The sequence below is a fragment of the Sinomonas terricola genome, from assembly GCF_034931225.1.
Classification (GTDB): domain Bacteria; phylum Actinomycetota; class Actinomycetes; order Actinomycetales; family Micrococcaceae; genus Sinomonas; species Sinomonas terricola.
Window position 1 is genome coordinate 55320 of record NZ_JAYGGQ010000011.1, and the last position, 54118, is coordinate 109437.

Annotated in this window: 57 protein-coding genes (2 of these 57 only partly in view); 27 read left to right on the forward strand and 30 right to left on the reverse strand. The window is 70.6% G+C overall.

Annotated features, from left to right (window positions below):
• Positions 1 to 263 carry the 3' portion of an aldehyde dehydrogenase (NADP(+)) gene (locus SPF06_RS14215; protein ID WP_323279774.1) on the forward strand. The gene continues 1252 nt to the left of window position 1, outside the view, so only the last 263 of its 1515 coding nucleotides appear in the window; its start codon lies beyond the left edge, outside the window; it ends in the stop codon at positions 261 to 263.
• Between the two features lie 86 nt (positions 264 to 349).
• On the opposite strand, the gene SPF06_RS14220 is transcribed toward SPF06_RS14215, so the two are convergent.
• The 3 genes from SPF06_RS14220 to SPF06_RS14230 form a co-directional block, all read right to left on the reverse strand.
• Positions 350 to 493: a lmo0937 family membrane protein gene (locus SPF06_RS14220; RefSeq protein ID WP_323279775.1), complete on the reverse strand. Its 144-nt coding sequence runs from the start codon at positions 491 to 493 to the stop codon at positions 350 to 352.
• A gap of 90 nt (positions 494 to 583) precedes the next feature.
• A complete protein-coding gene (locus SPF06_RS14225) occupies positions 584 to 1432 on the reverse strand; it encodes a PhzF family phenazine biosynthesis protein (RefSeq protein ID WP_323279776.1) in 849 nt (282 codons plus the stop codon).
• Positions 1429 to 1914 (reverse strand): NUDIX hydrolase, encoded by a 486-nt coding sequence (locus SPF06_RS14230; RefSeq protein WP_323279777.1) that lies wholly within the window; start codon positions 1912 to 1914, stop codon positions 1429 to 1431. Before SPF06_RS14230 ends, SPF06_RS14225 begins: the two co-directional genes overlap by 4 nt.
• 56 nt (positions 1915 to 1970) lie before the next feature.
• On the opposite strand from SPF06_RS14230, the gene SPF06_RS14235 reads away from it, so the two are divergent.
• Entirely contained in the window at positions 1971 to 2711 is a 741-nt protein-coding gene (locus tag SPF06_RS14235) for a glycerophosphodiester phosphodiesterase family protein (RefSeq protein ID WP_323279911.1), read from the forward strand.
• A 75-nt stretch (positions 2712 to 2786) separates the two neighbouring features.
• On the opposite strand, the gene SPF06_RS14240 is transcribed toward SPF06_RS14235, so the two are convergent.
• Together SPF06_RS14240 and SPF06_RS14245 are read right to left on the reverse strand one after the other, a co-directional pair.
• Positions 2787 to 2954 (reverse strand): hypothetical protein, encoded by a 168-nt coding sequence (locus SPF06_RS14240; protein WP_323279778.1) that lies wholly within the window; start codon positions 2952 to 2954, stop codon positions 2787 to 2789.
• Between the two features lie 143 nt (positions 2955 to 3097).
• Positions 3098 to 3688 (reverse strand): TMEM175 family protein, encoded by a 591-nt coding sequence (locus SPF06_RS14245; RefSeq protein WP_323279779.1) that lies wholly within the window; start codon positions 3686 to 3688, stop codon positions 3098 to 3100.
• Positions 3689 to 3740: 52 nt separating this feature from the next.
• On the opposite strand from SPF06_RS14245, the gene SPF06_RS14250 reads away from it, so the two are divergent.
• The gene (locus SPF06_RS14250) at positions 3741 to 4856 is read left to right on the forward strand and encodes a glycerate kinase (protein ID WP_323279780.1); all 1116 of its coding nucleotides are present in this window, start codon (positions 3741 to 3743) and stop codon (positions 4854 to 4856) included.
• Between the two features lie 258 nt (positions 4857 to 5114).
• On the opposite strand, the gene SPF06_RS14255 is transcribed toward SPF06_RS14250, so the two are convergent.
• Both SPF06_RS14255 and SPF06_RS14260 read right to left on the reverse strand, forming a co-directional pair.
• Entirely contained in the window at positions 5115 to 6350 is a 1236-nt protein-coding gene (locus tag SPF06_RS14255) for a multidrug effflux MFS transporter (RefSeq protein ID WP_323279781.1), read from the reverse strand.
• Between the two features lie 150 nt (positions 6351 to 6500).
• Positions 6501 to 7790, reverse strand: coding sequence for a uracil-xanthine permease family protein (locus SPF06_RS14260; protein WP_323279782.1), 1290 nt, complete (start codon positions 7788 to 7790; stop codon positions 6501 to 6503).
• A 209-nt stretch (positions 7791 to 7999) separates the two neighbouring features.
• Between SPF06_RS14260 and SPF06_RS14265 the strand changes: the two genes are divergently transcribed.
• The 3 genes from SPF06_RS14265 to SPF06_RS14275 all read left to right on the forward strand — a co-directional run bounded on the left by SPF06_RS14265 (position 8000) and on the right by SPF06_RS14275 (position 10724).
• Positions 8000 to 8605: a malonic semialdehyde reductase gene (locus tag SPF06_RS14265; protein ID WP_323279783.1), complete on the forward strand. Its 606-nt coding sequence runs from the start codon at positions 8000 to 8002 to the stop codon at positions 8603 to 8605.
• A 146-nt stretch (positions 8606 to 8751) separates the two neighbouring features.
• Positions 8752 to 9228 carry a MarR family winged helix-turn-helix transcriptional regulator gene (locus SPF06_RS14270; protein ID WP_323279784.1) on the forward strand — a complete coding sequence of 159 codons (477 nt, stop codon included), beginning with the start codon at positions 8752 to 8754 and terminating at the stop codon, positions 9226 to 9228.
• Positions 9225 to 10724, forward strand: coding sequence for an MFS transporter (locus SPF06_RS14275; RefSeq protein WP_323279785.1), 1500 nt, complete (start codon positions 9225 to 9227; stop codon positions 10722 to 10724). Before SPF06_RS14270 ends, SPF06_RS14275 begins: the two co-directional genes overlap by 4 nt.
• Before the next feature lie 89 nt (positions 10725 to 10813).
• Here SPF06_RS14275 and pgm read toward each other — a convergent pair whose 3' ends face one another.
• The 3 genes from pgm to SPF06_RS14290 all read right to left on the reverse strand — a co-directional run bounded on the left by pgm (position 10814) and on the right by SPF06_RS14290 (position 14082).
• Complete coding sequence (gene pgm, locus SPF06_RS14280; RefSeq protein WP_323279786.1) at positions 10814 to 12469, reverse strand: phosphoglucomutase (alpha-D-glucose-1,6-bisphosphate-dependent); 1656 nt, start codon at positions 12467 to 12469, stop codon at positions 10814 to 10816.
• 89 nt (positions 12470 to 12558) lie between these two features.
• On the reverse strand, positions 12559 to 12852 hold the full coding sequence (locus SPF06_RS14285) for a protealysin inhibitor emfourin (protein ID WP_323279787.1): 294 nt from the start codon (positions 12850 to 12852) through the stop codon (positions 12559 to 12561).
• Positions 12853 to 12903: 51 nt separating this feature from the next.
• The gene (locus SPF06_RS14290) at positions 12904 to 14082 is read right to left on the reverse strand and encodes a M4 family metallopeptidase (RefSeq protein WP_323279788.1); all 1179 of its coding nucleotides are present in this window, start codon (positions 14080 to 14082) and stop codon (positions 12904 to 12906) included.
• Positions 14083 to 14344: 262 nt separating this feature from the next.
• Here SPF06_RS14290 and SPF06_RS14295 point away from each other — a divergent pair, with 262 nt between their 5' ends.
• Both SPF06_RS14295 and SPF06_RS14300 read left to right on the forward strand, forming a co-directional pair.
• Positions 14345 to 14794, forward strand: a complete 450-nt coding sequence (locus tag SPF06_RS14295) for an IS110 family transposase (RefSeq protein ID WP_323279789.1) — start codon at positions 14345 to 14347, stop codon at positions 14792 to 14794.
• Between the two features lie 411 nt (positions 14795 to 15205).
• On the forward strand, positions 15206 to 16063 hold the full coding sequence (locus SPF06_RS14300; protein ID WP_323279790.1) for a DUF4190 domain-containing protein: 858 nt from the start codon (positions 15206 to 15208) through the stop codon (positions 16061 to 16063).
• Here the strand turns inward: SPF06_RS14300 and SPF06_RS14305 are convergent.
• Complete coding sequence (locus tag SPF06_RS14305; protein WP_323279791.1) at positions 16057 to 17505, reverse strand: amidase; 1449 nt, start codon at positions 17503 to 17505, stop codon at positions 16057 to 16059. The two genes, SPF06_RS14300 and SPF06_RS14305, sit on opposite strands and share 7 nt — an antisense overlap.
• 77 nt (positions 17506 to 17582) lie before the next feature.
• On the opposite strand from SPF06_RS14305, the gene SPF06_RS14310 reads away from it, so the two are divergent.
• On the forward strand, positions 17583 to 17906 hold the full coding sequence (locus tag SPF06_RS14310) for a rhodanese-like domain-containing protein (protein WP_323279792.1): 324 nt from the start codon (positions 17583 to 17585) through the stop codon (positions 17904 to 17906).
• Complete coding sequence (pheA, locus tag SPF06_RS14315; RefSeq protein ID WP_323279793.1) at positions 17906 to 18829, forward strand: prephenate dehydratase; 924 nt, start codon at positions 17906 to 17908, stop codon at positions 18827 to 18829. Before SPF06_RS14310 ends, pheA begins: the two co-directional genes overlap by 1 nt.
• 35 nt (positions 18830 to 18864) lie before the next feature.
• Here pheA and SPF06_RS14320 read toward each other — a convergent pair whose 3' ends face one another.
• Complete coding sequence (locus SPF06_RS14320) at positions 18865 to 19917, reverse strand: diacylglycerol kinase family protein (protein ID WP_323279794.1); 1053 nt, start codon at positions 19915 to 19917, stop codon at positions 18865 to 18867.
• Positions 19918 to 20010: 93 nt separating this feature from the next.
• On the opposite strand from SPF06_RS14320, the gene serS reads away from it, so the two are divergent.
• A complete protein-coding gene (gene serS / locus SPF06_RS14325) occupies positions 20011 to 21297 on the forward strand; it encodes a serine--tRNA ligase (RefSeq protein ID WP_323279795.1) in 1287 nt (428 codons plus the stop codon).
• A 46-nt stretch (positions 21298 to 21343) separates the two neighbouring features.
• Here the strand turns inward: serS and SPF06_RS14330 are convergent, their stop codons facing one another.
• Positions 21344 to 22357 (reverse strand): hypothetical protein, encoded by a 1014-nt coding sequence (locus tag SPF06_RS14330; RefSeq protein ID WP_323279796.1) that lies wholly within the window; start codon positions 22355 to 22357, stop codon positions 21344 to 21346.
• A 330-nt stretch (positions 22358 to 22687) separates the two neighbouring features.
• Here SPF06_RS14330 and SPF06_RS14335 point away from each other — a divergent pair, with 330 nt between their 5' ends.
• Complete coding sequence (locus tag SPF06_RS14335) at positions 22688 to 23527, forward strand: HAD family hydrolase (protein WP_323279797.1); 840 nt, start codon at positions 22688 to 22690, stop codon at positions 23525 to 23527.
• A 9-nt stretch (positions 23528 to 23536) separates the two neighbouring features.
• Here the strand turns inward: SPF06_RS14335 and SPF06_RS14340 are convergent, their stop codons facing one another.
• On the reverse strand, positions 23537 to 24148 hold the full coding sequence (locus tag SPF06_RS14340) for a hypothetical protein (protein ID WP_323279798.1): 612 nt from the start codon (positions 24146 to 24148) through the stop codon (positions 23537 to 23539).
• A gap of 129 nt (positions 24149 to 24277) precedes the next feature.
• Positions 24278 to 24766 (reverse strand): inorganic diphosphatase, encoded by a 489-nt coding sequence (locus SPF06_RS14345; RefSeq protein WP_323279799.1) that lies wholly within the window; start codon positions 24764 to 24766, stop codon positions 24278 to 24280.
• A 149-nt stretch (positions 24767 to 24915) separates the two neighbouring features.
• On the opposite strand from SPF06_RS14345, the gene SPF06_RS14350 reads away from it, so the two are divergent.
• The 6 genes from SPF06_RS14350 (at position 24916) to SPF06_RS14375 (ending at position 30881) form a co-directional block, all read left to right on the forward strand.
• Positions 24916 to 26334 carry a D-alanyl-D-alanine carboxypeptidase gene (locus SPF06_RS14350; RefSeq protein WP_323279800.1) on the forward strand — a complete coding sequence of 473 codons (1419 nt, stop codon included), beginning with the start codon at positions 24916 to 24918 and terminating at the stop codon, positions 26332 to 26334.
• Positions 26335 to 26436: 102 nt separating this feature from the next.
• Complete coding sequence (locus tag SPF06_RS14355; RefSeq protein WP_323279801.1) at positions 26437 to 27546, forward strand: zinc-dependent metalloprotease; 1110 nt, start codon at positions 26437 to 26439, stop codon at positions 27544 to 27546.
• Positions 27543 to 28604, forward strand: coding sequence for a tRNA lysidine(34) synthetase TilS (gene tilS, locus SPF06_RS14360; RefSeq protein ID WP_428985772.1), 1062 nt, complete (start codon positions 27543 to 27545; stop codon positions 28602 to 28604). The genes SPF06_RS14355 and tilS overlap by 4 nt, the downstream gene beginning before the upstream one ends.
• A 71-nt stretch (positions 28605 to 28675) precedes the next feature.
• Positions 28676 to 29227, forward strand: coding sequence for a hypoxanthine phosphoribosyltransferase (gene hpt / locus SPF06_RS14365; protein ID WP_323279802.1), 552 nt, complete (start codon positions 28676 to 28678; stop codon positions 29225 to 29227).
• A gap of 810 nt (positions 29228 to 30037) precedes the next feature.
• Positions 30038 to 30292 (forward strand): hypothetical protein, encoded by a 255-nt coding sequence (locus tag SPF06_RS14370; RefSeq protein ID WP_323279803.1) that lies wholly within the window; start codon positions 30038 to 30040, stop codon positions 30290 to 30292.
• A 172-nt stretch (positions 30293 to 30464) separates the two neighbouring features.
• Positions 30465 to 30881: an SRPBCC family protein gene (locus SPF06_RS14375; protein WP_323279804.1), complete on the forward strand. Its 417-nt coding sequence runs from the start codon at positions 30465 to 30467 to the stop codon at positions 30879 to 30881.
• Positions 30882 to 30927: 46 nt separating this feature from the next.
• Here the strand turns inward: SPF06_RS14375 and SPF06_RS14380 are convergent, their stop codons facing one another.
• The 3 genes from SPF06_RS14380 to SPF06_RS14390 form a co-directional block, all read right to left on the reverse strand.
• Entirely contained in the window at positions 30928 to 31617 is a 690-nt protein-coding gene (locus SPF06_RS14380; protein WP_323279805.1) for an HNH endonuclease signature motif containing protein, read from the reverse strand.
• Between the two features lie 121 nt (positions 31618 to 31738).
• Positions 31739 to 33085: an MFS transporter gene (locus SPF06_RS14385; protein ID WP_323279806.1), complete on the reverse strand. Its 1347-nt coding sequence runs from the start codon at positions 33083 to 33085 to the stop codon at positions 31739 to 31741.
• A gap of 12 nt (positions 33086 to 33097) precedes the next feature.
• Complete coding sequence (locus SPF06_RS14390) at positions 33098 to 34204, reverse strand: Gfo/Idh/MocA family protein (RefSeq protein ID WP_323279807.1); 1107 nt, start codon at positions 34202 to 34204, stop codon at positions 33098 to 33100.
• A 159-nt stretch (positions 34205 to 34363) separates the two neighbouring features.
• Between SPF06_RS14390 and SPF06_RS14395 the strand changes: the two genes are divergently transcribed.
• Genes SPF06_RS14395 through SPF06_RS14405 form a run of 3 tightly spaced genes read left to right on the forward strand, consistent with a single transcriptional unit; the run spans position 34364 to position 38089 of the window.
• Positions 34364 to 35176: an IclR family transcriptional regulator gene (locus SPF06_RS14395; protein WP_323279808.1), complete on the forward strand. Its 813-nt coding sequence runs from the start codon at positions 34364 to 34366 to the stop codon at positions 35174 to 35176.
• A 40-nt stretch (positions 35177 to 35216) separates the two neighbouring features.
• On the forward strand, positions 35217 to 36116 hold the full coding sequence (locus SPF06_RS14400) for a shikimate dehydrogenase (RefSeq protein WP_323279809.1): 900 nt from the start codon (positions 35217 to 35219) through the stop codon (positions 36114 to 36116).
• The gene (locus SPF06_RS14405; protein WP_323279810.1) at positions 36116 to 38089 is read left to right on the forward strand and encodes a bifunctional sugar phosphate isomerase/epimerase/4-hydroxyphenylpyruvate dioxygenase family protein; all 1974 of its coding nucleotides are present in this window, start codon (positions 36116 to 36118) and stop codon (positions 38087 to 38089) included. Before SPF06_RS14400 ends, SPF06_RS14405 begins: the two co-directional genes overlap by 1 nt.
• A gap of 111 nt (positions 38090 to 38200) precedes the next feature.
• Here SPF06_RS14405 and SPF06_RS14410 read toward each other — a convergent pair whose 3' ends face one another.
• The 3 genes from SPF06_RS14410 to SPF06_RS14420 form a co-directional block, all read right to left on the reverse strand.
• The gene (locus SPF06_RS14410) at positions 38201 to 39292 is read right to left on the reverse strand and encodes an ATP-binding protein (RefSeq protein ID WP_323279811.1); all 1092 of its coding nucleotides are present in this window, start codon (positions 39290 to 39292) and stop codon (positions 38201 to 38203) included.
• A gap of 99 nt (positions 39293 to 39391) precedes the next feature.
• Positions 39392 to 40102: an ABC transporter ATP-binding protein gene (locus SPF06_RS14415; RefSeq protein ID WP_323279812.1), complete on the reverse strand. Its 711-nt coding sequence runs from the start codon at positions 40100 to 40102 to the stop codon at positions 39392 to 39394.
• Entirely contained in the window at positions 40099 to 41169 is a 1071-nt protein-coding gene (locus tag SPF06_RS14420; RefSeq protein WP_323279813.1) for an ABC transporter permease, read from the reverse strand. Before SPF06_RS14420 ends, SPF06_RS14415 begins: the two co-directional genes overlap by 4 nt.
• A gap of 260 nt (positions 41170 to 41429) precedes the next feature.
• Between SPF06_RS14420 and SPF06_RS14425 the strand changes: the two genes are divergently transcribed.
• From SPF06_RS14425 to SPF06_RS14435, 3 genes are read left to right on the forward strand one after another with little or no spacing between them, the layout of a single operon-like run.
• The gene (locus SPF06_RS14425) at positions 41430 to 42737 is read left to right on the forward strand and encodes an LCP family protein (RefSeq protein ID WP_323279814.1); all 1308 of its coding nucleotides are present in this window, start codon (positions 41430 to 41432) and stop codon (positions 42735 to 42737) included.
• 49 nt (positions 42738 to 42786) lie between these two features.
• Positions 42787 to 42993, forward strand: a complete 207-nt coding sequence (locus SPF06_RS14430) for a ribbon-helix-helix protein, CopG family (protein ID WP_323279815.1) — start codon at positions 42787 to 42789, stop codon at positions 42991 to 42993.
• Positions 42990 to 43373 carry a type II toxin-antitoxin system death-on-curing family toxin gene (locus SPF06_RS14435; RefSeq protein WP_323279816.1) on the forward strand — a complete coding sequence of 128 codons (384 nt, stop codon included), beginning with the start codon at positions 42990 to 42992 and terminating at the stop codon, positions 43371 to 43373. Before SPF06_RS14430 ends, SPF06_RS14435 begins: the two co-directional genes overlap by 4 nt.
• 14 nt (positions 43374 to 43387) lie before the next feature.
• On the opposite strand, the gene SPF06_RS14440 is transcribed toward SPF06_RS14435, so the two are convergent.
• The gene (locus SPF06_RS14440) at positions 43388 to 43726 is read right to left on the reverse strand and encodes a DUF202 domain-containing protein (protein ID WP_323279817.1); all 339 of its coding nucleotides are present in this window, start codon (positions 43724 to 43726) and stop codon (positions 43388 to 43390) included.
• Positions 43723 to 44112 carry a YidH family protein gene (locus SPF06_RS14445; RefSeq protein WP_323279818.1) on the reverse strand — a complete coding sequence of 130 codons (390 nt, stop codon included), beginning with the start codon at positions 44110 to 44112 and terminating at the stop codon, positions 43723 to 43725. The genes SPF06_RS14440 and SPF06_RS14445 overlap by 4 nt, the downstream gene beginning before the upstream one ends.
• A gap of 217 nt (positions 44113 to 44329) precedes the next feature.
• On the opposite strand from SPF06_RS14445, the gene SPF06_RS14450 reads away from it, so the two are divergent.
• Positions 44330 to 45094: an SDR family NAD(P)-dependent oxidoreductase gene (locus SPF06_RS14450; protein ID WP_323279819.1), complete on the forward strand. Its 765-nt coding sequence runs from the start codon at positions 44330 to 44332 to the stop codon at positions 45092 to 45094.
• Between the two features lie 133 nt (positions 45095 to 45227).
• Here the strand turns inward: SPF06_RS14450 and SPF06_RS14455 are convergent, their stop codons facing one another.
• The 6 genes from SPF06_RS14455 to SPF06_RS14480 form a co-directional block, all read right to left on the reverse strand.
• Positions 45228 to 47642: a glycoside hydrolase family 31 protein gene (locus SPF06_RS14455; RefSeq protein WP_323279913.1), complete on the reverse strand. Its 2415-nt coding sequence runs from the start codon at positions 47640 to 47642 to the stop codon at positions 45228 to 45230.
• A 40-nt stretch (positions 47643 to 47682) separates the two neighbouring features.
• Positions 47683 to 48069, reverse strand: coding sequence for a DUF2255 family protein (locus SPF06_RS14460; protein ID WP_323279820.1), 387 nt, complete (start codon positions 48067 to 48069; stop codon positions 47683 to 47685).
• Between the two features lie 10 nt (positions 48070 to 48079).
• Positions 48080 to 49102 (reverse strand): zinc-dependent alcohol dehydrogenase family protein, encoded by a 1023-nt coding sequence (locus tag SPF06_RS14465; protein WP_323279821.1) that lies wholly within the window; start codon positions 49100 to 49102, stop codon positions 48080 to 48082.
• A 31-nt stretch (positions 49103 to 49133) separates the two neighbouring features.
• Positions 49134 to 50297, reverse strand: coding sequence for an MFS transporter (locus SPF06_RS14470; protein ID WP_323279822.1), 1164 nt, complete (start codon positions 50295 to 50297; stop codon positions 49134 to 49136).
• Positions 50298 to 50459: 162 nt separating this feature from the next.
• Positions 50460 to 51443, reverse strand: coding sequence for an aldo/keto reductase (locus tag SPF06_RS14475; RefSeq protein WP_323279823.1), 984 nt, complete (start codon positions 51441 to 51443; stop codon positions 50460 to 50462).
• Between the two features lie 8 nt (positions 51444 to 51451).
• Positions 51452 to 51775, reverse strand: a complete 324-nt coding sequence (locus SPF06_RS14480; RefSeq protein ID WP_323279824.1) for a carboxymuconolactone decarboxylase family protein — start codon at positions 51773 to 51775, stop codon at positions 51452 to 51454.
• A gap of 134 nt (positions 51776 to 51909) precedes the next feature.
• On the opposite strand from SPF06_RS14480, the gene SPF06_RS14485 reads away from it, so the two are divergent.
• Complete coding sequence (locus SPF06_RS14485; protein ID WP_323279825.1) at positions 51910 to 52803, forward strand: helix-turn-helix transcriptional regulator; 894 nt, start codon at positions 51910 to 51912, stop codon at positions 52801 to 52803.
• 347 nt (positions 52804 to 53150) lie between these two features.
• Positions 53151 to 53828: a type IV toxin-antitoxin system AbiEi family antitoxin domain-containing protein gene (locus SPF06_RS14490; protein ID WP_323279826.1), complete on the forward strand. Its 678-nt coding sequence runs from the start codon at positions 53151 to 53153 to the stop codon at positions 53826 to 53828.
• Positions 53829 to 53890: 62 nt separating this feature from the next.
• On the opposite strand, the gene SPF06_RS14495 is transcribed toward SPF06_RS14490, so the two are convergent.
• Positions 53891 to 54118, reverse strand: partial view of a cupin domain-containing protein gene (locus tag SPF06_RS14495; protein ID WP_323279827.1) — the 3' portion only. The gene runs 147 nt beyond the window's last position; the window shows 228 of its 375 coding nt (coding positions 148–375); its start codon lies beyond the right edge, outside the window — the gene reads right to left on this strand; it ends in the stop codon at positions 53891 to 53893.

Genomic DNA, 54118 nt, shown 5'->3' on the forward strand with positions numbered 1-54118 from the left:
TCGAGGTGCTGTCCCGCAAGGCCGGGCGGGTGCTGTGGAACGAGTGGCCCACCGGGGTCTCGGTCACGTATGCGCAGCAGCACGGTGGCCCGTATCCCGCGACGACCGCGGCCGGCACGACGTCGGTGGGCACCGCCGCGATCGAGCGCTTCGTGCGGCCCGTCGCGTACCAGGGGTTCCCGCAGCACCTCCTGCCCGAGGCCCTGCGAGAGGACAACCCGCTCGGCGTCCCGCGGCTCGTCGACGGCGTGCGGGAACACTAGGGAACGCAGTCCCCTTCTCGCAGTGAAGTTCGCTCGTGCGGGACTTCGCCGCGAGAAGGGGACTGCCGTCTGGGGCGTGCCCGCCGTCAGACGGTGCTGCGCCCTCGGATGAAGTGAATGATGATCGAGATGAGCGCGAGCACGAGCAGGATGTGGATGAACCATCCAATGTTGCCGATGAAGCCGAGCAGCCAGAGCACGAACAGGATGATGGCGATCCAGAGCAGCATGTTGGCCTCCTAGGGTCGATGCAGACCGCCTGGAATTACCCCTGCACGCGAGGTTCAAACCCGGCCCGCGCGGCGCCGGGCCCCAGGAGCCTACAGCGCCACCGTCCCGCGGACTCCGACCACGGTGTCCCCGCCCACCCACACGTCCGTGCCATCCGAGGAGACGCGCACCAGTCCGCGCCGCCCGAGCGCCGTGCCCTGCCGGGCGACGTACGACGACGGCGCGCGCCCGCTTCCGATGAGCCACTGGGCGAGTCCCGCGTTGAGGCTCCCCGTGACCGGGTCCTCGGGGACGTCGAGGCTCGGTGCGAAGCCCCGCACCTCGAAATCGGCCCCTGAGGCGCGCGCTTCCGAGCCCTCGGGGAAGGGCCCGACGACACCCACGAGATACCTGCCCATCGCCGCAAGATCCGGCCGCAGCGCCAGCACCGTCTCGGCGTCGCGCACGAGGACCCCGACCCAGCCGGGGCCGTTGTCCACCCAGGCCGCGTCGACGACGTCATCCGCCCCGAGCCCGAGCGAGGCCACGACGGCGGCGAGCTCCGCCGCCTCGACGGGCCCCGAGCGCCGCAGTGGGGGAGCCGCGAAGGCGAGCCGCCCGCCGTCGTCCGCCAGCGTCACGAGGCCCACGCCGCACTCCTGGACGATCTGGCCACCCGCGGCCGGCACGCCGCCCGCCTCGAGCCACGCCCGCGCGGAGCCGAGCGTCGGGTGCCCAGCGAACGGGATCTCGCCGCCGGGCGTGAAGATGCGGAGGCGGTAGTCGGCCTCGGGCTGGGTGGGCGGGAGGAGGTACGTGGTCTCGGAGAGGTTGGTCCAGCGCGCGAACGCGGCCATGTCCTCGGTCGAGAGGCCCTCGGCGTCGTGCACGACCGCCACGGGGTTCCCGCGCAGGAACTCGGACGTGAAGACGTCAACCTGGCTGAACGGTCGGGTCACAGCAGCTCAACCCCGTCCTCGAGCTCGAGCGTGCGCTTCTCGGCGAGGCCCGTGAGGGCGGCGCGGACGTGCTGCGCGCCGTGCTCGCCGAAGTGGGATTCGAAGTCCTCGACCGCGAGGAACTTCCACTCCGTGAGCTCTTCCTCCTGGAGCCTCACGGGGGCGCTCGCGGGGAGGAGTCCGCCGTCGTACAGGAACGAGAGGCCGTCGCCGATCGGGTCGGGGAAGGCCGAATGGGCGATGAGGAGGAGCGCGCCCGGCTCGATGTCGAGCCCGAGTTCCTCGCGCCCTTCGCGGCGGGCGGCCGTGCGCGGCGCCTCGCCGGGATCCACGGTGCCGCCGGGGAGGAGCCAGCCCTCCTTGTAGTTCGGCTTGACGACGAGCACGCGCCCCTCATCGTCGCGGATCACGAGGCCGGCCGCGACGCGGCGGCGCGGCAGCGTGCGGAAGTACTCCCGGCTGACCGGGCTCAGGGACTCCATAGCTTCGAGCGTACCCGCGGTACGGTGGCCGCGTGAGCTACCTCCGCCCCGCGCCTATGGCGCTCGCCCACCGGGGCTTCTCCCTCGGCGGGCTCGAGAACACGCTCACGGCTTTTCGCGCCGCGTGGGACCTCGGGTTCACGCACCTCGAAACGGACGTCCACGCGACGGCCGACGGCGTGCTCGTCGCCTTCCACGACGAGACGCTCGACCGCGTCACGGACCGCTCCGGCCGGATCTCGAGGCTCCCGTGGGCCGAGGTTGCGCGGGCGAGGATCGGCGGGGCCGAGCGCGTGCTGCGCTTCGAGGAGCTCGCGGAGGCGCTCCCCGACGCGTGCTTCAACGTCGACGTCAAGGCGAGTCCCGCCGTCGCCCCCTTCGCGGACGCCATCGAGCGCCTTCGCCTGCATGACCGCGTGCTCGTGGCCTCCTTCTCGGACGCACGACGGCGCGCGGTCCTCGCGCGGCTCTCGCGCCCGGTCGCGGCGTCGGCGGGGACGAGGACGACGGCGCTGCTCGCCTTCGGCGCCCCGGCTGTCCCGGCGGGCGTGCTGCGGCGGTTCCTGCACGACGTCGACTGCTTCCAGGTCCCCGAGGGGCAAGGGCGGCTGCCGGTCGTGACGCCCGCGTTCCTCGCCCGGTCGCACGCCCTCGGCAAGCAGGTCCACGTGTGGACGGTCAACGAGGCCGCGGACATGAGCCGGCTCCTTGACCTCGGCGTCGACGGCCTCGTGACCGATCGGGCCGACGTGCTCCGTGGCGTCCTCGAGGCCCGCGGGGCGTGGCCGCCCGCGTAGGCGCCGCGGTCAAGGGGAATCCCCTCGGAGTTTTCCACGAGTTCCCCGTGAACTCGGCAAAGCCCAGCCGAAATCTCAGAGAACTCTCTCGTTCTGGCAGGTGCCGCGGGCGCCGGAACGGAGAACCATGAAGACCAGCACGAAGCGCGCGGCTGCCGCTGTGCTCGGCGCGGCTTTGGCCGCGACCGGTGTCGCGACTGCGGCTGCCGCGACGGCCGCCGTGGCCGCGCCCGCGGCATCCATGTCAGACGCAGATCGCGCCGACCATCCTCCGCGAGCTCGGACTCGACGTGAACGCCCTCGAGGCGGTCAAGCTCGAGGGGACCCAGGTCCTTCCGCAGCACTGACGCCGTCGTTCGCGGTACCCCCACCGCACCCCGCCGCGCTCAGTCCTCGTCGGCCTGGGACGCGACGGCGCGCTCGATCCGCCGGTCCGGGACGATCCAGATCGCCGCGACGGCCACGTAGGCGGCCACCGCGATCCACACCGAGAGGAAGGCCCCCGCGCACCCAACGACGTAGATCGCGAGCGACCACTTTCCCTTCGCGTCGTTCTGGATCGCGCGCGCGAGGGTGCTGTCGGCGCCCTGAAGCCGGATCAGCCGGGCCTGGAGGATCGAGTAGGCGATCGCGGAACCGAGCAGATTGAGTCCATAGATGAGCACCGGCAGGGTGCTGAGGCTGCTTTCGTCCATCCACCTCGTGGTGAAGGGGACGAGCGAGAGCCAGAACAGCAGGTTGAGGTTTGCCCACAGCGCCCCGCCGTCCACGCGCTTGGTCAGGTGCATGAGGTGGTGGTGGTTGGTCCAGTAGATCCCGACGTAGATGAAGCTCAGCACATACGTCAGAAGGGTCGGGAGGACTTCGAGGACGCCATGCAGGTCGGGGGCGTCGGGCACCTTCAGCTCGAGCACCATGATCGTGATCGCAATGGCCAGAACTCCGTCACTGAACGCCTCTACCCGGTTGGTCTCCACGGTCACATTGAAACACTCAGCGCTCCCGGGGCGCGGCTGGCAGGATGGTCGAATGCGCATTCTCATCGCCCCGGACAAGTTCAAGGGCTCCCTCACCGCGGCCGAGGCCGCCGATGCGATGGCCGAGGGCGCCCTCCGCGTCTACCCGGACGCCGAGGTCACGCGGGTGCCGATTGCCGACGGCGGCGAGGGCACCCTCGAGGCGGCCGTCGCCGCGGGCTTCGACGAGCGCAACAACGCGGTGGTCGGGCCCATCCTGCGGCCGGTCGGCGCGTCGTGGGCCCTCAAGGGCACGACGGCGGTCATCGAGACCGCGCAGTCCTCGGGCCTCGCGCTCCTCGACGCCGAGCCCACCGCCGAAGCGTCTCGCCGCGCCCATTCGTACGGCGCGGGCCAGCTGATCGCCGCGGCCCTCGACGCCGGCGCGACCGAGATCGTGCTCGGCCTCGGCGGCTCCGCGATGACCGACGGCGGCTCGGGCGCCCTCCGCGCGCTCGGCCTCAAGCCCCTCGACGCCGCGGGCAACGTCGTCCCGCTCGGCGGTGCCGCACTCGCCGACGTCGTCTCGGTCGACGCCTCGGCGCTCGACCCGCGGCTCGCGCACACGCGGTTCCGCATCGCCGTCGACGTCCGCAACCCGCTGTACGGCCCCGACGGGGCGGCGCACGTCTTCGGCCCGCAGAAGGGCGCCGACCCCGACGCGGTCGGAGCGCTCGACGCCGGCCTCCGCACGTGGGCGCGCATTCTCGCCGAGGCGACAGGGCGCGATGTCGACGTCCCCGGCTCCGGCGCGGCGGGCGGCTTCCCCGCGGCGTTCCTTGCGTTCACGGACGCGGAGCTCGAGAGCGGCTTCGAGCTCGTCGCGGACCTCGTGGGCCTCGACGCGAAGCTCGACGGCACCGATCTCGTCATCACGGGCGAGGGTTCTCTCGACGGCCAGTCGCTCACGGGCAAGGCGCCGATTGCGCTCGCGGATCGGGCCCGGGATCGGGGAATCCCGGTCGTGGCCGTGGCGGGCCGCATCCTCGCAACGCCCGAAGAACTCGCCGAGCACGGGATCGAGATCGCGGGCGCCCTCGTGGACCTCGCGCCGAGCCCGGCCGACGCGATGGCCGACGGCGCGGGCTACGTCCGCCGCGCGGTCGCGGAGCTGCTCGCGGGCGCCTAACCGCCCCGGCTCCACCGCCCCCCACGCGTGGCCACCTCTCGCCCACGCGTGGCCACCTCCCGCCCACGCGTGGCCACCTCCCGCCCACGCGTGGCCACCTCTCGCCCACGCGTGGCCACCTCTCACCCAGGGAAGACAGCTTGTCGCTCATGAGACGCACTCAGCCCGTCTCTTCGACCTCGAGCCGTCTCCCCGGCGGCGCCGAGTCTTCGTCGCCGGTCTGCGGCGAGGCCGCGCGGCCGCCCTATCGCTGCGCCGTCACCTCGTCGCTGGCACCTCTGGCCGCCGGGCCCGCCAGCCCGCCACGAACCAGCACGCCGTGGCCAACACCGCCGCGGCGAGCGTCACGACGCCGAGGGCTGTTGCGTCGTGCTCGCCGCCGAGGCCCACGAGAGGCGCAGCGATCCCGCCGAACGCGAAGCGGGTGAGCCCGAGGAGCGACGACGCCGTGCCAGCGATATCGCGGTAGTGCGAGAGGGCGAGCGACGTCGATGGCGGCGCCGTCATCGCCATGCCCGAGACCATCGTGAAGAGGGAGACGATGACGGCGATGAGCGCGAGATGAAGGACCGCGGTCACGAGAAGGAAGCCCGCCCCGACCACGCCCATGACGAGCCCGACCACGAGCGTCCCCCTTTCCGACCAGCGCTCGGAAAGGCGCCCTGAGATGAACCCGAACACCATGTAGCCGAGCGAGTTGAGGCCGAACGCGAACGCGTACTCCTGCGGCGACAGGCCATAGATCCCCTGGAGCACGAACGTCGCGCCGGCGAGATACGCGAAAATGACGGCGCCCGCAAACCCGGTCACGAGGAGCGAGGCGACGAACATCCGGTCCGTGAGCAGCCGCGCGAAGCTGCGGAGGGTGTGCGAGAGGCTCCCGGGAGACCGGAGTTCTGCGGGAAGCGTCTCGTCGAAGATGAGGCCGGAGGCCGCGAGGATCCCGACCCCGACGACGGAGAGGAAGACGAACGTTCCCCGCCAGTCGGTGAACGCGGCGAGCTGCCCGCCGATCACGGGGCCGATGATCGCTGCGAGCCCGCCGAGCACGGCAAGGCGCCCGTAGTAGCGCACGAGCTTGCCGCCCGAGTACAGGTCGCGGCCCGCCGCCTGCGCGATCACGATCCCCACCGACCCCGCGAGGCCCTGGACGAGGCGCGCCCCGATGAGAGTCTCAATCGACGGACTGGCCGCACACAGGGCCGAGGCGGCGACATAGGCGACCACCCCGACGAGGAGCGGGCGCCGGCGGCCGAACCGGTCCGAGAGTGGCCCCGCCACGATCTGGCCGAACGCAAGCCCGAGGAGGCATGCGGAGACGGTGAGCTGCGCCGTCGACGTCCCGGCGTGGAGGTCCGCGGTGAGCGCGGGCAGCACGGGGAGGTAGAGGTCCATCGAGATAGGGCCGAAAGCGGTGAGCAGCCCGAGGACGACGGCGAGCGGGCGGCTCACGGCGCGCTGGGTCGGGTTCGGTGGGGCTTGGGTGGTGGCCACGGTGGTCCTGTCGTTCGAGGTGTGGTCCCAGCACACCAGAGCGCGAGCGGGCGGGGGAGGGCCCTGTCGTTGCAGGTACTGCCAGTACCTCCCTCGGCGCGCGAGACCACCCACGTAGGGATCGCGGTCACGGACGTCGGATGGGGCTCGTTACACGCGCTCGGTCTCCGGCTCCCGGACCGTCCCGCGCCAACGGGCGAGCGCCGTCATGCCGTGGTAGACGAGGAGCGCGGCGGCGGAGCCGAGGGCGATCCCCGCAAAGCTCAACTGGCCGACGTTCCACGTGTAGTCGGCGATCCCGACAATGAGCGCAACCGCCGCCGTCGTGATGTTGATCTGGTTCGAGAAGTTCACGCGGCCCTGGACCCAGATCTTGACGCCGAGCACCCCGATCATGCCGTAAAGCATCGTGGCAGCTCCGCCCAGGACGCCCTGCGGGACGGTCGCAATGAGCTCGCCGAACTTCGGCGAGAAGCTCAGCACGAGCGCGCAGAGCCCCGCGACCCAGTAGGCCGCCGTCGAATACACCTTGGTGGCCGCCATGACGCCGATGTTCTCGGCGTACGTCGTCGTGCCGGAGCCCCCGCCGAGGCCCGCGAGGACGGTCGCGGCGCCGTCGGCCATCAGCGCACGCCCGGCCACGCCGTCGAGGTTCTGGCCTGTCATGGCGGAGACGCTCTTGACGTGCCCCACGTTCTCGGCCACGAGCACGAGGACCACCGGAACGAAGAGCCCGAGGACGCCCAGGTGGAACTCGGGCGTCTGGAAGTGGGGGAGGCCGATCCAGGCCGCGGCATTGACCTTCGAGAAGTCCACCTCTCCCCGCGCCACCGCGACGACGTACCCGATCACCACGCCGATGAGGATGCTCAGCCTGCCCAGGATCCCGCGGAACAGGACGCTTACGAGGATGATCGCCACGAGCGTCACGAGGGCGGTGACCGGCGCCGCGACGAAGTTCTGCTTCGCTGCCGGGGCGAGGTTCAGGCCGATGAGCGCGACGATCGAGCCGGTCACCACGGGCGGCATCACGATGTTGATCCAGTGGGCGCCAAACTTCTGCACGACCGCGCCGACGAGCGCGAGCGCGACCCCCGCCGCGACCACCCCGCCGAGCGCACCCCCGACCCCGAACTGCTGCTGCGACGCGAGGATCGGGGCGATGAACGCGAACGACGAGCCGAGGTAGCTGGGCACTCTGCCCTGGGTCACGACGAGGAAGAGGAGGGTGCCGATGCCCGAGAAGAAGAGCGTCGTGGCGGGCGGCATATGCGTGAGGATCGGCACGAGGAACGTCGCGCCGAACATCGCGACGACGTGCTGGAGCCCGACGCCGATCGTGATGGGCCAGGCGAGCCGCTCGTTCGGTGCGACGACCTTGCCCGGGCGGACCGAGCGGCCGTCGCCATGGAGCTTCCATCTGGTGCCGAGCAGGCTCATGCGCATGCCTTTCGAGTGGTGGCGGCTATCAGCACGCATCCTACTCAGGGGTACCGACATTGCTCGGCGGCCCTCGGGCGCCCGCAGGAAGACCTGTGGCGAATCTCACCATTCAAACCGGAAGGAGAGCGGACGACGGCGGGTTGTCACCTCTGAGCGCGACGGACGGAACCGCCGCACCACGCCATTTGATGCACGAGGAGATCCGCATGAGCATCGCCCACGAAGAAGCTGCCCTGGACGCCACGGCCGTCGACGCCCTGTTCGTCGAGGCCCGCACGGCGAATTCGTTCACTGGCGAGGTGACGGAGGCGCAGGCACAGGCCATCTACGAGCTCACGAAGTTCGGCCCGACGGCGTTCAACAACCAGCCGCTCCGCATTACGTACGTCCGTTCGCCCGAGGCCCGCGAGCGTCTCGTCGCGCACCTGAGCCCCGGCAACCAGGAGAAGACGCGCAGGGCCCCGCTCGTCGCGCTCCTCGCGTTTGACACCGAGTGGCACGAGAAGTGGCCTGAGTTCCTTCCGGTGGCCCTCCGCGCCAAGGCCATGTTCGACGGCGACGAGTCCCTCCGCTACGGGACCGGCCGTGACAACGCGCACCTTCAGGCCGGCTACTTCATCCTCGCCGTCCGGGCGCTTGGTTTCGCGGCAGGCCCGATGACGGGCGCGGACTTCGACGCGATCGACGCCGAGTTCTTCCCCGAGGGCGGCCGCAGGAGCTTCCTCGTGGTCAACATCGGCCTTCCCGCCGCCGACGCGTTCGGCCCCGCGAAGACGAAGTTCGCGTTCGAGGACGTCGTCGAGACCCTCTAAGCCGTCCGGTCGTGGTCACCTTCCGCGGTGCGCCCCGTCCGGTGGTCACCACCCGTGGGTGCCACCCGCCGAATGTGACCCTTCGAACGCACGAAGGTGACCGCGCTCATATGCTTAGCCAAGCTAATGAGCTAAGCTAAGCATCGATGATGCCGCAGACCCCTGAACCCGCAAGACACGCGCCCCGAAGCCAGCCCGAGGCACCCGACCTCGACGACCTCGCCGTCGAACTCCGCATCGCCGTCATGCGCACGGCCCGAGTCCTGCGTACGCAGGCGAGCAGCGACGCCGTGACCTCGGGGCAGACGACCGTCCTCGGCCTCCTCGCTAAGCGCGGGCCCCAGACCATGCGGCAGCTCGCCGAGGCCGAGCGGGTCCAGGCGCCGAGCATGACGCGCACGGTCAACGCGCTCGCGGCCCAGGGTCTCGTGACGCGGACGGACAACCCCACCGACGGGCGGCAGGTCGTCGTCGAACTCGCGGACGAGGGCCGGGCCGTGCTCGAGGAGTCGCGCCGCCTCCGGTCCGCTTGGCTTGCGAGCCGGCTCGAGGACCTGTCCGAGGCCGACCGGGCCACGATGCACCGCGCTGCCGAGATCCTCGTGGAGATGTGCGCCCGGTGAGCAAGACGTTCAAAGCACTCCGCCATCCGAACTATCGCCTGTGGGCTGCAGGCGCCCTCGTCTCCAACATCGGCACGTGGATGCAGCGCGTGGCCCAAGACTGGCTCGTCCTGACTCAGCTCACGCAGCATGATGCGGCCGCTGTCGGCGTCACGACCGGCCTCCAGTTCCTCCCGATCATCGTGCTCGGGCCTTACGCGGGCGTCCTCGGGGACCGGCTCGACAAGCGCAAGCTGCTCATGGGAACCCAATCGGCGATGGGCGCCCTTGGCCTCCTTCAGGCCGTCCTCGTGCTCTCGGGCACCGCCCAGCTATGGGAGGTCTATGCGATTGCGCTCGGCCTCGGCGTGGCGAGTGCGATCGACGCGCCCCCGCGTCAGGCCTTCGTCTCGGAGCTCGTGGGCCGCGCCGACGTGCCGAACGCCGTTGCCCTCAACAGCGCGTCCTTCAATCTGGCCCGACTCGCGGGGCCGGGCATCGCCGGCGTGCTCATCGGCCTCGTGGGCACGGGCTGGGTCTTCCTGCTCAACGCCGTGACCTTCGCGGCGGTCCTCACGTCGCTCACGCGGCTGCGCACGGACCTTCTTCAGCGCACGCCTCCCGTGCCGCGCGGGAAGCATCAGATCCGCGAGGGCATCCGCTATGTGCGCGATCAGCCGCGGATCCTGCTCATCATGGCCATGGCCGCCCTCGTCGGGACGTTCACACTCAACTTCCAGGTCACGAACGCGCTCATGGCAGCGGACGTCTTCCGCACGGGTCCGGATGCGTATGGGCTCCTCGGGTCCGTCATGGCGGTGGGCACGCTCGCGGGCGCCCTTCTCGCGGCTCGGCGGAAGACGGCGCGCATGGGCCTCCTCGTGGCCGCCGCGGTCCTGCTCGGCCTCGCCACAATCGTCGCGGCGGCCATGCCCGGCTACGTCTGGTTCGCCCTCGCGCTCGTGCCCGTGGGCCTCGCGGCGATCACGTTCCTCAACCTGTGCAACACGATCGTCCAGCTCAGCACGGAGGCTCAGTTCCGCGGGCGCGTGCTCGCGCTCTACATGGCCGTCATCCAGGGCGGGACTCCGATCGGTGCGCCGCTCGTGGGCTGGATCGCGAACGCGGCGGGGCCGCGGTGGTCCGTGGCCGCCGGGGGCCTGGCGGCATTGACCGCGGGCGTGCTTGGCGTCGTGGCGCTGAGCCGCCGCGGCGAGGGCACGTTCCGCGATCAGCTGCGGGCGGCGTGGGCGACGCGACGTACGACGACGGCGACCGGCACCGTTCCCGTCGCGCCGTCACCCCGGCAGCACGAGGTCCGTGCGGAAACCACGGCGCAGCCCGCCGGTCCGCTCGCGTCCGATCCGCGCGTGCGGCCTGCGGGCGACTGCCGCGCGTCGCGGGATGGCAGCCGGCCGCGGACCGCGGTGGTCCAGAGGAACGCCACGGGAAGCATCCCGCGTGTCGTCGGGCCCCGGCTGCCGGGGCCGGTGGAGTCCGGCCATAAGCGCAGCTGACGCTGCCGCCTGATTCTGCTGCGCCGTCGCCTCTGCTGCGCCGTCCCGGCCGCGTGCTGACGCGGGAACGCGACGGCGCAGCAGGGTCGCTACGCGATGACCGAGTCGACGAGCGCCTTGGCCTCGGCCTGCACCTGCTTGAGGTGCTCCTCACCCTTGAAGGACTCGGCGTAGATCTTGTAGACGTCTTCCGTGCCGGAGGGCCGTGCCGCAAACCACGCGTTCTCCGTGGTGACCTTGAGTCCGCCGATCTTCGCGCCGTTGCCCGGCGCTTCGGTGAGCTTCGCCGTGATCGGCTCGCCCGCGAGCTCGGTCGCCGAGACGTCGGCGGCGGAGAGTTTGCCGAGCTTGGCCTTCTGCTCTCGGTTCGCTGCGGCGTCGATGCGGGCGTACGACGGCGAGCCGTACTTCGCAGCGAGGTCCGCGTAGCGCTGCGACGGGCTTTGGCCGGTCACGGCCTGGATCTCAGACGCGAGGAGGCACAGGAGGATGCCGTCCTTGTCCGTGGTCCACACGCCGCCGTCGAGCTTGACGAAGCTCGCGCCCGCGCTCTCTTCGCCGCCGAACGCGCCCTCGCCGGTCAGGAGTCCCGGAACGAACCACTTGAACCCGACGGGCACCTCGACGAGCTTCCGTCCGAGGCCGGCCGCGACGCGGTCGATCATGGACGAGCTCACGAGCGTCTTGCCCACCACCGCATCCGGACGCCAGCCCGTGCGGTTGCGGTACAGGTAGTCGATTGCGACGGAGAGATAGTGGTTCGGATTCATGAGGCCGGCGTCCGGCGTGACGATGCCGTGACGGTCGGCGTCGGCGTCGTTGCCCGTGGCGATGTCGAACTTCGCGTCGCCGGAGTTGACCTTCGCGATGAGGCCCGCCATCGCCGACGGCGACGAGCAGTCCATGCGAATCTTCTCGTCCCAATCGAGCGTCATGAACGCCCACTGGGGATCGACGGTCGGGTTGACGACGGTGAGGTCGAGGTGGTGGCGCTCTCCGATCTCGCCCCAGTAGTCCACGGACGCGCCGCCCATCGGGTCGGCGCCGATCCGCACGCCCGCGTCGCGGATCGCCGCGATGTCGAGCACGAGGGGGAGATCATCCACGTAGCTCGAGAGGAAGTCGTATTGGCCGGTTGTGTCCGCGGCGAGCGCCTCTGTCAGCTGCACGCGCTTGACGCCGCTGAGGTCGGCCTCGAGGAGCTCGTTCGCGCGGTTGGCGATCCATCCGGTCGCGTCGGTGTCCGCAGGGCCGCCGTGTGGCGGGTTGTACTTGAAGCCGCCGTCGGCGGGCGGGTTGTGGCTCGGCGTCACCACGATGCCGTCGGCCCGAGCCGGATCGTCCTCGGCGCGGCCGGCGTTGTACTTGAGGATCGCGTGGCTCAGAGCCGGAGTCGGGGTGTATCCGTGGCGGGCGTCGATGAGGACCGTGACGCCGTTGGCCGCGAGCACCTCGAGGGCCGTGTTCGTCGCTGGCTCGCTCAGCCCGTGGGTGTCCCGGGCGAGGAAGAGCGGGCCGCGGATGCCTTGTCCCGCGCGATACTCGACGATCGCCTGCGTGATGGCCGCGATGTGTTTCTCGTTGAACGAGGCCTTGAGACTCGATCCCCGGTGCCCGGACGTGCCGAACGCGACACGTTGACCGGGGTCGCTCAGATCGGGGGAGACGTCGTAATAGGCGTCCAGGAGTGCCGTGACGTCGACGAGGTCACTGGGGAGGGCTACGGTGCCCGCTCGGTTAGCCATGCCCATAGCTAAGCAGAGAACGCCAACAGTGGGTGGCCTCTGGGTGAAGATTTCCGGTAGTGACGCCCACCCCCATGAGCGCCCGGACGTCAGGCACCCTCTTGGAGGACCCGCTCGGCGAGCTCGCGGAGCGGCCCGGTGAGCGTCCGGTCGGGGACGTCGACCCGCTGGCGGCCAAGGCGGACCGTCCACTGGAAGGCGTCGCGCATCCGGTGGGCTGCGCCGTCGTCGTCCGCGAGGCTCCCCGACTGGATGCGGGCCGCTCGGTAGAGCGCGGCCCACGCGTCGTCGGAGGCGCTGCGCTCGCCGCGCATCGCGAATTCGACCGCGGCTCGGCGGGGGATCCCCGCGAAGCCTCCCGACCGCGTCACACTGACCTTCATCCCTCACCTCCCCGCGCCTAGTAGTCGCCATCCGCCGTCGTCCGTCCGCGCTCACGCGTGTCGCGCAGGAAGCCGCACCGTGATCCCGACGCCGCGCCATGCGGAACGAACCGCGCGTTCCTCCGGCGATTCGCGACCGTACAGTTCGCGCGCCACGAGGACAGTTTCCCGGGCGAAGCCGCGGAAGTCGACATCAGCCGGAAGCCGATGCCGCGAGACAGCCTCGAACCACACTCGCCCCGCCCTCTCCCACGAGTGCCCGCCGAGCGACGTTGCCGCGAGGAAGAACGCGTGATTCGGTATGCCCGAGTTGAGGTGGACACCTCCGCTGTCGTCGAGGGTCCGGACGAAGCCGTCCATATGGTCCGGCTGAGGGTCCTTCCCGAGCAGCGGGTCGTCGTAGGCGGTTCCCGGCGCCGCGAGTGATCGGACCCCGCTGCCACGCACGCCGTCAGCGAAGATCCCCTCGCCGACGATCCAACTCGCGTCCGCGGCGGTCTGGCCGCGGGTGTGCTGCTCGACCATCACGCCTACGATGTCCGCGAAGCTCTCGTTGAGCGCGCCGGACTGCCCTCGGTACGCGAGATCGGTCGTGTACTGGAGGAGCCCGTGGCCGAGTTCGTGGGCGATGATGCTGAGCGAGCAGGTGAACGATCGGAACACCCGGCCGTCCCCATCCCCGAAGACCATCCGGCTCCCATCCCAGAAGGCGTTGTCATAGCAGTCGCCATAGTGCACGGTTCCCTCGAGGGTGAGCCCCGCCCCGTCCAGGCTCGATCGCCCGAACACCTCCTCGAGGAAGGAGTAAGTCGCGCCGAAGCCGTCATAGGCCCGATTGACGTCGGCGTCCGCGACAGGCTCCTGACCTTCTTTGCGCACGAGCCGCCCCGGAAGCGTCTCGCTCTTCTCGGCGTCGCTCACCTCGCGGTGGAGCCGGGCTGCCGCCTCCGCCGCGGAGTTGCCCGGATTCTCCGAAATGCGGACGCGCCGCAGCCGACTGTCAGTGAGGAGCGTCCGCCGGGCGATCTCTGCCACAGTGTCGAGCCCAGACGACGCCGCGCGGGTACCGTGGTGAGTCCCCTCGCTGACGCTTGCCAGCCGTTCGAGCAGATACGGCGGAATTGCGCCGCGCCTGCCGTGCGCCTCGCCGCCGCGTTCGCTGCCTTCGCCCCATTCACCGGCGCCTTCGCCCCATTTACCCGGGCCGGCGCCTTCCCACTCTGTCATCATGCGGCCCACGCTACGGAGGGGGTCCGACACTTAGAGTCCCTTTAGGGTCCGCGGGTGGCTTTGGGGTCCGACTGAGACGCTGTGCGATCTCTGAGAACTGATTGTTCGCCTGCGGACCCGCGCCTGGTCGGGCCGGTGTCCCTGTTCGGGAATTCGGAGCCACGCAGATGCTGCTGGACTCCTGCTTGCAGAGTGTCTGGGCCGTGCCGTTCCCGGTCAAGCCGCACGAGTTGGGTGTCGGGGCAAGACGAAGGAGACGAGCATGGCCATGACCCTCGGAATCGACGTAGCGTGCCGCGCAGCGCATCAGGCATCGCTGGCAGTGGACGGGAAGCTCCAATGGTCGGGAAGGAAGTTCTTCACCAGGCCGGCCGAACTGGAGACCCTCTGGTCTGATCTGGATCCGGCCGAGCCGAGCGAGCTCACCGTGGTGCTGGAGCCCACCCGCAACGCGTGGATGGTCCTGGCGGCCTGGTTCCGGGCCCGCGGTGCGCGGGTGGTGATGGTTCCCACCGCTCAGTCCGCCGACCTGCGGGCCTACTACTCGAAGCATGCCAAGAACGACCGTCTGGACTCGGCGCTGCTGGCGCGGCTGCCGCTGCTGCATCCCGAGGGCCTGCGCGAGTTCGCCGGTCCCGGACCCACCGACCCGCTGCGCAGGCCGACAGGCATCACAACTCGGCGGTCTGCACCATCGCCGCGATCCTGCTGACCCGCATTGCGGCGTGCTGGCGGGCTGGAACCCCGTACACGATCCGAGACCTCGACGGCCGCCCGATCACCGAAGCCGAAGGCCGCCGTATCGTCCAGGACAACTACTCCCTCGACCCCCGCGCCCGGAACAAAGCAGCCTGCCGCAGGCTCGCCCAGCGCCAGAGGAACAGGACAGGCCGGGAGCAAAAGAAGTCGCCAAGCGCTCCAGCATCCCGACCCGCCACCAACAAGCCTACGAGCCGCGACGCTGCTTGACCCTGCTTAGGAATTCATTCTTGCGCGCGGTGCGCACGGCCTCGTCGCCTCCGAGAGGCCGGCAGTGCAGGGCGCTCGCTTTGACGGATTTCTCTCGGACTGGACGAGTAATCTGGTTCTGCACGCAGGGGCATGCTGAGGGGACGGAGGGGACATGTCAGAGACGCACGACGGCGGCACCGCACCCGAGGGGGGTCAGCCACCCCAGAGCCAGACGCCTGAAGACAAGACGCCCGAAGACCAGGCGCGTGCGGGCGGGTTGCCTCAGGCCGAAGTACCCCGGGATCCGGGCGCGTCCGACCGTCCGACCGAACCGATCGTCCGCGCGAACCCGCACCCGACCAGGAAGATCTCTCCGGTTCCGCCCGTCCCGCAGGCACCGCGCGTCGTCGGCCCCACGGTGGCGCCCGAGCGGCCCGGCTCGGGCTCGGCGCAGCAGCCCCGTGGAGCCCCGTACTCACCGCCGCACTATGTCGGCCCCCAAGAGGCCGGAACGCAATACGCCAGCCCCCAATACGGCTCTGCCCAGTACGGACAGCCGCCGCAGTACGGACAGCCGCCACAGTACGGACAGTCGCCGCAGTACGGACATTCGCCGTACGCGACGCCACCACCGGGCCAGCCCCAGCCGTATGGCCAGCCCGAGCAGCCCTACGGTCCGTCGGGCTACCCGCAGCAGCCCTACGGCCAGCAGCCGTACGGCCAGCCCGGCTACGGCCAGCCGTACGCGTACGCCCGGCCCTATGTGCCGTATCCGGCGGGCGAGCCGAAGGCCCTGAGCATCGCGTCGATGGTGTGCGGCATCGCATCGGTCATCGGCTTCGGCGTGTTCGTCCTTCCGACCGTCGCGGCGGTCGTGCTCGGCCACCTCGGCTTCTCACGCGAGCCCGCTGGTAGGGGCTTCGCGATCGCGGGCCTCGTGATGGGTTACCTCGCGCTCCTCGTCACGATCGTCGTCGTGGCCTTCATCCTCATCGGACTGGCCTCGATCGGCCCGTATGACGGCTACTGACCGTCCCGTCGCGCGTGCGGCCTCTCGAGAAGCCGCGCGAGCGCGAGGAGCAGGCCCTCGGATCCAGTGCTCGCGACGAGCTGGACGCCCATCGGGAGGCCCGCCTCCGTCCAGTGCGTCGGGACGCTGACGGCCGGAAGCCCGCACACGTTCACCATCGACGACCACGGCGCGAACTCGCATTGGCGCGCGTAGTCCTCGTCAGCCGTCGCCTGCCACTCGGCACCCGAGAACCAGCCGACGGGCCGCGGCGTCTGCGCGAGCGCGGGCATGAGCATGACGTCCCAGCGCGTGTATTGGGCCACGGTGTCGTGCTCGAACGAGCGGAGGAATGCGAGGGATTCGTCGAGCTTGGAGCGGCTTCGCTGCTGCGCGCGGCGGCGGAACGCCCGCGTGAGCGGGGTGAGGAGCGGCTCGCGCTCGGGCGCGATCCTGAGGCTTCCGACGCTCGCCGTCCACGCGGCCGTGAAGGCGTCCGGGTAGCGGTTGTCGTAGCGGACGGAGGCTTCTTCGACGAGGTGTCCGGCCGCCTCGAGTCGGGCGATGGCGGCGGTGAGCGCGGCGAGCGCGTCTGGTTCCGGCCGGACGCGGTATCGCTGGTCCCAAGGGCTCGCGAGGGCGACCCCGATGCGCTGGCGTCCCGGCTCGCGCCGGGCCGCGTCGACGTACGACGCCGCGTGGCGGCCGCCGTGCCCCGCGACGCCTGGGTGACCGCCGCCTGAGCCGACGAGCGCGTCGAGGAGGAGCGCGGCGTCGTCGGCCGTCGGCGCGAGCGGTCCCGCGACGACGAGCCGGGCCGCGTCTCCCGCGCTCCGCCCTGCAGCGATGAGCCCCCGGCCCGGCTTGAGGCCTACGATGCCGCACGCGGCCGCGGGGATGCGGATCGAGCCGCCGCCGTCGGTGCCCGGCGCGAACGGCAGCAGTCCTGCGGCGACCGCTGCCGCGGATCCGCCCGACGAACCGCCCGAGCTGTGGGCTGGCGCGTGCGGATTGCGCGACGCCGGGGCGACGCGGTTCTCGGAATACGCCGTGAGCCCGAACTCGGGGACCTGCGTCTTGCCGAGGGAGATCGCACCCGCCGCGCGCAGAAGCGCGACGAGGGGCCCGTCGCTGGGCGCGGCACGGTGTTCGATGGCCGCGCTCCCGTGGGTCGTGGGAACGCCCTCGATGTCGACGAGATCCTTGAACGCGGTCGGCATTCCGTGGAGGGGCGGCAGCGCGTCGAGCGTGCCTGCGCGGCGCGCAGCGGCGTGCGCGGCGTCGGCCGCGGCGGCATCCTCGAGGGCGCGTTCCGCGGTGACCGTGACGAACGCGCCGAGATGCCGGTTCACCCCGTCGATCGCCTCGAGGTAATGGCCGACGGCGTGCCTCGCCGAGAGCTCGCCGGATCGCAGCGCGTCGCGCAGGGCGAGCGCGGACAGGCGGCCGACGGCGGGATCCACAGGTGTCCTTTCCGGCGTTCAGGAGGGCGAGCCCACTATAGGCTTGACGGAGAACGGCGTCTTACCAGGAGGCACTCATGCCCAACTTCGAATCCGTCCGCGTTGACGAGCTGCCCGCGGGCACCCTGCTCGACGTGCGCGAGGACTACGAGTGGGAGGCGGGCCACGCCGAGGGTGCGCTGCACATCCCGATGGACGAGCTGCCTGCGCGTCTAGGCGAGCTCGATCCCGATCAGGACTTGCTCGTCGTGTGCCGGACGGGCGGCCGCTCCGCCCGCGTGACGAGCTGGCTCGTCGATCAGGGCTATTCCGCGATGAATGTCGTCGGGGGAATGGACGCGTGGCTTGACGCAGGGCGGCCGCTTGTTTCCGAAAACGGCCAGCAGCCCACGGTTCTCTAGTGATCTACACCTTCCTTGGTCCCGAGGGGACCTTCACCGAGGCTGCTCTCCTCAAGGTGCCCGGCTCGCGGGACGCCGTGCGCATCCCGTCGAGCAGCGTCAACGAAGCCCTCGACCGCGTCCGCAGGGGCGAGGCCGACGCCGCCATGGTGCCGATCGAGAACTCCGTCGAAGGCGGCGTCACGGCGACCCTCGACGCGATCTCGACGGGGCCAGAACTGCGCATCGTCCGTGAAGAGCTCGTGCCGATCACGTTCGTGCTCGTCGCGCGCCCGGGCACGAGTCTGGCCGAGGTGAAGCGCGTATTCACCCACGGGCATGCGTGGGCGCAGTGCCGGGCATGGGCCGCCTCGAACATTCCCACCGCGGAATACGTGCCGGCTTCCTCAACCGCGGCGGGCGCCATCGCCCTCCTCGAGGACGGCTCGCTGCCGGGCGACGCGGCAATCTGCGGACCGATCGTGGCCGATGAGCATCCCGAGCTGAACGTCCTCGCGGCCGACATCGGGGACAACCCGGGCGCCGTCACGCGCTTCATCCTCGTCTCGCGCCCGGCCGGGCTCCCGCCGCGGACCGGCGCGGACAAGACGACGGTCGCCGTCCCGCTTCCCGAGGACCACCCGGGCGCCCTCATGGAGATCCTGTGGCAGTTCGCGTCCCGCGGTGTGAACCTCTCCCGCATCGAGTCGCGGCCCACCGGCGAGTACCTCGGCCACTACTTCTTCAGCATCGATGCCGAAGGCCACGCCCGAGACGCCCGCGTGGCCGACGCACTTGCGGGCCTGCACCGCATCAGCCCCGGGACGCGCTTCCTCGGCTCGTACTCGCGGGCAGACGCCGTCGAGCCCACGGTGGGCCCCATCAACGCGGACGAGGCCTTCGACGCCAGCCGCGCGTGGGTGAGCGGGATCCTCGGCGACTGACCGCGAACGGCGAGCGTCGTCGTCGTCTTCGAGCGCTAGCCCGCCACGCGCACGAGGAGCGAGAGCGGATGCACCTCGACCCTGATGTCCGTCGCCGGCCCCGTCGGATCGCCGTCGACCTGCGTCTCCACCGGCTCGGCGCTCCGGATCTGCACCTTCTGCGCGCCGTAGAAGGACATGACGGGAAGCGGGCCGTTGTGCTGGAACGTGATCTTGGCCCACATCGCGAGCCAGCCGATGACGCTGCGGGGGCTCATGACGACGATGTCGAGCACGCCGTCGTCGATGTAGGCCTCGGGGATGAAGTCCACGCCGCCGGGAAGCTTGGCGCAGTTCGCGAAGAGCACGCTGCGCACGCGCCGCGTCTGGAACTCGGCGTCGTCGAGCGCGACCTCGACCTTCTGGCGCCGCCGTCCTGGCATGTGCCGGATGCCCGCCTCGGTGTAGGCGATCCAGCCGACGGCCTTCTTGAGGTCCTCGTTCGTGTCGCCCAGGATCTCGGCATCCATGCCCATCCCCGCGATGACGAGGAACGTGTGCTGCGACTTCTCGCCGGTTGCACGGTTCTCGAGTGCCATCGTCGCGGTGTCGATCCGCCGCTGCCTGCCGAACAGCGCCGTGTGCACGCATTGAGCGAGGCGCGTGACGTCGAGGTCCAGATTCCGTGCGAGGAGGTTGCCCGTTCCGAGCGGGACGAGCCCGAGCGCCACTTCGGATCCCGCGAGGGCCTCCGCGACGACGCGCACCGTGCCATCCCCGCCGCACGGGATGACGACGTCGGCGCCCGCCTCGAGCGCCGCGCGCGCCATCGAGTGGCCCGGGTCGTCCGCCGTCGTCTCGAACACGAGGGGGGCCGGCCAGCCCGCGCCGCGGCACGCCGCCTCGATGAGCAGCTCGGCCTCGGCGGCGCGCGCCTTCGTGGGGTTGAGGATCACGGCAACCTGCTGCGGCCCGGGTTCCGGCACCTGGGCCGGCTCGGCAACCGCGCTGCGGCTGTGCTGCTCCCGGAGCCTGCGCACGCCCCACCAGCTCGTGACGGCGAACGCACCGGCTGCGACAAGGGCACCGGCGATGATCCAGTTGCGCATGGTCCTTTCACTCTATCCCGCGCGCCATCGAACTGTGCCGTGCCGCGGATCCGCATGCCCGTTCACCCCGACTGGCCCGTTAGGCTAAGGGGCGTGATTGACGTCAGAGAGCTCAGCGAGAATCCCGAGAAGTTCCGCGCCAGCCAGCGCGCGCGCGGTGCGGACGAGTCCCTCGTGGACCGTCTCCTCGCTGCCGATTCCCGCCGTCGTTCGGCCCTGACGCAGTACGAGACCCTGCGCGCCGAGCAGAACGCGTTCGGCAAGAAGGTCGCGGCGGCGAAGGGCGAGGAGAAGCAGGCCCTTCTGGCCGAGGTCAAGGCGCTCGCGGCGAAGGTCAAGGGTGCGTCGGCCGACGCCGACGCAGCCCAGGCCGAGCAGGACGAGCTCATGCGCGTCTTCCCGAATCTCGTGATCGACGGCGTCCCTGCGGGCGGCGAGGACGACTACATCGTGGTCAAGACCGTTGGCACACCCCGTGACTTCGCGGCCGAGGGTTTCGAGCCGCGCGACCACCTCGAGATCGGCGAGCTCATCGGGGCGATCGATATGGAGCGCGGCGCGAAGGTCTCCGGTGCGCGCTTCTACTTCCTCAAGGGCGTTGGCGCCCGGCTCGAGATCGCGCTCCTGCAGATGGCGCTCGACCAGGCCGTCGCTGCAGGCTTCACGCCCATGATCACCCCGACGCTCGTGCGCCCCGAGACGATGCAGGGCACGGGCTTCGACGTCAAGCACGACGCCGAGATCTACCGCCTCGCCGAGGACGACCTCTACCTTGTGGGCACCTCCGAGGTCTCCCTCGCGGGCTATCACTCTGACGAGATCCTCGACCTCTCGGGCGGGCCCGTCCGCTACGCCGGCTGGTCCTCGTGCTACCGCCGCGAGGCCGGCTCGCACGGCAAGGACACGCGCGGCATCATCCGCGTGCACCAGTTCAACAAGGTGGAGATGTTCTCGTACTGCCCGCTTGAGGAGGCCGAGGCCGAGCACGCCCGCCTGCTCGCGTGGGAGGAGGAGATGCTCGCGAAGGTCGAGCTCCCGTACCGGATCATCGACACCGCGGCTGGCGACCTCGGCATGAGCGCGGCCCGCAAGTTCGACTGCGAAGCGTGGGTTCCGACGCAGGGCCGCTACCGTGAGCTCACGTCCACCTCGAACTGCACGGGCTTCCAGGCGCGACGGCTCAACATCCGAGAGCGGATGTTCGACGACGACGGCGCCGCCAAGGGCACGCGCAGCGTCGCGACACTCAATGGCACGCTGGCGACGACGCGCTGGCTTGTGGCCATCCTCGAGCACCACCAGAACCCGGACGGCTCCGTGACGGTTCCGGCGGCCCTCCGCCCGTACCTCGGCGGCCTCGAGGTCCTCCCGGTCCTGTAGCTTCTGCCGGCCCCGGACGAGACGGGTTGCAGCGGAGAAGACGCACTCAAGAGATCTTCTCGACTGCAACCCGTCCCCTCGTAGGGCGCAGCCCGCCTTCGAGAAGCTTCGCGCGCAACCTGAGGGGTTGTTCGAGGTCCGCCCAATCCCACCGGAGCACCGGATGCCCGAGGGCAAGAAGTCGGTTCTCCCGGCGTTTCTCCTTCCGAAAGATGTCTTGAGGGTCTTGGCCGGCCGTCAACTCCGACTGGAAATACTTGCCCCACCCATCGAACTCGCCGACGGGTTCTGGCGCTTCGTCCCACGCGAAGTCCGTCCTGCCCACGAACCCGAGGGCATCGGAGTGCTCGCGTTGGAGCACGGGCTCCGGGAAGCCGTACAGATGCATGATGGCGCGACTGACGGATTCCCCCGGGGACTCGGCGCCAGCCCGGGCCAGCGACGCCACGCGTTCGGCGCGTGCCCGCTGCGTGCGGTGGGGGAGTCGGGCGAGGGCGTCACGGAGATCCGGCCGCTCGAGAAGCGGCATGTCGGGATCGTGACGCAGAACGCCGTCTGCGACGGTGAGGGCCCGCGCAAACTTCCCGGACGCGAGGACCTCGGTCAGAGCTTCGGCGAGAGGCACGGCGAGATAACCGTCCACATCCTCGGCCGCGAGGGCCCTGCGCAGACGGCGCCGGACGGGAGGCGGCGTGATGTGGCGCGCCTGGCTTGCCGCCTCAGAGCCCCCGCGGACGGCAAAGGTGCTCGGCTGCAGGCCGAGCCGTCCGTTCGAGCCTGTTGCCACGTCGATGGTCATGGGCGCCTTGACGGTCGGGATCCCGCGCAGGAACAGCGCAGTCTCGCCGCAGAACACGGCACTCGGATTCGACCACGCGTGGGCTTCGAGCGCCATGCGGAACCGCGCGTCGGGACGGGCTTTGAGCCAGACGCCCGTCGGAACGTAGAAGCCACGTCGAAGCCGAATCAGGCGGCCCGAGGCGAAGGCACGCCTCGCATCCGAGCCCGGCCCCTCGAGCTGGCGCAGCGATGTGTTGACGACGTGGCCCGTGGCATCCATGTCACGAGCCTTCCAAACAGGCCGCGGTGCAGCCACGGTGGATGGAGCCATGTGGATAAACCGCCGAATCTAAGGCGGTTGAGGGACAGTGCGGCAGCGGATTCGCGGAGAGCTGGGCGCCGCAGACGCCTTCCCGCCGACAAGATCCACTGAGTGCGTCCTCGACGCAACAACGCGTCTGAGCACGGGAGAGAGGTCATGACGCAAGGGGCGAGCCACCGAAGGTGAACACTCACACTGTGCGGAACCCTGTGAGTATTCACCCCGCGTTAACGGTCCGTGTGGCCTGCGTCCTGCAGAACTGTCGGTAGCAGGTGGTTCACTAGACTCATGACAACAACGCTGAACGCTGGCATCGATGACCAGCTTGGAACCCTTGACCGTAGGCTCGTGGCGCTCGATGTGGATGGAACGCTCGTCGACCACTACGGCCACATGCGCCCCGCCGTGCGTGAAGCCGGGCAGGCGCTCGTCGCGGCCGGCCATGAGCTCATCGTGGCCACGGGGCGCTCTCTCGGAGCGGCCCTCCCCATCGTGGAGCTCCTCGGCGTCGAACGCGGCTACGTGGTCTCGTGCAACGGGGGCGTGGTCGCCCGCATCGACGTCGGGGTGAACGGCGGCTACGAAGTGATCGACCGCCGCGTCTTCGACCCGTCACCGGCACTTGAGGCTCTGCGGCACCGCCTTCCCGGCGCGAAGTACGCCCTCGAAGACGCGGAGGGGAACTTCCTCTCGACTGAGCGGTTCCAAGACTCTAGCTTCGGCGTCGAGGCCAAGGGGGTGACGTTCGAGGAACTGCTCGGGGTCTCCGCGGTGCGCCTCGTCGTCTTCTCGACGGACGCGACGGCCGAGGAGTTCGGGCGGGCCGTCGAGGCGATCGGCCTGCATGGCGTGACGTACTCCGTCGGGTGGACGGCGTGGCTCGACATTGCAGCCAAGGGCGTCACGAAGGCGAGTGGGCTTGAGCACGTACGTTCCCTCCTCAGCATCGACCGGGCCAACACGGTCGCGGTCGGCGACGGCCGCAACGACATCGAGATGCTCCAGTGGGCCGGTCGCGGGGTGGCGATGGGCCAGGCCCCCGACGAGGTCAAGGCCGCCGCGGACGAGGTCACGCTCGCCGTCGAGGAGGACGGCGTCGTCTCGGTCATGCGCTCGCTGCTTTCATAACAGGCCAGGTCAGAGCGGCTCGAGCATGAGCCGCATGAGCCGCGCCGCAGCGGGCCGGGCGTCATGCTCCTCGCTCCACAGGGCCCGTGCGATGGCCTTCGATACGGCCTGAGCGGTGATCCCGAGCGCCTCGGCGACGGCTTTCTGCTGGCCCCGCACGCCCGGTGTGAGGAGCTCGAGAACCCGCCACTCCGCCGTCGTCCGTCTCGCCACGGTGAGCGCGAGCAGGCGGAGGATCGCGGCGGCCTCGGCGGCCAGCGCGCTGTCCGGGCCGTCGACGGCGATCGCGGCTTCGTCCTTGATGTGCTGGGCGCGTTCGACGGCGCGGCGCGAGTAGACGAGGCCGAGCCCGGTGACGTCGTCGATCGCCTCGGGAAGGGGTTCGCCCAGCGGGCCGACGCCGATCCCGACGTTCCAGCGCACCCCGCCACACGCGTCGGCGCGCATCGCGGCGAGCCCGGCCTCGATCGCGACGGACGGGGAGGAGAAGACGCCCTGGACTTCGTCGCCGACCGTCCGCGCGAACGGCACCTCGGGGCTCACGCGGCCGAGCGCCCGCAGAAGCTGCGGCACGCGATCGCCAGGTTCGCGGTCGCGCTGGTTGATCGTGACCGTGTACATGGCCCGAGCCTAGTCCCAGTGGTGGCCACGGATGCGCAAGAGGTGGCCACTCGTCAGAAACCCGACGAGTGGCCACCTCTCGCCAAACGAGTGGCCACAACGGATGGTTGGGTCAGAGCCCCAAGACAGTCAGTGGCCCTGAGCTTCGAAGCGCTTGATCGACGCCTCGAGCTCGGCCTCGGCCGCGGCACGGTCGGCCCAGCCCGCCGGCTTGACCCACTTGCCCGGCTCGAGGTCCTTGTAGCGGCTGAAGAAGTGCTCGATCTCCTTGATGAGCCACTCGTCGAGGTCGGAGGCCTCCTGGATGTGGTCGAAGCGCTTGTCCGCGGGGACGCACACGAGCTTCGCGTCCCCGCCGGACTCGTCCTCCATGTTGAAGATCGCGATGGGGCGCGCCTCGAGCAGGATGCCGGGGAAGAGGTCGACGTCCGGGTACCACACGAGCGCGTCGAGAGGGTCGCCGTCCTCGCCGAGCGTGTTCTCGAAGTAGCCGTAGTGGGTCGGGTACTGCATCGAGGTGAAGAGGACGCGGTCCAGACGGACGCGGCCCGTCTCGTGGTCCACTTCGTACTTGACGCGGGAGCCGCGCGGGATCTCGATCGTGACGTCGTGCTTCATGGTGCTCCTTGGCTGGGGCGTGCAGGGCGGCCGCCCCGTCCACGCATGAGGACAGCCCGGCGGCAACTAGTATTGAGGATATCCGCACTGGGGGGCGTGCTCTCCATCGCATGCCGCCGCACAGGCCCGGACTCGCAGGACTATTACCGATGCCCCAGCCCTTTACCCGCGCCCAGCGCGCCGTGACGTGGGTCCTCGCCTCCTTCTTGCTCGTGCTGGCCGCGGCGATCGGCGGCGCGGTCCTCGCACCGGTCTTCCCGGGGCCGCTCCTCGCGCACTCCGCTCCTGACCCGACCGTGCCCGCGTGGCTCAAGGCGCCGTCGTCGCCCGTTGCGCTCCGGGGGGCGACGTTGCTCGGGGACTCCGCGCCGCAACCCGCGCCCGCGGCGCTCGCCAAGGCGATCGACGGCCAGCTCGGCCCTGACAACGGAACGTTCGGGGCCGTGGTCCTGGACGGCGCGACGGGCCAGTCGCTCTACAGCCGGGGCGGCGCGCAGCCGGTGGCGCCCGCGTCCAACCTCAAGCTCCTCACGGCCGCGGCGGCGCTCACGACGCTCGGCCCGAACGCGACGCTCACGACCCGGACCGTGCGCGGAAGCGCGCCCAACAGCGTCGTGCTCGTCGGCGGCGGTGACGTGTTCCTCGGCAGGGGTGAGTCGCAGCCGGACGCGGTCGAGGGGCGCGCGGGCCTCGCGACCCTCGCGCGCGAGACCGCGGCGGCCCTCGGGACGGTGCACGGAACGGTGTCGGTGCAGCTCGACGATTCCCTCTTCACGGGGCCCGCGCTCAATCCCGCGTGGGCGTCCGAGGACGTCGCGGCCGGCGAGATCGCGCCGATCGCGCCGATCGCGCTCAACGTGGCCCGGACCCAGCCCGGCGGGCAGCGTCCCGCCGATCCGGCGGCGGCCGCCGCGGCGGCCTTCCGCGACGCGCTCGCCGCGGCGCTCGGCAGCGACGTGACAGTCGCGAGTGGGGTCGCTCGGGCGGCGGCGGCCGGCGGCGCCGAGCTCGCAAGCGTCGCGTCGGCGTCGATCGCGGACCAGCTCGCGTACACGCTCCGCGAGTCGGACAACTACGCGGCCGAGACGCTCGCCCGCCTCGCCGCGGCAGCAAGCGGCCGTGCCGCAAGCATCGACGGCGCCCGCGCGGTCCTCGAGGACACCGCCCAGCGCCTCCTCGGCTCCACAGCCGGCATCGAGCTGCACGACGCGTCAGGCCTCGCGATCTCGGACCGCATCTCCGTGGCGAGCCTCGCATCGCTCATGCGCGCCATGACGACGGGCGACGACGCGCGGCTGCGTCGAGGGCTCGACGGCCTCCCGATCGCGGGGCTCACCGGCACGCTTGCGGCCCGCTACGGGCAGGGGGCGGCCGGCGCGGGATTCGTGCGGGCCAAGACGGGCACGCTCAACACGGTCGTGGGGCTCACGGGCTACGTCGTGGACGCGGACGGCCGGCTCCTCGTGTTCTCGTTCGTGGGCAACGGCCTCGCGCCAGGCGCCCGGCCGGGCGCGGCGACCGCGGTCGACGGCGCGGCATCCGCTCTTGCCGGCTGCGGATGCCGGTGAACGGGCCCGGTCCCTACAGCCCTGAGCGAACAGACGGCGGAGCCTGAAAGGGCCGCCCCGGACGCGGTGTGTTCTGACGGTCCTGTGTGGTCTGATGGGGATATGGATGTCCACGAGACGGCACCGCAGCTCATCAATTGGGATCTCGCGGCCGCCACGGCAGCGCGCCTCGCCCCGCCGGGGCCCCAGCTCTCGCCCTCTGAGGCGGCCGACGCCGTCGCGAGCCTCCGCCGTCTCGCGGATGCCGCCGTCCCCCATGTCCACCGCATCACCGCCCTCGCGGCTGCCGAGAACCTCCGCGATTCGCAGGTGCTTGTCGTGGACCGCGGCTCGTGGGCGAAGGCGAACACGCAGGGATTCCAGGTCATGCTCGGCCCGGTCCTGACGCAGCTCGTCGAGAGGAAGGCGAGCGAGCTCACGCCTTCGGCGGCGAGGATGGGCGGCGCGATCACCGGTGCCCAGCTCGGCGCCGTCCTCGCGTTCCTCTCCAACAAGGTGCTTGGACAGTACGAGCCGTACGCGGCGCTCGCCCCCGGCTCGACGATCCCCGAGGCCGGGCGCCTGCTCCTCGTCGCGCCGAACATCGTGCAGATCGAGCGCGAGCTCATCGTCGAGCCCGAGGACTTCCGCCTCTGGGTCTGCCTCCACGAGCAGACGCACCGCGTGCAGTTCGCAGCGGCGCCGTGGCTCCGCGGCCACATCCTCGACCAGGTCGCCCAGCTCTCCGACAGCCTCCTGGGCAACATGGATTCCCTCATGGAGCGGGCGACGGCGGCGGCGAAGTCCCTGCGCGACAGGCCTTGGGCGGGGGTCGGGCAGCCGTTCCCGAGCCGCGGCGCGATCCTCGACCTCCTGCAGGACCCCGCCGAGAAGGCCGCGCTCTCGCACCTCACGGCGATCATGAGCCTCCTCGAGGGCCACGCGACGGTCGTCATGGACGCCGTCGACGCCGACGTGGTTCCGAGCGTCAAGACCATCCGCCAGCGCTACACGGCGCGGAGCGAGAACCGCGGCGTGCTCGAGACCTTCGTACGCCGGGTGCTGGGGCTCGAGGCCAAGATGCGCCAGTACACCGACGGGGCGAAGTTCGTCACGGGCGTCGTGGACCGCGTGGGCATGGACGGCTTCAACCGCATCTGGGAGCGCCCCGAGAACCTCCCGACCGAGGAGGAGATCCACGCGCCCGAAGCGTGGGTCGCGAGGATGGGGTGAGCTCGCGGGACTTCGCCTCTCCTGAACGGCGGCGGCTGCACCCAGCCGTCGGCCGGGCCCGCAACGCCGTCAAGGCCGCGCTCGAAGAGGCCTGCTGGCCGTCGCGCGTGCTCGTCGCGTGCTCGGGCGGGCCGGATTCACTTGCGCTTGCGGCCGCCGTCGCCCATTTCGCGCGGCGCGGCGCGGTGGGCGGGCACCCGCTCGAGGTGGGCGCCGTCGTCGTCGACCATCGGCTCCAGGAAGGCTCGGGCGAGGTTGCGCGCACGACGGCGGCCGTGTTGGGAGAGCTCGGGCTCTCGCCCGTGCGGGTGGTCGCCGTCGAGGTGCGCTCCTCGGGCGAGGGGCCCGAGGCCGCGGCGCGTTCGGCGCGGCTCGCGGCCCTCGAGGCGGAGGCCGCGGCGTGGGGTGCGGGCGCCGTCCTGCTCGGGCACACGCTCGACGACCAGGCCGAACAGGTGCTGCTCGGGCTCGCCCGCGGCTCGGGGACGCGATCGCTTGGCGGCATGCGGGCCGTGCGGGGGCTGTATGTGCGGCCTTTCCTCGGGCTCCGGCGGGCAGACACGCTCGACGTGTGCGCGGCCGAGGGGCTCGAGCCCTGGTTCGACCCGACGAATGCCGACCCCCGGTACATGCGCTCGCGGGTGCGCGCGGCGATCATGCCGTTCCTCGAGGCTGAGCTCGGGCCGGGCGTCGCGGAGGGACTCGCGCGGACGGCCGCGATCCTCGGGCACGATGCGGACTTCCTCGACGCCGAGGCCGCGCGAGCGTACGCCGAGCTTGTCGAGCGGCCACGCGAACGCGAGCTCTTGCTGCCAGGCGAGCCCGTCCGGGCGCTCCCGGCGGCGCTCCGGAGCCGCGTCCTCGCGCTCGCCGTCGTCGAACTCGGCGGCCAGCCGACCTTCGAGCGGCTCGCCGCCGTCGAACGCCTTCTCGAGCGGCGCGGCTCCGCCGGTCCGGTCGAGGTCCCGGGCCATGTGACCGCGCACCGGCAGCCCCGGCGGAAAGGTGCACCGCGCGGAACGGAGTATGGGAAGCTAGTCTTTGTATCGCACCGCTGACGCTGTGCTTTCGGCACTGGCCTTCTGGCACCGGCCGCGCGGCGTCCGAGACCCGAGTTCCAGGAGCGCAGGTGGATTCTCACGACGTCCAGGCAGACCTCAAGCACGTCCTCTATGACCGCGAGCAGATCCAGCAGCGGATCGCCGAGCTCGCCGTCGCGATCGACAAGGATTACGAGGGGCGCGACCTCCTGATCGTCGGCGTGCTCAAGGGCGCCGTCATGGTCATGGCGGACCTGGCCCGTGCGCTGCACAGCCACGTCACGATGGACTGGATGGCCGTCTCGTCGTACGGCTCGGGAACTCAGTCGTCCGGGGTGGTGCGGATCCTCAAGGACCTCGACTCGGACCTCATGGGCAAGCACGTCCTCATCGTCGAGGACATCATCGACTCGGGCCTCACGCTCTCGTGGCTCAAGACGAACCTCGAGTCTCGCGGCCCCGCGTCCGTCGAGATCTGCGCGGCCTTCCGCAAGCCGGACGCCGCGAAGGTCAAGATCGACGTCAAGTACGTGGGCTTCGACATCCCGAACGAGTTCGTGGTCGGCTACGGGCTCGACTACGCGGAGAAGTACCGAAACCTCGACTTCGTGGGCACCCTCGCGCCGCACGTGTACGAGTAACCATCACGGACGGTTCGGCCACCTGAACAACTCGAGGCGCTGCACGCTGCCGGCGTCGAGGTCACGGTCGTGCCCGATCTGGCAGACTCTGCCGGCTGAGCTTTTCCTCGAGGTGCCGTGAGGGCCGGTCAGTGACCGGAGCCCCTCGTGATCCTCTCGACGGCTTCGACGGCGGCAGCGGGATCGTGTGTCTGGTGTTCGACGGCGGGGATGTTCACGACCCACACGGTTAGGGCCAGGCCTGAGTGAAGAACAGGCCAACCGTTGCGGCGCGGGCGCGGCGGAGGGTGGAAGGGATAGGGGGCATCAGGTGCGGTCTTTCGTACCGGGCCTCCCCCATAGCGTCAGGGCATGACGGCCAGCATTGAAATGTTTGCTGGCTTCCTCAGCAGAGGATTTGCGGGCGGGACTAAGCCGAGGCCTTGTTCTGGCCGTATTGCTGTAGTCCTCAGCCTTCCCGGGAACTTCCTCTCGCAAAGTAGTCTTTCGGTAGAGGTAGCTGGACTTCGAATGAAGGCGTATGCTCCCGCGAAATCGGCACCTTCACCATGCAATTATGCTGGTTGGTCATGTGAGAATCCGGGCCCTTGTGCAATGGCGAAAGTCGTGCAAGAGTGCACGAACCAGTGGCGGTGATTGCATCGGAATCCCGTCCGGACAATCGGGGGGACGCATTGAAAACTCTAAAATCCGCCGCTGTCTGCTTCTGCGCTTCAACTACGGGACCAGGACAGTGAACTGGAGGGTGGAAAGCGATGGGAACATCTTGACGTTGAGCGACTACTGCGGACCCAACGCGATGCGTGCCCAATGACCGGATCCAAACGGTCCGAGGTCGCGCGCAAACTCAGCACAATTCCAGTCCGCGCGTCCCGCCAGATGACCTCCACCGAATACCAGTTCCGCGTGGCCGAGATCCTCAGGCTTTTCGACATCGATGCAGTGGGCAGCGAAACTGGCGTAATTTACGGGGACAAGGGCGTTGAGCTGGAAGATCAGCCTTTAGTCGATGCCATTCGCATACTCGTTGGGAAGCGATTCGGCATCCCGGAATCGCTGATGTGAACGGGCCAAGGCTGGAGCGCGAACTCATCCTGTTCGGCGCGAGACAGGGCGTGATCGGACCCGAACCGGTCGCTGCCCTTCGCCGCCAACGGTGCGTAATGCCTCGAGCAAGGCGCGGTGAGCGACCGGAACGTCTCGTGATCCATTCCGGCGGCAGGCGTAGGCTCGACCCGTGTCAGAGTTCCGTCATCTTGACGTGCCGATCGCCCGGCCGCCACGCGTCGTCGCAGCCTTCGCCGGAGATCCGGCCAACCTGCCGCGATGGGCGGCCGGGCTCGCTGCGGGCATCCGCGAGGACAGCGGCCGATGGATCGCCGAATCCCCCATGGGCGCAATCGAAGTGCGGTTCGTCGGCGACAGATCGGCGGGGATCCTGGACCACATAGTGATGCTTCCCACCGGGGAGACGGTCCTGAACCAGTTCAGGATCCTGGCCGACGGCGAGGAGAGCCTTGCGGTCTTCCATCTCCGCCGTGCCCACGGAGTCGCTGACGAGGATTTCGAGGCCGACGCGGGGGCCGTGCGGCGAGATCTCGAAGCGCTCCGTCGGCTTCTCGAAGAAGGCGGACCTGAGACGGCACGCGGTTAGCGGTAGCAACGCGTCCCGTCCCGACCCCGTCCGCGATTAGCGCGACTCAGTTCGCGCCGTCGTCCCCGCCCGACGCCGACGCGTACCGCCCCGACGTCCAGTCGCCCGCCATCGTCTTCTGCACCGAGTCGAGCGAGACGGAACCAGAGCACAGGGCCGCGAACGCGTCCTGCTCCACCTGGTCCTTGTCGTTGTGTACGAACGCGGAGTTGGAATGCTGCGCGGACGCGAACACATTCGGCTCCGGCCACAGATTGCGGATGTCCGAGGCGCCGCCGTCGGCGAGCGGAATGAGGTGGTCGAGCTCGTATTTCGACGCGTCCGACGCGGGGATCCCGTACGCCGCCATGATCTGGGTCTTCGCCTTGTTGGTGATCCCGACAGGCGGGCGCACGCTCGAGGTGTAGCCGCCCTTCCGGCACACCGTCTGCCCGAGGTTGCCCTGGGCCACGGCCGAGTCGATCGCGCCGGGTGTGCACGCCGGGTCGGGGAGCGGCTCGTGTGACGCCGTCCAGCGGAGGTGGCACGCGCCTTCGGCAGGCATGGGGCCCTGGACGCCGCTGTCAGTCCAGCCGTGCCCGGCCGCGAGGACCGGCGTCGCACCGGAGGCCGCGGCAGAGGACGACGGCGCCGCCGAGCTCGGTGCCTTGGCGAGGCTCGAGAGCCCCACGGCGAGGGCGACGGCGGCCACGGCACAGATGATGACGACGACAATGATGCGCTTTGCGAAGACCATGATGTTCCCCAGCGTAGGTGAGGGAGCAGAGTCGGGCCGGGCCTCCGCGCGCGTGTCGGAAGGCCGGAAAGCAACAGGTCCCCGTGGCGGAACCACGGGGACCTGTGCGCAGACGGACGTGTCAGGCGACGGCGGCCTTCGCGTGGCCCGCAGCCGATGCCTCGGCCTCGGCGTCGATCTGCGCGAGCGTCTTGTGTGCCGTCTCCTTCGCCGTGAGCGCGGCGGCCGCGGCGATGACACTCGAGATGAGCGTGTACCACGCGACGGGCACCCACCCGTTGACGCCGGGCCCCGCGATCGCGGCGGTGATGGTCGGCGCGAAGCCGGCGAGGGCGAAGCCCACCTGCGTGCCGATCGCCATGCCGGAGAGACGGACCTTCGTGGGGAACATCTCGGAGTAGAACGCGGGGAAGATCCCATTCTGGGCCATGTAGAGCACGCCGGACATGAGGATCGCCACGCCGAAGATCGCGGCCCAGTTGCCGCTCGCGATGGCCGGCATGTACAGGAACATCGCCGCGCCGGAGCCGAGCGTGCCCAGGATGAACACGGGCTTGCGGCCGATCCTGTCGGCGAGGAGGGCCCAGGCCGGGATGGTCAGGAGGGAGAGCAGGTTGGTCGTGACGCCGACCCAGAGCATGACGCCCTTGTCGAGGTGCACGGTCGTGGTCGCGAAGGCGAGGGCGTAGACGCCGTAGATCGTGGACACGGTCGAGACTAGCGCGCACAGCGCGACGCGGATCACAGCCCTCCAGTGGTGGCGGAACAGGACCTTGAGCGGGGCCTGGGCCACCTCGTGGGACGCGGCCTCTTCCTTGAACACCGGCGTCTCGGAGAGGCGCGCCCGGATGATGAGGCCCGCGAAGACCACGAGGGCGGAGAGCCAGAACGGCACGCGCCAGCCCCACGTGAGCAGCTGGTCGCCCGGAAGCGCCGAGACCGGGATGAACGCTGCGGCCGCGATGACCTGGCCGAACTGCGTGCCCGAAAGGGTGAAGCTCGTGAAGTAGCCGCGACGGTTCTCGGGCGAGTGTTCGAGGGACATCGACGTGCCGCCGGACTGCTCGCCGGAGGCGGAGAAGCCCTGGAGGAGGCGGAGCGTCACGAGCAGGATCGGCGCCCACACGCCGATCTGGCCGTACGTGGGGAGGCAGCCGACGAGGAACGTCGAGATGCCCATGAGCAGCACGGTGCCGATGAGCACATTCTTGCGCCCGAACTTGTCGCCCCAGTGGCCCATGAAGAACGCGCCGATGGGGCGGGCCACGTAGCCGACGCCGAACGTCGCCATCGAGAGCAGGATGTCGACGCCGGGGGCGGCGTTCGGGAAGAAGATCTTGTTGAACACGAGCGCGGCGGCGGTGCCGTAGATGAAGAAGTCGTAGTACTCGAGGGCGCTGCCGACCCAGCTCGCGAGCGCGGCGCGGACCGGGGTCTTCTGCGGGGCGGCAGGGATTGCTGTGGACATGGCCGGTTCCTTCTAGTTCTGCGCCGATTGGGTCTGCATCTGTGCAGCAGCGTGGGTTTGGGTGGGTACTTCTGCGGCAAGGCCCGTGCGGGCCGCTTCGAGGATGGCCTCGACCACGCGGAGGGACTGGATGCCGTCCCGGCCGGTGACGAGGGGCTCGGCGTCGCCGCGGACGACGGCGGCGAAGTGGGCGAGCTGTGCGGCGAGCGGGTCGTGGCGCTCGACGGCGGCGGTGCGGCTTTCGAACGGCTCCCACCACGAGGCGTCGCCCGCGAAGGTCCTCAGCCGCATGGTGGGGACGCCGAGGGATCCGCGTGTTCCGGCGATGAGGTAGCAGTCCTCGTCGTCGGCGTGCGCATAGGCGGGGTTCTCGCGCGAGGTCTGTTCCCACGAGGCAGCGGCCGCGGCCGCGTCGGAGAGCATGAACGTCCCGAGGGCCCCGTTCGCGAACGTGAGCGTGATCGCGGCCGTGTCCTCGACCGCGAAGCCGCGCGCCGCGTTCGACGCCGTCGCCTGCACCCGCACGATCTCTCCGCACAGCGCCCGCATGTCGTCGACCTCGTGGATCATGTTGATGAGGATCGGCCCCCCGCCCGGCTGGGCGCGCCAGGGCCCGGCGCCGAAGTAGTCGTCCGGCTTGCGGAAGAGCGCTGTGCCGACGACGGCGACGACGGTGCCGAGCGTCCCCTCGCCGACGATGCGGCGAGCCTGCGCAAGAAGCGGGCTGTGCCTCCGGTGGTGTCCCACGAGGAGGGGGACGCCCGCGGCGTCGGCGGCAGCGACGAGCCGCTCGGCGTCGTCGGCCGTCTCGGCGATGGGCTTCTCGACGAGGACGGGGACGCCGGCCGCGACGCACTCGAGCCCGCCGGATACGTGGAAGCGGTTGGGGGTCGCGAGGATCACGCCGTCGGGGCGCTGGGCCGCGAAGAGCTCTGCGAGGGACGTGAAGAGGGGAACGCCGTGCCGCGCCGCGACCTCGCGCGCGGCCGGCGCCGGGTCGACGACGGCGCAGACCGCAGCATTCACCGTCTCGTCGCTGTGGGCGATCCGGCGGAGGTGCTCCTGGCCGATCAGTCCCGATCCGGCGACCGCGATGTGTACACGGCGTTGTGTGGTCATGGCTCCTGCTGAAGTGTGCGTTCCACGAAACGTAACCGCAATGTGGAAGTAGCTTTCGCGATACAAACGATGATGCTGTGTCCCGCCTCACAAGTCAAGAAAAACTTCCACGATCTGGTGAGCGTTGCCACAATGTGAGAGTTGTGGCACTATCGACTTATGACCTCGATCACCGATGACGAGAAGTCCGCGCCGAACGAGAGGCCCGGCAAGACCGACATGGTCGGCAAGGCCCTGAGCCTTCTCGTCATGCTTGGCGACGCACCCGGCGCGACGACGGCAGCGGACCTCTCGCGCCGCGCGGAGCTGCCGTTCAGCACCGCGTATCGGCTCCTGCAGTCGCTCCAGCGCGCGGGCTTCGTCGACTTCGAGCCCGAGGGGAAGAAGTACAGCCTCGGTCTGCGTGTCTTCCAGCTCGGGCTGTACGTTTCGAACAGCCTCGGCTTCGCGGGCACCGCGAATCCCGTGCTCGCGCGGCTCACCGAGAAGACGCAGGAGGCGAGCATCCTCGGCGTCCCGGACGAGGACCGCTTCCTGACCGTCGCGAAGGTGGACGGGCCGAAGGCGTTCCGCGTCACGAGCGACCCCGGCTACCGGGGGTACCTGCACTGCTCCGCGATCGGCAAGGCGCTCGTCGCGTTCGCCGCGCCGGAGGAGCGCGAGCGGCTCCTGGAAACGCTTGAGCTCCTGCCGGTCGCGCCGCGGTCGATCACGGACCGTGACGAGTTCCGTGCCGAGATCGAGCGAGTCCGGGGCCAGGGGTACGCCGTCATGGACGAGGAGAACGAGGTGGGCATGCGCGCCGTCGCCGTGCCCGTCCTGGCTGATTCTGGCTCTGGAGAGCCACGCGCGATCGCTGCGATCGCGTGCTCCGCGCCCACCGTCCGCATGACCGTCGACGAGCTCGTCGACCAGCTTCCCGCCTTGCGAGAGGCCGCCGAGGAACTCGCGGCGCGCCTGCCTCGCCACTGACCCACGCCATAGGCGCCAAGAGAAACTGAAAGGACTCCGAGTGAGCCTCCCCAGCGAGTCGTACCTGATCGGCCTGATCGGCGACGGCGTCACGCCCTCCCTCACCCCGCCCATGCACGAGCGCGAGGGCGCGGCCCACGGGCTCCTCTACCTCTACCGGCCCATCGACCTCGCGGCGCTCGGCCTCCCGGCCGAGAGCGTCGGCGAGCTCGTGCGCGCCGCACGCAACCTCGGTTTCAACGGCCTCAACATCACGCACCCGTGCAAGCAGCTCGTCCTGGCATACCTCGACGAGATCGACGACGACGCCGCGCGCCTCGGTGCCGTCAACACGGTCGTCATCCGCCCGGACGGCACCACGGTGGGCCACAACACGGACTGGTCGGGCTTCCTGAGCGCCTTCCGCGCGGGGCTTCCGGGCGCGGCGCTCGGGCGCGTCGTCCAGTTCGGCGCGGGCGGTGCCGGCTCCGCCGTCGCCTATGCGCTGCTCGCGGCGGGAGTCGAGCACCTCAGCATCGTCGACGTCGACGGCGCCCGCGCCGAGGAGCGCGCCGCCGAGCTCGCGCACCTCTTCCCGAGCGCGTCCGTCGAGGGGCGCACGACGGCGGGGCTCGCCTCGCTGCTCGAGGCGGCGGACGGCGTCGTCCACTGCACGCCCATGGGGATGGCCGCGCACCCGGGCACACCGTTCGATACCTCGCTCCTGGATGCGCGGCAGTGGGTCGCGGACATTGTGTACCGGCCCATCGAGACGCAGCTCGTTCGCGAGGCCCGGGCCATCGGCTGCCGCGTGCTCGACGGCGGGCGCATGGCCGTGGGCCAGGCCGTCGACGCGTTCCGCATCTTCACGGGCCTTGAGCCGGACGCCGAGCGGATGCGCGCGCATTTCCTCGAGCTCATCGAGCGAGAAGCTGTCGCCACCGCGGCGGGGGTTCGCTGATGCGCACGGGAATCGCGACCGTCTGCCTGTCCGGGACGCTCGAAGAGAAGCTGCGGGCCGCCGCGAAGGCCGGCTTCGGCGGTGTCGAGATCTTCGAGACGGACCTCATCACCTCTCCGCTGAGCCCCGAGGACGTGCGCGCGCTCGCCGACGACCAGGGCTTGGGGCTGGATCTCTACCAGCCGTTCCGCGACCTCGACTCCGTGCCTGACGAGCTGTACCGCGCGAACCTGCGCCGCGCCGAGGCGAAGTTCAAGCTCATGGGCCGGCTCGGGATCGACACGATTCTGGTCTGCAGCAATGTCGCGACCGCGAGTATCGACGACGATGCGCTGCGCGCCGAACAGCTTCACGGGCTCGCGAAGCTCGCCGCGGATTACGGCGTCAAGGTCGCATACGAGGCCCTCGCGTGGGGCACGTACGTCAACGACTTCGAGCACGCGTGGCGCCTCGTCGCCGACGCCGACCACCCCAACCTCGGCACGTGCCTCGACACGTTCCACATCCTCTCCCGCGGCTGGGACACCGAGCCGATCGAGCAGATCCCGGGCGAGAAGATCTTCTTCGTGCAGGTCGCGGACGCGCCCAAGCTCTCCATGGACGTGCTCAGCTGGAGCCGCCATTACCGGGTGTTCCCGGGGGAGGGGCAGTTCGACCTGCCCAAGTTCCTCGGGCATGTAGCACGGACGGGCTACAACGGTCCGGTGTCCCTCGAGGTCTTCAACGACACGTTCCGGCAGGCCGACGTCGAGCGCACCGCCGTCGACGCGATGCGCTCCCTCATCTGGCTTGAGGAGCGCACGGCGAAGCACCTCGCGGTGTCCGATGCGGCACGCCTTGCCGACGCCGCGGGCCGCGACGCAGACGACGACGCCGCCGCCCCCACCCCGGCACAGCTCGCCGCGGCGTCCCGCGCCTACCCCATGCCGCTCACGACGCTCCCGCAGGTGGCACCGCCGTCGGGCGTCAACTTCGCCGAGATCAAGTCGGCCGAGGGTGCGGCCGCGACGGCCGAGCTCGAACGGCTCCTCTCCCAGCTCGGCTTCGAGCCGCACGGCGAGCACCGCACGAAGCCCGTAAACCTCTGGACGCTCGGCGACGCCCGCATCATCCTCAACCGCCAGCAGGCCCGCGGCGTCGACCCGGCGATCTCCGCGCTCGGGTTCGACGTCGAGAACTCGGTCGCCGCCGTCGCTCGCGCCGTCCAGCTCAAGGCCGCGCCCGTGCCGCGGACATCGCAGGCGAACGAAGAGGTACTGCAGGCGGTCCAGGCGCCGGACGGCACCGAGGTGTTCCTGTGCCAGGATGCGCTCTGGGTCAACGAATTCGGTTCGGGCGTCGCCTCAGCCGAACACGCGCCGTCGGCCGCTCCGTTCGCCTCGGCGCATATCGACCACATCAACCTCGCCCAGCCGTGGCAGCACTACGACGAGGCGGTGCTTTTCTACTCGTCGGTGCTCGCGCTGAGCCCGCAGCCCTCGCAGGACGTCTCGAGTCCCACGGGGCTCGTGCGCTCGCAGGTCATGCAGGCCGGGGCCGGCGGCGAAAGCGCCGTGCGGCTCGTGCTCAACCTCGCGCCCTGGATCCAGGCGGATACCGTCCGCGGCACCGTGCGGGACACGTTCCAGGAGCACATCGCGATCGCGGTCCCGGACCTGGTCGAGACCGCGCGGGCCTGCCGCCGGCGGGGGCTGCCGTTCCTGCCGATCCCCGAGAACTACTACGAGGATCTCGACGCGCGCTACGGCCTTTCCCCGGACTTCCTCGCGACGCTCCGCGAGCTCGACCTCCTCTACGACCGGGACGCCGACGGCGAGTTCCTGCATTTCTACACGGCGACCGTGGGGAGCGTGTTCTTCGAGGTCGTGCAGCGGATCGGCGGCTACGAGGGCTTCGGGGCGCCCAACGCGCCGATCCGGCACGCAGCCCAGCACGACGCGCAGTTGGCCGGGCACCCGGGGGGCCACCGCTAGGCGATGCCGAGGAAGACCAGAAGCGCCCGCTCGACATCCTCGAGCTGGGCCGGGGCCAGGCGCCCGACCCTCATCTGAGCGTTGGTCCGGCGGACGGTCGTAGCACCCGCCTCAGCGCCGCACGCGTGACCGCAGGTACTCCCGCAGCCCCGGGATCGCGAACTCGACGCGGCCGTAGCCCGCCGGTTCAACGAGCCCCGCGTCGATGAGCCGTGCGCGGTACTTCCCCACGAGGCTCGGGCTCGCGGCCATGCGCCGGCCGATCTCGCCCGCTTCGGAGGTGCCGTCGTCGTCGGCCATGGCGGCGAGGAAATCCATGTCGCGCGCGCTCGCGGTCGAGAGCGCGGCCTCGATCACGGTGCGCTCGTTCCGCCGTCGGGCCGCGGCGATCGCGCGGCCCACGGCGTCCGCAGTGAGCGGACCGGCCTCGGCCTCCTGCCACAGGCTGTAGCCGACGAGCTGGATGAGGAACGGATACCCGCCCGTGGCCTCGGCGGCCGCGCGGGCGAGCGCGGGTTCGAGGCTGTGGCCGCCCTGCGCGAAGAGCTTCGCGTAGGAATCGGCCGTCTCATCGACGGAGGCGGCGTGGAGGTCGATGCGGTCGGCCCGTCGGAGGAACGTCGCGACGCCCTCGTTGAGCAGGTCGGACACCGCCGACGGCAGCCCCGCGAACACGAGGGCGATCGGGAGCCCCTCGCGGATGAAGTGCTGGACGTTCGCCGCGAGCGCCGCGATCTCGCCCCGATCCGCGGCGTGCACCTCGTCGACCGTGATGGCGAGGCCCGTGCCGTGGGTGTCGAGGGCGTTGAGGAGCTTCTCGCCGGCCTCGCGCCAGCCCACCTGCTCCTCGGGTGCGAGCTGGGTCGTCACCCCGAAGCCCGCGAGCGTGACGCCCGTGATGCGGCGGCCGCTTGGCTTTTCCCCGAGCTCCTCGAACGCCCGCCGCATCGCCTCGCCGATCCGGGCCATGAACCCGGCCGTGGCGGTCTCGGAGATCACGAGCCACCCCTGCGCCTGCGCGGCCTCCTCGGCCGCGCTGAGCATGACGGTCTTGCCAATGCCCCGCGTCCCGGTGAAGATCGTGAGGAGGCCCGGTGCGCCGGACCTGATCGTGAGCCCGTATTCGAATTCGCTGAGGATGCCGTGGCGGCTCACGATGACGGGCGGTGTGGCCCCCGCCGTCGGCCGGAACGGATTCTGCACGAGGCCTCCCGGTAGATCTCGGTTAATCCGGTTAATCCGGTTAATCTCTAGCGATCGTAGCGCGCTTCGCGGGCGGACGGTCAAGACGCCGACGGGTGGTCATCCCGCCGACCCGCCCTCCGCCACCGCGAGCTCGCCCAGCCGACCGTCCACCATCTCGAGGACCCGGTCGCAGTGCCTGAGCACTTCCTGATCGTGCGTGACCATGAGCACCGCGACGCCGAACGCGGAGGCCTGCTCGGCGAGGAGCTGCACCACGTCCTCGCTGCGCCGTCGGTCCAGCGCGGCGGTCGGCTCGTCGACCAGCAGGAGCGAAGGCCGGTTGACGAGGGCGCGAGCGATCCCGACGCGCTGACGCTCGCCGCCGCTGAGCTGCCCGGGGCGGTGGCCCGCGCGGTGCTCCATCCCGACGGCCCGCAGGAGCGGCAGGGGGTCGAGGTCGCGGTTCCCGGCCAGCCGCGCGGCGAGCCGGAGCTGGTCCGCGGCCGTGAGGGCGGGGATGAGGTTGCCCGACTGGAACACGAAGCCGATGTTCTCGAGCCGGAATCGCGCCGCAGCGGCCGGGGAGAGGTCCCCGACGTCGATCCCGTGGAGGCGCACCGACCCTGACGTGGGCCGCGAGAGCAGCCCCGCGACGGCGAGCAGCGAGGACTTCCCCGAGCCGGACGGGCCGACGACGGCGGCGAACTCGCCGGGGTCGAGCTGGAGCGAGACGGAGTCGAGCGCGCGGACGCTTGCGTCGCCGTCGCCGAGTTCGAGGACGACGTCTGTCAAGTCGAGCGCGGGCGTGGCGTCGGGGCGGGTGGTCATCGGTTTCCTCCGAGGGCTGTGATGGGGTCGACGCGGGTGATGCGCAGCACCGCGATGGCGGCGCCAGCAAGCCCCAGGCCGATGGTGAGGACCATGGCGAGGGCGATCGGCGCGGGCTCGAAGCTAAACGGCGCCGCTGAGGGCATGAGGGCCCCGAGGACGACGGCGAGGCCCGCGCCCGCCGCCGTGAACGCGCCGAGCAGGATCGCGGCCTGGGCGATCCCATCGCGCAGGAGGTACCCGGCCGAGGCGCCGATCGCGCGCAGGACCGCGATCTCGTGCTTTCGCTGGATCGTCCAGACCGTGAAGAACGCGCCGACGACGAGCGCGCTGATCGCGTACAGGAAGACTTGGATGAGCGTGAGCGTGAGGGTCTCCGGCTGGTAGCCCGGGGACGCGTTGAAGGCCTGGGACTTGGTCATCGAGAGCGTGCCGGCGTGCTCGTCGATCGCGGCAAGGTCTGGCCTGCTCCCGGCGGTGGCCTGGACGGCGATGGCGCTCGCGTAGGGGTAGGCGCTCGGGTCGGTGGGGGCCGGGGCGCCGGCGGCGCCCGAGGCGATGAGCCGCCACGTGTCGAGTGGGAGGTAGGCGACGTTGACGTGCCCGAAAGTCGCTTGGCCCTTGGTGAAGCCCACGACCGTGAGCTCGACGCCCGTGCGGTCGAGCGTGATCTTTGTGCCGAGCTCGAAGCCTTTGGCCTTTGCCGTCTCCGAGACGACGATGCCGCCTGGCGTCGAGAGCCGGTCCCCGCTCGAGACGGCAGGGGAGAGGAAGCCCGAGGGGTCGACGCCGAACAGGGTCAGGTCTGCCTGCCCGCCGCCCGCGATGGTGCCGTGGGCGGGGGTCACCCCGAGGGGCTCGGAGTGGGAGACGCCCGGTGCCTCCCGCCACGCGGCGAGCTGCTGGGCGTCGGTCTGCGACCGGCTGAAGGCGTTGTCGGTGATCGTGCCCTTGCTGAAGGCAAAGCTCGTGGCGGGCATCGCGCGGAGGCCGGACACGCCGTCGTTCGCGAGTCCCGCGGCGAGCCCGGACAAAAGGACGACGAGCAGCGCGATGAGGGAGATCACCCCCCAAGAGTGAGGATGCGTCAAAGTCGGCGGCGTGGCGAGGAGGCTAGTCCGCGGGCCGAGGCGTGTCGTATCGTCTCCTTACCCGAGTTCGGGTCGCCCGGCGGCCGCCAAATCGCCGTGCATTGAGCGGGAACGGCGGGTGCCGGGCCGGAAGGGACTGGGGGATGGTCGGTGGTCGCGGCGGGCGCGGAAGGCCGCGGCGCAGGCGAGCGGCCGGCGGCGGGCATTCCCGTGCGCGGGCCGGGCGTCGCTTTCGGATGCGGCGACGCTGGCCTCGGGTTCTCGCGAGCCTCTCGATCGTCGTCGCCCTCGTGGGGGCAGGCGGCGTGGCCTACGCGGGGCAGGAAGCGGCCCGCCTCGCGGCGAACATCCACCGTTCCGGAGCCCTTGAGGCGCCGCCCAGCGAGGAGGGCCCGTCGATTCAGCCCGTCCAAGTTGTCCCGAAGCTCACCCAGGACACCAACATCCTCATCATGGGCCTCGACTCGCGCCTCGACGAGAACGGCAAGCCGCTCCCGGCCGAGGTCTACGACGCCCTCCACGCCGGCGGCGACGACGTGGGCGGCTACAACTCGAACGTCCTCATGCTCGTGCACATCCCCGCCGACGGCTCGAAGGCCACCGCGATCTCGATCCCCCGCGACGACTACGTGCAGACGGCGGGGTTCCCAGGCGCGGGCTTCAAAGCGAAGATCAAGGAGGCCTACGGGTATGGGCTCGAGGCCGCGCGGACCGCGCTGCTTCGGCAGGGGAAGCCCGACGACGACGCGACCTACCAGGAGGCGCGGGACGCCGGGCGTCGGGCCGAGATCGCGACGGTCACAAAGTTCCTCGGAAGTGTCCACATCGATCACTTCGTCGAGGTCACGATGGCCGCCTTCTATCAGGTCGCCCAAGCCGTTGCCCCGATCACGGTCTGCGTCAACCGCGCCACGAGGGATACGTACTCCGGGGCCGACTTCCATGCCGGCATGCAGCAGATCACCGCGAAGCAGGCCGTCGCCTTCGTGCGCCAGCGCCGCGACACGAGCGATCCGACCTACGCCTTCAGCGACCTCGACCGCGAGCGGCGTCAGCAGGCGTTCGTCGTCTCGGTCCTGCACGAGCTCAAGCAGGCGGGCACGTTCACGGATCTGCCGAAGATGGAGGGCGTCTTCGACGCGGTGAGCAAGAACATTGCGGTCGATACAGGGCTCGACCTCGTCCAGCTCGCCCAGGAGGCGACGTCCCTGACCGGCGGCAGCATCTCCTTCACGACCCTTCCGATCACGGGCTTCGGATGGTCTCCTGAGGGCCTTTCGATCAACACCGTCGACGTCGCCCAGGTCCAGGCCGTGGTCCGAGCCCTGCTCGCGCCGCCCAAGCCGAGTACGACGGCGCCCGCGCCTTCCGCTTCAGCCGCCCCGGCCGCGGTGCCCGCCCTGACAGGCGGCGCCGGCGCTCCGGGACCCGCCGCCCAGGCGGCCTCGGGCACGCAGGCCGCGGCGCCGTCGTCGTCCGCGCCGAGCGTCTACGCCGACTGGACAGGCGCGCTCCAGGGCGGCGGGATCCCGTGCGTGAAATAGAAGGACCCGACGTTCCAAGGATCTGATACCAATCCGGTATCATTGAGTGATGGCAATGACTCTCAGGCTTCCGGAAGAGCTCGATCGCGATCTGGAGGATCTCGCCGCCGAGCGCCACATGTCGAAAAGCGCGCTGTTGGTCGAGGCCGCGCGTCAGCTCGTTGAGAAGAGCCGCCGAGAGGCGGTGATCGAGCGTGGCTTCCAGTTCGCCTTAGTGCACGACCGGGAGGCGCTCGAGCGCCTGGCTGACGCGTGAGCGCGTTCCTCGAACTGGACGAGGCGCTGACTCTCATAGCCCGGATAGGATTTCACGTACGGGATGCTGGTCTGCTGGGTTCAGCTCTCGCCCGACCCACCACGACCGTGTCGGGCCAGTTTGCGTATCCGACCTTGCCTCTCCAAGCTGCCGCCCTGCTGGAGTCCGCGACGCGGAACCATCCGCTCGTCGATGGCAACAAGCGCAGCGCATGGGTCCTGGTCGTTGTCTTCCTCGCGCTCAATGGAGCAGAGCACGACATGAGCCCCGACCAGGTTTTCGACCTCGTGGTGGGCGTCGCCGAAGGAAGCATCGAGCTCGAGAAGTCGGCTCAGACCCTCGCGGCGCACCTCCGACCGGCAGGGATTCCCCTCACCTGAGCGTGCCGGCGGCGTCAGCCGAAGTGGATCGCGATGGCGAGCCAGAGCGACACGACTCCGGCGGCCACGGTCGAGAGCGCGAGCGCGCCCACGAGCCGGCCGTCGGCAATGGGGGCAGGCTCGGCCCTGTTCTCCGTGAGGAGGCGATGGCGCGTTCGGTACCTCCGGTGCACGGCGACGAGCAGGATCGTCGCCTCGATCGCCCCGGCCGCGCCGAAGCAGATGGTCCACGCGCCGAAGACCTGGGGAAGCACCTTCATCGCGACGAGCGAGCCCCCGAGGAAGGAAAGGCACGTGCGCTGCCAGGCGAGCCCCGTCCGCTCCGGCTGGAGGCCGGGGTCGAACACGCTCACTTGACGAGCACCCCGAGCAGCACGAGGACGCCGACGACGGCGAGGCTCAGCGCGAGCGGGAGGGAGAGCGGCGCGGACGGCAGCGGAGAGCCGGTTCGGAGCGCGACCTCGGCCCGCCTCCAGCCCACCCAGGCTTGGAGCGAGACGAGGATGCCGATCACGATGAGGAGGAGGGACGCCGCGAGCCGCAGCGGCGGGTTCATGCCGAGGCCGAGGGCCTCGAGCGCGACGCCGCCCGCGAGGAGCGCGAGCGCCGTGCGGATCCACGCGAGGAACGTGCGTTCGTTGGCGAAGCTGAAACGGACGTCGGGCTCGGTTCCCTGCTCGAAGACGGAACGGGGGAATCGCTTGGGCTCAGGCACGGGAGTCCGCTTCGAGTCCTCCACATCACGTCCTTCCTCGAGCGGCATGCTGATCCGTCGGTCGCCTGACGATGACAGTACCGCGCCGCGCCCTCGTCGAGGAAAACTCAGGTGCGCTGCGGCCCGGGCTCGTCCGCCGCACCTGACGGGGCCGGCCGAGAACCGGCGCCGTAAGGGCGAGTACGGTAGTTCCGACCGGCCACGTGCTGCCGGCTGGCTTCACGGGGTTGGGAGGAGCGCCATGGCACGGATCTTCATCACCGGATCGACGCAGGGCCTCGGGCGCGGCGCCGCGGAGGCGCTCGTTGGTGCGGGCCACGCCGTCGTCCTCCATGCGCGCACGCTCGAGCGCGCTGCGAACCTGGGCGGGCTCGGCGCGCGCGCCGCGGGCGTCGTCGTGGGCGACCTGTCCAGCCGTGAGGAAACGGTTGACATCGCGCGGCAGGTCAACGCGCTCGGCCGGATGGACGCGGTCATCCACAACGCCGGAATCTACTCCGACGCCCAGCGCTTCGCGACGCCCGAGGGCCACGCGCGCGTCCTCGCGGTCAACGTCCTCGCGCCGTACCTCCTCACGGCGCTCGTGGAGCGGCCCGCGCGGCTCGTCTACCTCAGCAGTGGGCTGCACCGCAGCGGGGACGCGTCCCTGCGCGACATCGACTGGACGCAGCGCCGCTGGAACGGATCGCAGGCGTACGCGGACAGCAAGCTGTACGTGACGGCGCTCGCGCTCGGCCTCGCGCGACGGTGGCCCGACGTGCGCTGCAACGCCGTCGACCCCGGTTGGGTGCCCACGCGCATGGGCGGGCCGTCCGCGCCGGACGACCTCGAGCTCGGCCACACCACGCAGGCCCAGCTCGCCGCGGGCGGTCCCGACGCCGAGGCCACAGGCGGGTACTGGTTCCACGGGCGCCGTCGCGAGCCTGCCGCCGCGGCCGCCGATCCCGCGTTCCAGGACGCCGTGATTGCGGAGCTCGCACGGATCACGGGCGTCGAGCTCCCGTAGGCGCCCCCGGGCTTCGGTGCCGCTTCCGCGCACCGGTGCCGCTTCGCCGCTATTGGGCCGCGGGCCCGCGGCACAATAGCGGGGAAGGGCGCCTGGTGGCCCGGCACCGCCAGCGGAGCGCGGAGCTGGCGCCTCAGACCTCGAACTCGAGCGTGAAGCCCTGCCCGCTGTTGGCGAAGCGGATCGTCTCGCGCTCGAAGGCGACGTCCGCGCCGTCGTGCGTCGCCCGCGCCGGCTCGGCGCCGTGGAGGACGACGGCGAATTCCCGCCGCGCGAACCCGTCGAACCCCGCGCCGTCGGTCACCGCCCGGACGGCGACGTGCCTCCCGGCGCGGGTCACCGCGAACTCGGTCCGGACGCGCGCGCCGTCGTGCGCGGCGAACGTGAGCCCGTCGTCCTCCTGGAGGAAGGACCGATGGAGGCCGTCCTCGGCCGGGACGAAGACGTGGAGTTCGACGGCGGAGGGCGCGTGCCCGTCGGTCGACGGCGGGGCGTCGGCCCACATCGGGACGACGGCGCCTGCGCGCGCGTACAGGGGAATGCGGTCGAGGGGCGCCTCGGCCACGACGTGGCGCTGCCCGCGGTGCAGGGCACCGGTGTGCCAGTCGTACCAGTGCCCTTCTGGGAGGTAGACCTGCCGGGTCGTGACGCCCGGCGCGAGGACGGGGGCGACGAGGAGGTCGGGGCCGAGGAGGTACTCGTCGTCGATGTCGGCGGTGATGGGATCGTACTGGTGGTCGAACACGAGCGGGCGCTGCACGGGCGCGCCGGTCTCGGCGGCCAGGACGAACGACGCGTAGAGATATGGCAGGAGCCGGTAGCGCAGCCGCACCGCCTCGCGTACGACGCCGAGCACCGCCTCCCCGAACGACCACGGGTACTGGTCCCGGTTGCCGATGTTCGAGTGATTGCGGCAGAACGGCGTGAGCGCGCCGTACTGGAACCAGCGGGCGAACAGCTCGGGGTTCGTGTGGCCGAAGAAGCCGCCGATGTCTGCCCCGACGAACGCCTGCCCCGAGATCCCGAACCCGGTGGCCATCGGGATGCTGAGGGCGAGGTGGTCCCAATTGGCGAGGTTGTCTCCCATCCAGTTCGCCGCGTACCGCTGGATCCCGGCCGAGCCGGCGCGCGAGAGCACGAACGTGCGCCGGCCCGGGATCGCCTTGAGCAGCCCCTGGGTGGTGCCCATGGCCATGAGCAGCGCGTACTGGTTGTGGAACCGCTCGTGGGAGTGCCGGCCCCGGTCGAAGCGCATGCGGGTGGGGTCGATGATGCCGGTCGCGGGCTCGTTCATGTCGTTCCAGATGCCCGCGAGTCCGGAGGCGACGTGGGCCGCGTTGAGCTCGCCCCACCACGCGCGGGCCTCCTCGGTCGCGAAGTCGGGGAAGGCCGTGTTCCCGGGCCACACCTGCCCGATATACACGTCCCCGCCCTCGGTGCGGCACAGGACGCCCCGCCGCACGGCGTCGTCGTACACGGCGTAGCCGGGCTCGGCCTTCACGCCGGGATCGACGATCGTGATGAGCCGGTAGCCCTCGGCGTCGAGCCGCTTGATGAGCTCCTGCGGGTCGGGGAAGCGCTCCTCGTTCCACGTGAACACGCGGTAGCCGTTCATGTATTCGATGTCGAGCCACAGGGCGTCGCACGGGATCGCCTCCTCGCGCAGCCGTGCCGCGATCGCCTCGATGTCCGACTGCGCGTAAAGGTGCCAGCGGCACTGGTGGTAGCCCAGGGACCACAGCGGCGGCAGCTGGGTGCGGCCCGTGAGCCACGTGTAGGCCTCGAGGATGCCGGGCATGTCCGGGCCGGCGAACACGTACTCGGTGTACTGCCCGCCGGAGAAGTGCACCCGGTAGCGGTCCCCCGGGGAGAAGTCGTACGCCGCGCGGTAGCCGTTGTCCACGAAGGAGGCCGAGACCTTCCCCGTCGCGGCGTCCTGGTGGTAGTGGAACGGGATGGAGACGTAGTACGGGTCGAACTCGGTGCTCGTCGGGTCGGCGCGCGGGTCGGTTGTGGCCCGGCCTGCCGTGAACTCGCCCGTGGCCGAGGGGCTCAGGACGTCCGTGTTCCACAGCGTGAAGCCCCGCCCCCTGCGGTTTCCAGGCCCCGTCTTCTCGCCGAGGCCGAACACGGCGTCGTCCGGCCGGCACCGCCGCGCGAACGTGAACGCGTCGTTGAGCGTCGCATACGCGTCGTACCGCCCCTCGGCGTCCCGAGCTGTCTCGATGACGGCCGAGCCGTCCGGACGGTGCACGTCGATCCGGAACGGGGCGAGCCACAGCGAGACGGTGAGCGCCTCGGTGCGGAGGCGCACGACGTCGTCGCCCGCCTCGAGCGCGAACGGCGCCCCGAGGCCCGTGGGATCGGCGCACACCGCGTACGTCGGCTGCTCGTCGAACACCCCGCCGCGGCTCATCTTGAGGCGCACAACGTCGTCGCGGATCACGTCGACGCGGAGCTGCTCGCCGTGCAGCTCGGCGACGAGTCCTGAAGCGGTCTCGTGGACCGCGTCGACGCGGGTGAACCGGAGGTAGCTCTCGTAGGGCATCACGCGCGCCACGCTACTCCGTCTCCCGCCCGTTGGGCCGTCAGGCCCGCGGCACGATCCTCACCGTCGCGGCCCGGGCCCGCGCGCTCACCATGGGCGGGAGGTAGGGGCTGCCGTCGTACTTGGTGCGGTAGGCGGCGTCGACCGCGGCGTTCATCGCCTCGGCCGCGGTCCCCGCGAGAGGCTCGAACGCGACGTCGTACGCGGTCCCCGCCGCCTCGATCCGCCCCGCGCCCTGGGTTGCGGCGGCCCGGTACCAGCGCGAGGCGGTGCCGTTGTAGCCGCGGACGTAGAGCTCGCCGTCGACCGCGACGCACCAGATCCACGTCGGCGTGCCCGGCGTGGCGCCGTCCTCGCGGAAGGGCGCGATGTGGAGGTCGTCGGCGTCGACGATGCGGCGCAGCTCCTCCGGATTCCATCCAGCCATGTCTCTCTCCTTATGGCCGCAGCAGAACCTTGATGGCGCGGCGCTCGTCCATGGCCCGGTAGCCCTCTGCCGCGTCCTCGAGCGGGAGTTCGAGGTCGAAGACCTTCCCTGGATTGATCTTCCGGTTCCAGATGAGGTCGATGAGCTCGGGAAGGTAGTCGCGCACGGGAGCCGGCCCCCCGTGCAGGTGCACGTGCGAGAAGAACAGCTCGAGGCCCGGGAGCTCGACGCCGTGCGCGACCCCCACGTACCCCACGTGACCGCCCGGCCGCGTGGAGCGGATCGCCTGCATCATGGACTCCTGCGTGCCGACGGCCTCGATGACCGAGTGCGCGCCGAGCCCGCCCGTGAGCTCCTTGACCTTCGCTACGCCCTCGTCGCCCCGCTCGGTCACGATGTCCGTCGCGCCGAATTCGAGCGCGAGCTTCTGCCGCGGCTCGTGGCGGCTCATCGCGATGATCCGCTCGGCGCCGAGCTGCTTGGCGGCGAGCACCGCGAGGAGCCCGACGGCGCCGTCCCCCACCACCGCAACCGTCTTGCCCGGGCCGACCTCCGCCGCGACCGCGCCGAACCAGCCGGTGCCGAGCACGTCCGAGGCAGCGAGGAGGCTCGGGATGAGGTCGGCGTCCGGCATGCCAGGAGTCGCGACGAGCGTGCCGTCCGCGAGCGGGACGCGCAGCAGCTCCGCCTGGCAGCCGAGGCCGCCCATTCCCTCGCGCTGGACGCACGAGCTCTGGTAGCCCGAGCGGCAGATCTCGCACGTGTTGTCCGACGCGAAGAACGAGCCGACCACGAAGTCGCCCGGCTTGACGTTCCGCACGTCGCTGCCGACTTCCTCGACGACGCCCACATACTCGTGCCCCATGGGGCTCGGCCCGTTGACCTCGTCGTCGCCGCGGTACGGCCAGAGGTCCGAGCCGCACACGCACGTCGCGGCGAGGCGGATGACAGCGTCGGTCGGCTTGAGGATCGTCGGATCCTCGCGGTCCTCGACGCGGATGTCGCCGGGACCGTAGATGACAGCTCCACGCATGGAGGGTGTCCTTTCGTGAGGGGTTGGGGATTCAGGAGGGCTTGAGCGGCCCGCGCCGCCCGATGGCCCACACGGCGAGGGCGAAGCAGCTCAGGGCGGTCCCGGCGGCCGAGACGGCCGTCCAGCCGCCCGCGCCCCACAGGAGGGCGGCGGCCGCCGAGCCGATCGCCCCGCCGATGAAGTTCGCCGTGACGTACGCGGTGTTGAGCCGGCTGCGTGCCTCGTGCGAGAGCGAGAGCAGCCGGGTCTGGTTGAGGACATTCTGGCCCTGGATCGCGATGTCGAGCACGAAGACCACCGCGAGCACGAGCCACACCGAGCTCCCCGCGAGGAAGCACACGCCGAACGACGCGAGCGCGAGCGCCCACGCGATCCCTGTCGCGGGCAGCGACCAGCCGCGGTCGTGCAGGCGCCCCGCACGCTGGACCGTGATGGCGCCCGCGATGCCCGCGAGCCCGAACAGGCCGATCACCTCGACGGGGTAGCTGAATGGCGGCGCCGCGAGCAGGAACGTGAGCGAGGTCCAGAAGAGGGTGAACACTGCGAAGCTCGTCGAGGAGAGCGCGAGCGTCCACCGCACCTGGCGCTCCCGCACCACGGCGGCGCCCACCGACGCGATGAGCTTCGGGTATGCGACGCGCGCCTTGGGCTCGAGGGGCGGCAGCGCGCGGCGTAGGAGCGCCGCCAGGACGACCACGCCGACCGCCGCGACGGCATACACGGCCCGCCAGCCGCCCGCCGCGGCGATGAGCCCGCTCACAGTGCGTGATGCGAGGATGCCCGTGAGGATCCCCGCGACGACGGTTCCGACGACGCGGCCGCGGCGGGCGTCGCCGGCGAGGTCCCCCGCGAGCGGCGTGAGGATCTGGCCCGCGACCGTCGTGACGCCGAGGAGGCTCACCGCGACGAGGAGGAACGCCATCGACGGCGCGAGCGCGCACAGCACGAGCGCCACGGCGGAGGCGAGCATCATGATGACGACGAGCCGCCGCCGGTCGCGCACGTCCCCGAGCGGCACGATGAGCAGAATGCCCGCCGCGTAGCCGAGCTGCGTCGCCGTGACGAGCCAGCCCGCGGTCGTGGTCGAGGCGTGGAGGTCGCCAGCGATGGCGTCGAGGAGGGGCTGGGCCCAGTACAGGTTGCCCACGGCCGCGCCGCCGGCCACGGCGAACAGGAGCGTGAGGCCCGTCGTCATGGTCGGATTTTGTGCGGCTCGTGCGGTGGGGGAGCGCGTCACGGTGCCTTCCTTCGGTCTAGGGTTCTGCGTCGGCGGGGTGGCGGTGCGATTCGTCACAATTCGCGCCCGGATCGGGCCTCGAACCGGCCTTTTCGCTCGTGAAATGTGGCGCATTGAACCCTAGGTCCACTTGCCGGTCAGCACCTCGGTTCGGTCCGTCGCGGGCGCAGGGGTGGGCGAAAGCGCCGAGACCTCCGCCCGCAGCTCGGGCGTCATCTCGACGTCGAGCGCCGCGAGCGAGCCCTCGAGCTGCTCGAGATTCCGCGCGCCGATGATCGGGGCGGTCACGCCCGGGTGGCCCATCGCCCACGCGACGGCGAGCGCGGCGGGCGAGATCCCGGCGTCGTCCGAGAAGGCGACGAAACGTTCCGCCGTCGTGCGGTCGGACTCGAGCCCGTAGCGGTCCGCGTAGCGCGCGTTCTCGGTGAGCCGGCCGCCCTCGGGCCGCTGCCCGCTCCGGTACTTGCCCGTGAGGAGCCCGCCGCCGAGGGGGCTGTACGTGATGACGCCGAGGTTCGCAGCCTGCGCGAGCGGGAGGATCTCGACCTCTGCCTGCCGTTTGACGAGGCTGTACATGGGCTCGATGAGCTCGAACCGGGCGAGCCCCTCGCGCGCCGAGACGCCGAGTGCGGTCGCGATCTGCCACGCCGCCCAGTTGCTCACGGCGGGGTAGAGGATCTTGCCGTCGCGCTGGAGGTCGTCGAGCGCGCGGAGCGTCTGCTCGATCGGCGTGGCCGGGTCGAAAGCGTGCACGAAGTAGAAGTCGATCCGGTCCGTGCCGAGCCGTGCGAGGCTCGCCTCGACAGCCTGCATGATGTGGCGCCGCGAGAGGCCCTGCGCGTTGACGTCGGCCGACGTGGGGTAGAAGACCTTCGACGTGATGACCACGTCGTCGCGCTCGCGGGCGATGAGCCGCCCGAGGATCTCCTCGGAGGCCCCGCCGCCGTACACATTCGCGGAGTCGAAGAAGTTGATGCCGCGCTCGCGGACGCGGCGGTACATCGCGGCCGAGGTCTCCTCGTCCGCCTCGGCGCCGAAGGACATCGTGCCGAAGCACAGCGGGGAGACCCGCACACCGGTGGAGCCTACGGTCCTGTAGTCCATGGTGGCTCCTATTCTCCGCGGAACACGCGCTTGGCGACGGCCAGCGCGGACATGGCCTTGGGCCAGCCCGCGTAGAACGCGAGATGCGTGATGCCCTCGACGAGTTCCTCCTCGGTGAGCCCGTTCTGCTTCGCGAACGCGAGGTGGAACGTGAGCTGCTCGGCGTTCCCGCCCGCGACGAGCGCGGCGACGGTCGCGAGGCTGCGGTCTCGCGGGGAGAGCTCGGGGCGCTCCCACACTTGGCCGAAGAGAACGTTGTCGGTGTAGCCGACGAGGGCCGGTGCGAAGTCGCCGTACAGTCTTTCCGCCGCCGAGGGTTGTTGCGCGGGCATCAGGAGTCCTTTCCGTCTGTGCCGGGGTCCAGGTTCCATGAGACGGCCTCGCGCGGCGCTGAGGGAGAGCCCTCTCGATACTGGTTCTGCCAGTACCTCCCTCCCGCACCCGCGCGGCGCATAGCGTTGGACCCATGGACAATCGGACGGAAGTGCGCGAATTCCTCGCGTCGCGCCGCGCGCGCATCACCCCGGAGCAAGCCGGACTCACCGTCTTCGGCGGCAATCGCCGCGTTCCCGGCCTGCGGCGCGAGGAGGCCGCGATGCTCGCGGGCGTGAGCGTCGACTACTACACGCGGCTCGAGCGCGGGAACCTCGCCGGTGTTTCGGAGAGCGTGCTCGAGGCGCTCGTCCGCGGGCTCCAGCTCGACGAGGCGGAGCGCGACCACCTCTTCGACCTGGCCAGGGCCGCCAACGCGTCCTCGCGCGCCCGCCAGCCCAAGGCCCCGAAGCAGCGCATCCGGCCGAGCGTCCAGTTCCTGCTCGACGCGATCACGGGCGCGCCGGCCTTCGTGCGCAACGGGCGCATGGACCTTCTGGCCGCGAATCGGCTCGGCTACGCGCTCTACGCGCCGATGTTCTCGGACCCCGTGCGGCCGGCGAACCACTCGCGGTTCATCTTCCTCGACCCCCGCGCGCGCGACTTCTACCCCGATTGGGATCTCGCCGCGAACAACAACGTCGCGATCCTGCGCACCGAGTCCGGCCGCAACCCCTACGACAAGGGCCTCGCCGACCTCGTCGGGGAGCTCTCGATGCGCAGCGAGGAGTTCCGCGTCCGCTGGGCCGCCCACAACGTGCGCCGCCACTACTCCGGCAACAAGACCTTCCAGCACCCCGTGATCGGCGGCATCGAGCTCATGTTCGAGGCCATGCAGCTCGCCGAGGACCCGGAGCTCACCCTGACGGTGTACCCCGTCGAACCCGGCTCGCCGTCCGAGGAGTCCCTGCGCCTGCTTGCGAGCTGGGCGGAGACGGAGCGCCTCGAAGAGCTTGAGCGGGCGACGGCGACCGGCTCGTCCCGTTGACGGCGGTCCCCGCGCGCTGAGCCTCCCATAGCCCGGCTCGCCACGTAGGCGCCTTCCGCGTCACCTCGGATGTGTCGGCCCCAAATGGGTTCCCGACGGCACACGTGTGCCCCGGCTGGTACGGATATTGGGTCGGAACGCCACTGAGTTTTGGCTGATTCACCACTGAGCCGCCGGATCGGCAATCTAGGCTCGCGGTGTTGGGCGCGGCTCCGGCTGGATGGCGCGGGACATCGGCGGAAACGCCGGATCCGTGTTTTTTGGGGGGCAGCCGGCTCCGCGACCGCACACTCAAAGGCCGACCCTTTGAACTCGTTCCCGCGCCCCCCGGAGCACCAAGGATTGAGATGACCGTGGAACTAGTGGGGCACCTTGCCGATCTCGCCGGAAACCGATGGGGCCTCGTCACGACGGCGCGCGCGGAGGCCGCGGGCATCAGCAGGAAGCAGATGTCGCGGCTCGCGGCGCTCGGCGTGATCGTCCGTGTGGCCCAAGGCGTGTACCGGGTAGGCAAGTCGCCCGCGACGGGCCAGGGCGTCGTCGTCGCCCGCTGGCTCGCGCTCGCCGGCCCGGAACTTCCGACGACGGCGGACGGCGTGCCCGGCGTCGTCGCCGCCGGCGAGAGCGCGGCGCTGCTGCACGGGATCGGCCTATTCCGCCCGCTCGAGAGCGAGTTCATCGTGCCGCTCCGACGCCGCACGCGCCTCGCCGACGTGAGCCTGCGCGTGCAGGCGCTGAGCCCGGGAGAGGTCAGCGTTGTCGACTCGGTGCCGACGCTCACGGTCGAGCGCACGATTGCGGACTTCGTGGAGCGCGGCGCGGAGGGCCACGTGGTGGCTGGGCTCCTGCGGGACGCGATCAGGAAGCGCAAGCTGCGGGCCCCCGAGAAGCTTGCCCAGTTCCTCGCCCCGCAGGCACGCGAGTACGGCTTCCCGCTGGGCGACGGGAGGGCCCTCGCAGGTTCGTTCATCGACCTCGCCGGCATCCAGCCCCGGGGCTGGAAGCGCGCGTTCGCGCATCTGTAGACTCCGTCCCCGTCCGGCCCGTTTTGATCCCCTGGCGGGCCGGGCGGGGGCGGCTCCGGCGGTCAGGCCGGCTTCGCGTAGACCGCGGCGCTCAGGAATTCGATTCCGACGAACTTCTCGTCGCCTACAACGCGCGCGTCATGGCCCGGCGGAATGGTGTACGAGTCTCCGGCCCTGATCGTCGCCGTCTCCCCGCTCGCGTGCCGCACCTCGAGGGTTCCCGCGACGCAGTACCCGACGTGGTTGTTCTGGCAGCTGTCGGTGTGCACCACGGGCTTGATGCACTCGGA

What these genes read in the sequence shown, in the direction of transcription:
- SPF06_RS14220 (WP_323279775.1), bottom strand. Translation starts at nt 493, where the DNA reads ATGCTGCTCTGGATCGCCATCATCCTGTTCGTGCTCTGGCTGCTCGGC.
- SPF06_RS14230 (WP_323279777.1), bottom strand. Translation starts at nt 1,914, where the DNA reads ATGGAGTCCCTGAGCCCGGTCAGCCGGGAGTACTTCCGCACGCTGCCG.
- SPF06_RS14235 (WP_323279911.1), top strand. Translation starts at nt 1,971, where the DNA reads ATGGCGCTCGCCCACCGGGGCTTCTCCCTCGGCGGGCTCGAGAACACG.
- SPF06_RS14240 (WP_323279778.1), bottom strand. Translation starts at nt 2,954, where the DNA reads ATGGATGCCGCGGGCGCGGCCACGGCGGCCGTCGCGGCAGCCGCAGTC.
- SPF06_RS14250 (WP_323279780.1), top strand. Translation starts at nt 3,741, where the DNA reads ATGCGCATTCTCATCGCCCCGGACAAGTTCAAGGGCTCCCTCACCGCG.
- SPF06_RS14260 (WP_323279782.1), bottom strand. Translation starts at nt 7,790, where the DNA reads ATGAGCCTGCTCGGCACCAGATGGAAGCTCCATGGCGACGGCCGCTCG.
- SPF06_RS14265 (WP_323279783.1), top strand. Translation starts at nt 8,000, where the DNA reads ATGAGCATCGCCCACGAAGAAGCTGCCCTGGACGCCACGGCCGTCGAC.
- SPF06_RS14270 (WP_323279784.1), top strand. Translation starts at nt 8,752, where the DNA reads ATGATGCCGCAGACCCCTGAACCCGCAAGACACGCGCCCCGAAGCCAG.
- pgm (WP_323279786.1), bottom strand. Translation starts at nt 12,469, where the DNA reads ATGGCTAACCGAGCGGGCACCGTAGCCCTCCCCAGTGACCTCGTCGAC.
- SPF06_RS14285 (WP_323279787.1), bottom strand. Translation starts at nt 12,852, where the DNA reads ATGAAGGTCAGTGTGACGCGGTCGGGAGGCTTCGCGGGGATCCCCCGC.
- SPF06_RS14290 (WP_323279788.1), bottom strand. Translation starts at nt 14,082, where the DNA reads ATGATGACAGAGTGGGAAGGCGCCGGCCCGGGTAAATGGGGCGAAGGC.
- SPF06_RS14295 (WP_323279789.1), top strand. Translation starts at nt 14,345, where the DNA reads ATGGCCATGACCCTCGGAATCGACGTAGCGTGCCGCGCAGCGCATCAG.
- SPF06_RS14300 (WP_323279790.1), top strand. Translation starts at nt 15,206, where the DNA reads ATGTCAGAGACGCACGACGGCGGCACCGCACCCGAGGGGGGTCAGCCA.
- SPF06_RS14310 (WP_323279792.1), top strand. Translation starts at nt 17,583, where the DNA reads ATGCCCAACTTCGAATCCGTCCGCGTTGACGAGCTGCCCGCGGGCACC.
- SPF06_RS14320 (WP_323279794.1), bottom strand. Translation starts at nt 19,917, where the DNA reads ATGCGCAACTGGATCATCGCCGGTGCCCTTGTCGCAGCCGGTGCGTTC.
- SPF06_RS14330 (WP_323279796.1), bottom strand. Translation starts at nt 22,357, where the DNA reads ATGGATGCCACGGGCCACGTCGTCAACACATCGCTGCGCCAGCTCGAG.
- SPF06_RS14335 (WP_323279797.1), top strand. Translation starts at nt 22,688, where the DNA reads ATGACAACAACGCTGAACGCTGGCATCGATGACCAGCTTGGAACCCTT.
- SPF06_RS14340 (WP_323279798.1), bottom strand. Translation starts at nt 24,148, where the DNA reads ATGTACACGGTCACGATCAACCAGCGCGACCGCGAACCTGGCGATCGC.
- SPF06_RS14345 (WP_323279799.1), bottom strand. Translation starts at nt 24,766, where the DNA reads ATGAAGCACGACGTCACGATCGAGATCCCGCGCGGCTCCCGCGTCAAG.
- SPF06_RS14350 (WP_323279800.1), top strand. Translation starts at nt 24,916, where the DNA reads ATGCCCCAGCCCTTTACCCGCGCCCAGCGCGCCGTGACGTGGGTCCTC.
- SPF06_RS14355 (WP_323279801.1), top strand. Translation starts at nt 26,437, where the DNA reads ATGGATGTCCACGAGACGGCACCGCAGCTCATCAATTGGGATCTCGCG.
- SPF06_RS14370 (WP_323279803.1), top strand. Translation starts at nt 30,038, where the DNA reads ATGACCGGATCCAAACGGTCCGAGGTCGCGCGCAAACTCAGCACAATT.
- SPF06_RS14380 (WP_323279805.1), bottom strand. Translation starts at nt 31,617, where the DNA reads ATGGTCTTCGCAAAGCGCATCATTGTCGTCGTCATCATCTGTGCCGTG.
- SPF06_RS14385 (WP_323279806.1), bottom strand. Translation starts at nt 33,085, where the DNA reads ATGTCCACAGCAATCCCTGCCGCCCCGCAGAAGACCCCGGTCCGCGCC.
- SPF06_RS14390 (WP_323279807.1), bottom strand. Translation starts at nt 34,204, where the DNA reads ATGACCACACAACGCCGTGTACACATCGCGGTCGCCGGATCGGGACTG.
- SPF06_RS14395 (WP_323279808.1), top strand. Translation starts at nt 34,364, where the DNA reads ATGACCTCGATCACCGATGACGAGAAGTCCGCGCCGAACGAGAGGCCC.
- SPF06_RS14405 (WP_323279810.1), top strand. Translation starts at nt 36,116, where the DNA reads ATGCGCACGGGAATCGCGACCGTCTGCCTGTCCGGGACGCTCGAAGAG.
- SPF06_RS14415 (WP_323279812.1), bottom strand. Translation starts at nt 40,102, where the DNA reads ATGACCACCCGCCCCGACGCCACGCCCGCGCTCGACTTGACAGACGTC.
- SPF06_RS14425 (WP_323279814.1), top strand. Translation starts at nt 41,430, where the DNA reads ATGCGGCGACGCTGGCCTCGGGTTCTCGCGAGCCTCTCGATCGTCGTC.
- SPF06_RS14430 (WP_323279815.1), top strand. Translation starts at nt 42,787, where the DNA reads ATGGCAATGACTCTCAGGCTTCCGGAAGAGCTCGATCGCGATCTGGAG.
- SPF06_RS14450 (WP_323279819.1), top strand. Translation starts at nt 44,330, where the DNA reads ATGGCACGGATCTTCATCACCGGATCGACGCAGGGCCTCGGGCGCGGC.
- SPF06_RS14455 (WP_323279913.1), bottom strand. Translation starts at nt 47,642, where the DNA reads ATGCCCTACGAGAGCTACCTCCGGTTCACCCGCGTCGACGCGGTCCAC.
- SPF06_RS14460 (WP_323279820.1), bottom strand. Translation starts at nt 48,069, where the DNA reads ATGGCTGGATGGAATCCGGAGGAGCTGCGCCGCATCGTCGACGCCGAC.
- SPF06_RS14465 (WP_323279821.1), bottom strand. Translation starts at nt 49,102, where the DNA reads ATGCGTGGAGCTGTCATCTACGGTCCCGGCGACATCCGCGTCGAGGAC.
- SPF06_RS14470 (WP_323279822.1), bottom strand. Translation starts at nt 50,297, where the DNA reads ATGACGACGGGCCTCACGCTCCTGTTCGCCGTGGCCGGCGGCGCGGCC.
- SPF06_RS14475 (WP_323279823.1), bottom strand. Translation starts at nt 51,443, where the DNA reads ATGGACTACAGGACCGTAGGCTCCACCGGTGTGCGGGTCTCCCCGCTG.
- SPF06_RS14480 (WP_323279824.1), bottom strand. Translation starts at nt 51,775, where the DNA reads ATGCCCGCGCAACAACCCTCGGCGGCGGAAAGACTGTACGGCGACTTC.
- SPF06_RS14485 (WP_323279825.1), top strand. Translation starts at nt 51,910, where the DNA reads ATGGACAATCGGACGGAAGTGCGCGAATTCCTCGCGTCGCGCCGCGCG.
- SPF06_RS14490 (WP_323279826.1), top strand. Translation starts at nt 53,151, where the DNA reads ATGACCGTGGAACTAGTGGGGCACCTTGCCGATCTCGCCGGAAACCGA.